Origin of the sequence: Neobacillus sp. NPDC058068 (assembly GCF_042885335.1) — a bacterium.
Taxonomy (GTDB): domain Bacteria; phylum Bacillota; class Bacilli; order Bacillales; family Cytobacillaceae; genus Neobacillus.
The window spans coordinates 1-57,671 of sequence record NZ_JBHVSI010000016.1 but is presented as its reverse complement, the minus strand read 5'-3'; the positions used below and the strand labels follow the sequence as shown (position 1 = coordinate 57,671).

At 38.9% G+C, this 57,671-nt stretch carries 46 protein-coding genes, 20 tRNA genes, 1 rRNA gene and 2 pseudogenes; 13 read left to right on the top strand and 56 right to left on the bottom strand.

Annotated features, from left to right (window positions below; genetic code table 11):
* Nucleotides 1-536: 536 nt before the first annotated feature.
* The 6 genes from ACFVSW_RS18615 to ACFVSW_RS18590 form a co-directional block, all read right to left on the bottom strand.
* Nucleotides 537-1,274 (bottom strand): amino acid ABC transporter ATP-binding protein, encoded by a 738-nt coding sequence (locus tag ACFVSW_RS18615; RefSeq protein ID WP_387318122.1) that lies wholly within the window; start codon nucleotides 1,272-1,274, stop codon nucleotides 537-539.
* 15 nt (nucleotides 1,275-1,289) lie between these two features.
* On the bottom strand, nucleotides 1,290-1,949 hold the full coding sequence (locus tag ACFVSW_RS18610) for an amino acid ABC transporter permease (protein WP_387318121.1): 660 nt from the start codon (nucleotides 1,947-1,949) through the stop codon (nucleotides 1,290-1,292).
* Nucleotides 1,950-2,013: 64 nt separating this feature from the next.
* Complete coding sequence (locus ACFVSW_RS18605; protein WP_387318120.1) at nucleotides 2,014-2,799, bottom strand: amino acid ABC transporter substrate-binding protein; 786 nt, start codon at nucleotides 2,797-2,799, stop codon at nucleotides 2,014-2,016.
* 208 nt (nucleotides 2,800-3,007) lie between these two features.
* On the bottom strand, nucleotides 3,008-4,237 hold the full coding sequence (locus ACFVSW_RS18600; RefSeq protein WP_387318119.1) for a serine hydrolase domain-containing protein: 1,230 nt from the start codon (nucleotides 4,235-4,237) through the stop codon (nucleotides 3,008-3,010).
* 367 nt (nucleotides 4,238-4,604) lie between these two features.
* Nucleotides 4,605-5,153 (bottom strand): hypothetical protein, encoded by a 549-nt coding sequence (locus ACFVSW_RS18595; protein WP_387318118.1) that lies wholly within the window; start codon nucleotides 5,151-5,153, stop codon nucleotides 4,605-4,607.
* 379 nt (nucleotides 5,154-5,532) lie between these two features.
* A complete protein-coding gene (locus ACFVSW_RS18590; protein WP_387318218.1) occupies nucleotides 5,533-6,573 on the bottom strand; it encodes an alpha/beta fold hydrolase in 1,041 nt (346 codons plus the stop codon).
* Between the two features lie 203 nt (nucleotides 6,574-6,776).
* Between ACFVSW_RS18590 and ACFVSW_RS18585 the strand changes: the two genes are divergently transcribed.
* Nucleotides 6,777-6,965, top strand: a complete 189-nt coding sequence (locus tag ACFVSW_RS18585; RefSeq protein ID WP_387318117.1) for a hypothetical protein — start codon at nucleotides 6,777-6,779, stop codon at nucleotides 6,963-6,965.
* A 158-nt stretch (nucleotides 6,966-7,123) separates the two neighbouring features.
* Here the strand turns inward: ACFVSW_RS18585 and ACFVSW_RS18580 are convergent, their stop codons facing one another.
* The gene (locus ACFVSW_RS18580) at nucleotides 7,124-7,534 is read right to left on the bottom strand and encodes a GNAT family N-acetyltransferase (protein ID WP_387318116.1); all 411 of its coding nucleotides are present in this window, start codon (nucleotides 7,532-7,534) and stop codon (nucleotides 7,124-7,126) included.
* Nucleotides 7,535-7,708: 174 nt separating this feature from the next.
* On the opposite strand from ACFVSW_RS18580, the gene ACFVSW_RS18575 reads away from it, so the two are divergent.
* Both ACFVSW_RS18575 and ACFVSW_RS18570 read left to right on the top strand, forming a co-directional pair.
* Nucleotides 7,709-9,391 carry a GMC family oxidoreductase gene (locus ACFVSW_RS18575; RefSeq protein WP_387318115.1) on the top strand — a complete coding sequence of 561 codons (1,683 nt, stop codon included), beginning with the start codon at nucleotides 7,709-7,711 and terminating at the stop codon, nucleotides 9,389-9,391.
* Nucleotides 9,392-10,581: 1,190 nt separating this feature from the next.
* A pseudogene (locus tag ACFVSW_RS18570) lies at nucleotides 10,582-10,716 on the top strand (2-keto-3-deoxygluconate permease); the annotation flags it as partial.
* Nucleotides 10,717-10,851: 135 nt separating this feature from the next.
* On the opposite strand, the gene ACFVSW_RS18565 reads toward ACFVSW_RS18570, so the two are convergent.
* The 11 genes and pseudogenes from ACFVSW_RS18565 to ACFVSW_RS18515 form a co-directional block, all read right to left on the bottom strand.
* Nucleotides 10,852-12,687, bottom strand: a complete 1,836-nt coding sequence (locus tag ACFVSW_RS18565; RefSeq protein ID WP_387318114.1) for an amidohydrolase — start codon at nucleotides 12,685-12,687, stop codon at nucleotides 10,852-10,854.
* A 13-nt stretch (nucleotides 12,688-12,700) separates the two neighbouring features.
* A complete protein-coding gene (locus ACFVSW_RS18560; RefSeq protein WP_387318113.1) occupies nucleotides 12,701-13,294 on the bottom strand; it encodes an antibiotic biosynthesis monooxygenase in 594 nt (197 codons plus the stop codon).
* Nucleotides 13,291-13,935 carry a hydrolase gene (locus tag ACFVSW_RS18555; RefSeq protein WP_387318112.1) on the bottom strand — a complete coding sequence of 215 codons (645 nt, stop codon included), beginning with the start codon at nucleotides 13,933-13,935 and terminating at the stop codon, nucleotides 13,291-13,293. Before ACFVSW_RS18555 ends, ACFVSW_RS18560 begins: the two co-directional genes overlap by 4 nt.
* Nucleotides 13,936-14,445: 510 nt before the next feature.
* Nucleotides 14,446-16,095 carry a catalase gene (locus tag ACFVSW_RS18550; protein ID WP_387318111.1) on the bottom strand — a complete coding sequence of 550 codons (1,650 nt, stop codon included), beginning with the start codon at nucleotides 16,093-16,095 and terminating at the stop codon, nucleotides 14,446-14,448.
* 497 nt (nucleotides 16,096-16,592) lie between these two features.
* Complete coding sequence (locus tag ACFVSW_RS18545) at nucleotides 16,593-17,060, bottom strand: GNAT family N-acetyltransferase (RefSeq protein WP_387318110.1); 468 nt, start codon at nucleotides 17,058-17,060, stop codon at nucleotides 16,593-16,595.
* 210 nt (nucleotides 17,061-17,270) lie between these two features.
* Nucleotides 17,271-17,645: a DUF1761 domain-containing protein gene (locus tag ACFVSW_RS18540; RefSeq protein WP_387318109.1), complete on the bottom strand. Its 375-nt coding sequence runs from the start codon at nucleotides 17,643-17,645 to the stop codon at nucleotides 17,271-17,273.
* A gap of 545 nt (nucleotides 17,646-18,190) precedes the next feature.
* Nucleotides 18,191-18,709 carry a general stress protein gene (locus ACFVSW_RS18535; RefSeq protein WP_387318108.1) on the bottom strand — a complete coding sequence of 173 codons (519 nt, stop codon included), beginning with the start codon at nucleotides 18,707-18,709 and terminating at the stop codon, nucleotides 18,191-18,193.
* Nucleotides 18,710-19,070: 361 nt separating this feature from the next.
* A complete protein-coding gene (gene cuyA / locus ACFVSW_RS18530; RefSeq protein ID WP_387318107.1) occupies nucleotides 19,071-20,069 on the bottom strand; it encodes a D-cysteate sulfo-lyase in 999 nt (332 codons plus the stop codon).
* A gap of 88 nt (nucleotides 20,070-20,157) precedes the next feature.
* Nucleotides 20,158-20,310: pseudogene (locus ACFVSW_RS18525) on the bottom strand (Rid family hydrolase); the annotation flags it as partial.
* Nucleotides 20,311-20,438: 128 nt separating this feature from the next.
* A complete protein-coding gene (locus ACFVSW_RS18520) occupies nucleotides 20,439-21,209 on the bottom strand; it encodes an SDR family NAD(P)-dependent oxidoreductase (protein WP_387318106.1) in 771 nt (256 codons plus the stop codon).
* A 57-nt stretch (nucleotides 21,210-21,266) separates the two neighbouring features.
* Nucleotides 21,267-22,052 (bottom strand): SDR family oxidoreductase, encoded by a 786-nt coding sequence (locus ACFVSW_RS18515; RefSeq protein WP_387318105.1) that lies wholly within the window; start codon nucleotides 22,050-22,052, stop codon nucleotides 21,267-21,269.
* Between the two features lie 313 nt (nucleotides 22,053-22,365).
* Here ACFVSW_RS18515 and ACFVSW_RS18510 point away from each other — a divergent pair, with 313 nt between their 5' ends.
* From ACFVSW_RS18510 to ACFVSW_RS18490, 5 genes are all read left to right on the top strand, one after another.
* Nucleotides 22,366-22,974: a TetR/AcrR family transcriptional regulator gene (locus tag ACFVSW_RS18510; protein WP_387318104.1), complete on the top strand. Its 609-nt coding sequence runs from the start codon at nucleotides 22,366-22,368 to the stop codon at nucleotides 22,972-22,974.
* A 385-nt stretch (nucleotides 22,975-23,359) separates the two neighbouring features.
* Nucleotides 23,360-24,088, top strand: coding sequence for a helix-turn-helix transcriptional regulator (locus ACFVSW_RS18505; RefSeq protein WP_387318103.1), 729 nt, complete (start codon nucleotides 23,360-23,362; stop codon nucleotides 24,086-24,088).
* A gap of 67 nt (nucleotides 24,089-24,155) precedes the next feature.
* Nucleotides 24,156-25,379, top strand: coding sequence for a MalY/PatB family protein (locus tag ACFVSW_RS18500; RefSeq protein WP_387318102.1), 1,224 nt, complete (start codon nucleotides 24,156-24,158; stop codon nucleotides 25,377-25,379).
* Nucleotides 25,380-25,539: 160 nt separating this feature from the next.
* On the top strand, nucleotides 25,540-25,920 hold the full coding sequence (locus ACFVSW_RS18495) for a RidA family protein (protein WP_387318101.1): 381 nt from the start codon (nucleotides 25,540-25,542) through the stop codon (nucleotides 25,918-25,920).
* Between the two features lie 226 nt (nucleotides 25,921-26,146).
* Entirely contained in the window at nucleotides 26,147-27,574 is a 1,428-nt protein-coding gene (locus ACFVSW_RS18490; protein ID WP_387318100.1) for an amino acid permease, read from the top strand.
* Between the two features lie 154 nt (nucleotides 27,575-27,728).
* Here ACFVSW_RS18490 and lacZ read toward each other — a convergent pair whose 3' ends face one another.
* The 5 genes from lacZ to ACFVSW_RS18465 all read right to left on the bottom strand — a co-directional run bounded on the left by lacZ (nucleotide 27,729) and on the right by ACFVSW_RS18465 (nucleotide 35,259).
* Nucleotides 27,729-30,884: a beta-galactosidase, LacZ type gene (gene lacZ, locus ACFVSW_RS18485; protein ID WP_387318099.1), complete on the bottom strand. Its 3,156-nt coding sequence runs from the start codon at nucleotides 30,882-30,884 to the stop codon at nucleotides 27,729-27,731.
* Nucleotides 30,885-30,903: 19 nt separating this feature from the next.
* Nucleotides 30,904-31,734, bottom strand: coding sequence for a carbohydrate ABC transporter permease (locus ACFVSW_RS18480; protein ID WP_387318098.1), 831 nt, complete (start codon nucleotides 31,732-31,734; stop codon nucleotides 30,904-30,906).
* The gene (locus tag ACFVSW_RS18475) at nucleotides 31,734-32,651 is read right to left on the bottom strand and encodes a carbohydrate ABC transporter permease (RefSeq protein ID WP_387318097.1); all 918 of its coding nucleotides are present in this window, start codon (nucleotides 32,649-32,651) and stop codon (nucleotides 31,734-31,736) included. Before ACFVSW_RS18475 ends, ACFVSW_RS18480 begins: the two co-directional genes overlap by 1 nt.
* A gap of 64 nt (nucleotides 32,652-32,715) precedes the next feature.
* Nucleotides 32,716-33,993: an ABC transporter substrate-binding protein gene (locus ACFVSW_RS18470; protein WP_387318096.1), complete on the bottom strand. Its 1,278-nt coding sequence runs from the start codon at nucleotides 33,991-33,993 to the stop codon at nucleotides 32,716-32,718.
* 237 nt (nucleotides 33,994-34,230) lie between these two features.
* Nucleotides 34,231-35,259: a LacI family DNA-binding transcriptional regulator gene (locus tag ACFVSW_RS18465; protein WP_387318095.1), complete on the bottom strand. Its 1,029-nt coding sequence runs from the start codon at nucleotides 35,257-35,259 to the stop codon at nucleotides 34,231-34,233.
* Between the two features lie 521 nt (nucleotides 35,260-35,780).
* Between ACFVSW_RS18465 and ACFVSW_RS18460 the strand changes: the two genes are divergently transcribed.
* On the top strand, nucleotides 35,781-37,001 hold the full coding sequence (locus ACFVSW_RS18460) for an MDR family MFS transporter (protein ID WP_387318094.1): 1,221 nt from the start codon (nucleotides 35,781-35,783) through the stop codon (nucleotides 36,999-37,001).
* Nucleotides 37,002-37,084: 83 nt separating this feature from the next.
* Here ACFVSW_RS18460 and ACFVSW_RS18455 read toward each other — a convergent pair whose 3' ends face one another.
* The 3 genes from ACFVSW_RS18455 to ACFVSW_RS18445 all read right to left on the bottom strand — a co-directional run bounded on the left by ACFVSW_RS18455 (nucleotide 37,085) and on the right by ACFVSW_RS18445 (nucleotide 39,634).
* Complete coding sequence (locus ACFVSW_RS18455; RefSeq protein ID WP_387318093.1) at nucleotides 37,085-37,915, bottom strand: protein-ADP-ribose hydrolase; 831 nt, start codon at nucleotides 37,913-37,915, stop codon at nucleotides 37,085-37,087.
* A gap of 83 nt (nucleotides 37,916-37,998) precedes the next feature.
* A complete protein-coding gene (locus ACFVSW_RS18450) occupies nucleotides 37,999-38,844 on the bottom strand; it encodes a Sir2 family NAD-dependent protein deacetylase (protein ID WP_387318092.1) in 846 nt (281 codons plus the stop codon).
* 151 nt (nucleotides 38,845-38,995) lie between these two features.
* On the bottom strand, nucleotides 38,996-39,634 hold the full coding sequence (locus ACFVSW_RS18445; RefSeq protein WP_387318091.1) for an NAD(P)-dependent oxidoreductase: 639 nt from the start codon (nucleotides 39,632-39,634) through the stop codon (nucleotides 38,996-38,998).
* A gap of 202 nt (nucleotides 39,635-39,836) precedes the next feature.
* Between ACFVSW_RS18445 and ACFVSW_RS18440 the strand changes: the two genes are divergently transcribed.
* Nucleotides 39,837-40,274, top strand: coding sequence for an Rrf2 family transcriptional regulator (locus tag ACFVSW_RS18440; protein ID WP_387318217.1), 438 nt, complete (start codon nucleotides 39,837-39,839; stop codon nucleotides 40,272-40,274).
* A 535-nt stretch (nucleotides 40,275-40,809) separates the two neighbouring features.
* Here the strand turns inward: ACFVSW_RS18440 and ACFVSW_RS18435 are convergent.
* The 6 genes from ACFVSW_RS18435 to ACFVSW_RS18410 all read right to left on the bottom strand — a co-directional run bounded on the left by ACFVSW_RS18435 (nucleotide 40,810) and on the right by ACFVSW_RS18410 (nucleotide 48,517).
* Entirely contained in the window at nucleotides 40,810-42,453 is a 1,644-nt protein-coding gene (locus ACFVSW_RS18435; RefSeq protein WP_387318090.1) for a M20/M25/M40 family metallo-hydrolase, read from the bottom strand.
* 144 nt (nucleotides 42,454-42,597) lie between these two features.
* The gene (locus tag ACFVSW_RS18430) at nucleotides 42,598-43,251 is read right to left on the bottom strand and encodes a GntR family transcriptional regulator (protein ID WP_387318089.1); all 654 of its coding nucleotides are present in this window, start codon (nucleotides 43,249-43,251) and stop codon (nucleotides 42,598-42,600) included.
* 201 nt (nucleotides 43,252-43,452) lie between these two features.
* Complete coding sequence (locus ACFVSW_RS18425; RefSeq protein ID WP_387318088.1) at nucleotides 43,453-44,634, bottom strand: aminotransferase A; 1,182 nt, start codon at nucleotides 44,632-44,634, stop codon at nucleotides 43,453-43,455.
* A 41-nt stretch (nucleotides 44,635-44,675) separates the two neighbouring features.
* On the bottom strand, nucleotides 44,676-45,977 hold the full coding sequence (locus ACFVSW_RS18420) for an MFS transporter (RefSeq protein ID WP_387318216.1): 1,302 nt from the start codon (nucleotides 45,975-45,977) through the stop codon (nucleotides 44,676-44,678).
* Between the two features lie 84 nt (nucleotides 45,978-46,061).
* The gene (locus ACFVSW_RS18415; protein WP_387318087.1) at nucleotides 46,062-46,745 is read right to left on the bottom strand and encodes an RraA family protein; all 684 of its coding nucleotides are present in this window, start codon (nucleotides 46,743-46,745) and stop codon (nucleotides 46,062-46,064) included.
* A 569-nt stretch (nucleotides 46,746-47,314) separates the two neighbouring features.
* Nucleotides 47,315-48,517 (bottom strand): YibE/F family protein, encoded by a 1,203-nt coding sequence (locus ACFVSW_RS18410; protein ID WP_387318086.1) that lies wholly within the window; start codon nucleotides 48,515-48,517, stop codon nucleotides 47,315-47,317.
* 224 nt (nucleotides 48,518-48,741) lie between these two features.
* On the opposite strand from ACFVSW_RS18410, the gene ACFVSW_RS18405 reads away from it, so the two are divergent.
* On the top strand, nucleotides 48,742-50,340 hold the full coding sequence (locus ACFVSW_RS18405; protein WP_387318085.1) for a purple acid phosphatase family protein: 1,599 nt from the start codon (nucleotides 48,742-48,744) through the stop codon (nucleotides 50,338-50,340).
* A gap of 254 nt (nucleotides 50,341-50,594) precedes the next feature.
* Nucleotides 50,595-51,671, top strand: coding sequence for a HupE/UreJ family protein (locus tag ACFVSW_RS18400; RefSeq protein WP_387318084.1), 1,077 nt, complete (start codon nucleotides 50,595-50,597; stop codon nucleotides 51,669-51,671).
* 216 nt (nucleotides 51,672-51,887) lie between these two features.
* Here the strand turns inward: ACFVSW_RS18400 and ACFVSW_RS18395 are convergent, their stop codons facing one another.
* The gene (locus tag ACFVSW_RS18395) at nucleotides 51,888-52,082 is read right to left on the bottom strand and encodes a histidine kinase (protein WP_387318083.1); all 195 of its coding nucleotides are present in this window, start codon (nucleotides 52,080-52,082) and stop codon (nucleotides 51,888-51,890) included.
* Nucleotides 52,083-53,424: 1,342 nt separating this feature from the next.
* On the opposite strand from ACFVSW_RS18395, the gene ACFVSW_RS18390 reads away from it, so the two are divergent.
* The gene (locus tag ACFVSW_RS18390; RefSeq protein WP_387318082.1) at nucleotides 53,425-53,586 is read left to right on the top strand and encodes a hypothetical protein; all 162 of its coding nucleotides are present in this window, start codon (nucleotides 53,425-53,427) and stop codon (nucleotides 53,584-53,586) included.
* A gap of 98 nt (nucleotides 53,587-53,684) precedes the next feature.
* Here ACFVSW_RS18390 and ACFVSW_RS18385 read toward each other — a convergent pair whose 3' ends face one another.
* The 23 genes from ACFVSW_RS18385 to rrf all read right to left on the bottom strand — a co-directional run.
* The gene (locus tag ACFVSW_RS18385; RefSeq protein WP_387318081.1) at nucleotides 53,685-54,854 is read right to left on the bottom strand and encodes a uracil-xanthine permease family protein; all 1,170 of its coding nucleotides are present in this window, start codon (nucleotides 54,852-54,854) and stop codon (nucleotides 53,685-53,687) included.
* A 164-nt stretch (nucleotides 54,855-55,018) separates the two neighbouring features.
* Nucleotides 55,019-55,534: a GNAT family N-acetyltransferase gene (locus tag ACFVSW_RS18380; protein WP_387318080.1), complete on the bottom strand. Its 516-nt coding sequence runs from the start codon at nucleotides 55,532-55,534 to the stop codon at nucleotides 55,019-55,021.
* Nucleotides 55,535-55,702: 168 nt separating this feature from the next.
* A tRNA-Asn gene (locus ACFVSW_RS18375) sits at nucleotides 55,703-55,774 on the bottom strand.
* Nucleotides 55,775-55,800: 26 nt separating this feature from the next.
* A tRNA-Ile gene (locus ACFVSW_RS18370) sits at nucleotides 55,801-55,874 on the bottom strand.
* Between the two features lie 12 nt (nucleotides 55,875-55,886).
* Nucleotides 55,887-55,960: transfer RNA gene (locus ACFVSW_RS18365), tRNA-Gly, on the bottom strand.
* 11 nt (nucleotides 55,961-55,971) lie between these two features.
* A tRNA-Cys gene (locus tag ACFVSW_RS18360) sits at nucleotides 55,972-56,045 on the bottom strand.
* A 14-nt stretch (nucleotides 56,046-56,059) separates the two neighbouring features.
* Nucleotides 56,060-56,135 (bottom strand) — tRNA-His (locus ACFVSW_RS18355).
* Between the two features lie 5 nt (nucleotides 56,136-56,140).
* A tRNA-Tyr gene (locus ACFVSW_RS18350) sits at nucleotides 56,141-56,225 on the bottom strand.
* A gap of 24 nt (nucleotides 56,226-56,249) precedes the next feature.
* Nucleotides 56,250-56,322: transfer RNA gene (locus ACFVSW_RS18345), tRNA-Phe, on the bottom strand.
* Nucleotides 56,323-56,359: 37 nt separating this feature from the next.
* Nucleotides 56,360-56,436: transfer RNA gene (locus ACFVSW_RS18340), tRNA-Asp, on the bottom strand.
* A gap of 3 nt (nucleotides 56,437-56,439) precedes the next feature.
* Nucleotides 56,440-56,513 (bottom strand) — tRNA-Met (locus ACFVSW_RS18335).
* Nucleotides 56,514-56,542: 29 nt separating this feature from the next.
* A tRNA-Ser gene (locus tag ACFVSW_RS18330) sits at nucleotides 56,543-56,635 on the bottom strand.
* Nucleotides 56,636-56,643: 8 nt separating this feature from the next.
* Nucleotides 56,644-56,716 (bottom strand) — tRNA-Ala (locus tag ACFVSW_RS18325).
* Nucleotides 56,717-56,739: 23 nt separating this feature from the next.
* Nucleotides 56,740-56,816, bottom strand: a tRNA-Pro gene (locus ACFVSW_RS18320).
* Nucleotides 56,817-56,824: 8 nt separating this feature from the next.
* A tRNA-Arg gene (locus ACFVSW_RS18315) sits at nucleotides 56,825-56,901 on the bottom strand.
* A gap of 14 nt (nucleotides 56,902-56,915) precedes the next feature.
* Nucleotides 56,916-57,004: transfer RNA gene (locus ACFVSW_RS18310), tRNA-Leu, on the bottom strand.
* Between the two features lie 5 nt (nucleotides 57,005-57,009).
* Nucleotides 57,010-57,084 (bottom strand) — tRNA-Gly (locus tag ACFVSW_RS18305).
* Between the two features lie 9 nt (nucleotides 57,085-57,093).
* Nucleotides 57,094-57,178, bottom strand: a tRNA-Leu gene (locus ACFVSW_RS18300).
* 10 nt (nucleotides 57,179-57,188) lie between these two features.
* Nucleotides 57,189-57,264, bottom strand: a tRNA-Lys gene (locus ACFVSW_RS18295).
* An 8-nt stretch (nucleotides 57,265-57,272) separates the two neighbouring features.
* A tRNA-Thr gene (locus tag ACFVSW_RS18290) sits at nucleotides 57,273-57,348 on the bottom strand.
* Between the two features lie 33 nt (nucleotides 57,349-57,381).
* Nucleotides 57,382-57,457: transfer RNA gene (locus tag ACFVSW_RS18285), tRNA-Val, on the bottom strand.
* 3 nt (nucleotides 57,458-57,460) lie between these two features.
* Nucleotides 57,461-57,535: transfer RNA gene (locus ACFVSW_RS18280), tRNA-Glu, on the bottom strand.
* A 41-nt stretch (nucleotides 57,536-57,576) separates the two neighbouring features.
* A 5S ribosomal RNA gene (gene rrf, locus ACFVSW_RS18275) occupies nucleotides 57,577-57,671 on the bottom strand; the annotation flags it as partial.

Sequence of the window (57,671 nt, the reverse complement as noted above, 5' to 3'; positions counted from 1 at the left end):
TTGACTAGATTGTGAAATATGAATCCTCCAGGCTAAAAATTACTTTTATTACGGCTCTGTTATTATTCATTGTTGATTTTCGTGTAGGTATGAAAATTCATAGGCGGAGAATTTCCGGCTAATGTATATAGAGGAAGCTTAAGAAGCAGAAATAAGCGGAGATATTCCGATTAACTGCTCTAAATAAGGAAAAATCCAACGATTTGGATAATATAAACGGAAGTACTCCCTTTATTTTTAAGGAAATATGGGTATTTCCCAATTTAAACGGAATTTTACCGTTTATTTTTCAAACACAGTGAAATCAACATTCAGTTATAACAGAGCCTTTGTAAACAGGAACTATGGTTGGCGGCTGCACTAGAATTTGTGCCATATCCAGCATTGCATATTACATGGATATTAAATTTGGCCCAAATGCTTAAAAAATCATGTACCCCTACGTAAAAGGGTTCAGCCCTGCAGTTAAAATAGCCGGACTGAACCCTGAATTGTTACTATATAAATACCTTCGTCACGCTTCTACGGCACCACCATCAACGATTTAAAAACGCCTTCGTCCGTTCGAATTGCGGGTTGGTCAATACATCAGAAGGATGACCGGATTCAATAATTTCTCCATTGTCCATAAAAATAACACGGTTGGCTACTTCTTTTGCAAATCCCATCTCATGGGTGACGACAATCATTGTCATGTGTTCTTCTGCCAGGTCCTTCATCACCTGCAGGACTTCGCCGGTTAACTCGGGATCCAGCGCCGAAGTAGGCTCATCAAACAGCAGAATATCAGGATTCATCATCAACGCCCGGGCAATGGCTACCCTTTGTTTTTGGCCGCCTGATAAATGAGCAGGGTAAGCACTTTCCCGGCCCGTAAGCCCAATCTTCTGGAGAAGCTCGCTGCTTCGCTTCCTTATATCGGAAGCAGACTCCCTTTTCACTAATCGTGGAGCCATTTCCAAATTCTCTTTGACTGTTAGGTGCGGGAACAGATTAAAGTGCTGAAACACCATTCCCATCTTGGTGGTAATCTGCTTGATTTCCTGCGGTTTTGAGTAAACTCCGTCCTTTACAAGCTCATCACCGGAAACCCGAATACTGCCTCCATCAATTTTTTCTAGGTGGACAAGACTCCGGAGCATCGTACTTTTCCCAGATCCGGAGGGGCCAATCACAGCCACTACATCGTTTTTATTAACATCAAAGCTAATCTGTTTTAAGACTTCCAGATTGCCATACGACTTTTTGAGATTAGAAACTTCAATGATTGCCATCCTCATTCTCCCTCCTTATTCAAATCTAAACCGCCGCTCGATCCATTTAAAGAACAGCGTTAATACAAGCGTCATCAGCAGATAAATAACACCCGCTACAGCAAAAGGAATAATCGTAAAATCACGATTGACTGCTGTCTCTGCATAATGCAATAATTCCGGAACCGCAACGGCATAAAGTAGGGCCGTATCCTTGACAAGTGTCACCGATTCGTTTGCCACAGCAGGAAGGGCAATACGAAACATTTGCGGCAGAATGATCCTTGTCGTCATATGCCATTTAGAAAAACCGAGAACTTGTGCAGCCTCATACTGTCCTTTATCAATGGCCAAAAGTCCGCCGCGGAAAATCTCAGCAAAATAGGCAGCATAATTAAGGATAAACCCTATACAAGCAGCCACAAAGCGGTCCAGCACCAAATATTCCCCGATGCCCGGAATCATTGGCAGCCCAAAACAGATCACTAATAACTGAAGCAAGAGCGGTGTCCCGCGCATCACATAAATAAAACCTTGTGCTAGCCAAGATAGCGGCTTGAAGCTGCTTTTTACACCTAAGGTTAACAAAAAGCCCAGCGGAATCGACACAACAATGGCAATCACAAACAAAAGAATCGTCATTTGTGCCCCTTCCAGCATCGGCTTAAGGATAGTTGTAATATACTCAAACGACATAACAGGATTCCTCCAAAAACAAAACAGGGTCCCTTTGGAATCCTGTTTTGCTTCCTATTTATCATTACTTTACTACTTTATCTTCACCAAACCATTTATTCGAAATTTCAGCGGCCGTGCCGTCTTCATTCATTTTATCGAGTGCTTTTTGCAGTTTGTTCAGCAGTTCCTCGTTCCCTTTTTTCACGCCTACTCCATATTCTTCAGGAGAGAGGGATTCATCAAGTACTTTGAACGTCCCCTGCTCTTTTGTCATGTAATAATCAATCACAACTTCATCAATCACAACCGCATCTAATCGGCCGCTTTTTAAATCATTCAAGGCCATCACATTATCGGAGAACTCCGTCACATTTTTAATCTTGGATTTTATTGGATTCGCATCCAAGGCATCCGAAGCAGATGATAATGACTGCAGCCCGACCACTTTGCCTTCTAAATCTGCCAGTTTGGATAACTTAGAATCGGCCAGTGTGACCACAACCTGAGCATTTTTTAAATAGGGCTTTGTAAAAAGAACCTTTTTCTTACGTTCATCGGTGATTGTATAACCATTCCAGATAAAATCAATCCGGCCGCTGCTTAGTTCAGATTCCTTTGTTTTCCAGTTGATAGGCTGGAATTTAACCTTCACACCCATCTTTTCAGCAGCTGCTTTTGCATAGTCAATATCAAAACCAACAATATTATTAGCCTCGTCGCGGAATCCCAGCGGAGCAAATTTATCGTCGATACCGATTACCAGCGTTTGATCACCCTTTTCCTTATCCCCTGATGTATTATTCGAGCAGGCTGTTAAAACAGAAAATACCGCTGCGATCACTAGACCTATAGATACTAGACGTTTCATATGAAAAAAACCACCTTAATTCGATTGTAAATTCACTTTAGTGCGTTACCATGCTATCACACTATCGAATTATAACACTATAATATTTTTTAGGCAAGGGGGACAAAGGGACAATCCCATGTCCCATTCCGGATACTAGATCGCACGCTCAAATTTTAACAAGCCAAAAATATACAAGTTTTTATACATTCTTGTTATTTTTGGCTTGTTAATTTCTATGATTGGATTTATCTTTACCTACTTTTAAAGATACTTCTTTAAAAATATCCTCCCAGCTATCTACATTTCCTAGCGATTTACCCGTCCGTAAAATAACAATATTGTTTTTCGGAGAGATATATAGATACTGTCCATACTTTCCCATCGCAAAATAGTCTAAACTCCCATTATTATTTTGTGTACTATACCACATGTATTTATATCCGATATTTTTATTTTCTAAGAATGAGCCTTTATATTCATCTCTATTTAAGGGGAATTCGCTTAGTGTAGACAGCTTTATCCATTTTTCATTCAGTATATACTGCTCATTCCACGTTCCACCATGAAGTAACATGCTGCCTATCTTTACAAAGTCAATAGCTTTGAAATTAATACCGCTCTCCATCTTTTCAAAACCAGTCAGTTTACTGTCTAGACTCCATGAAGCATCATTTTCGGCTCCAATCTTATCCCAAACTTTCTGCTGGAAATATTCCGATACATGTTTACCCGTACTGCGCTCCAGTATAATGCCAAGTAATAAAGGATGGTAATTGTTATAATGAAATTTACCTTGGTATTTTATAGTCAGATTAGTATGAGTCAACGCTAAATTACGTAAATCCGGCATATAATACGTTTTGGCATCGTCGCTAAACCAGATATTTCCTTCCTCGTAGCTGATGCTTGAACGCATCAGAAGTAAATCTTCAATTGTAATCCTCTCCATATTTGTTCCTTTGAACTCGATTATATAATCAGCAATCGATTGCTTTTCATTTTTTATATAACCATCTTCAATCGCCATTCCAATTAACAAAGAATCGATTGACTTAGCCATTGAGAAAGATGTATTAACAGTGTCCTTGTCATATCCGTTGAAATATTCTTCTAGCACTACTTTGTCATCATGGACAATGATAAAAGAAGTGGTATTTGTTTCCTTTAGAAAGGTATCCAATCGCGTTGTTCTGCCTCTTTCTTTATACATATAGTCTATTGACATCTTTTTTAAGGATTCGTCCAGGTTGTATTTGTAATGATACGGCTGGGAGCTTTTTAGAATAATCCGCCTCGGAAATACTTTGTAATCCATTACATCCGAATCTCCATTTATGATTGTCCTAAAAACATATTGCGGGGAAAGTATTATTGTGGAAACTAATACAAGCAGTATTGAACTTATCAAGAGGAATGTTAAGAAAATAAGTACTAGCTTAGTAGTTTTCTTCTTCATTTTACCTCCTTAATTTCTAGGCTGTGTTAAAGAATATTGTTGATTTTGAGCACAATGTTGATTGGAGTGGAAGGCGCGAGACTCCTGCGGGAGCAGCGGGACAGGTGAGACCCCGCAGGCGCGGAATTCGCCGAGGAGGCTCACCGCCCGCCCCGCGAACCGCTCGCGCCTGGAACGGAAATCAACATTCTCTTTTAACACAGCCAATTTCAAAAAAATGTAATCAGAAAGTTATTACTATCCCATTTTACTGTCAACAAGGAAAAAAAATGATAAATTGTTCCTCGAATAAAAAGGACAATATCCTCACAGCGAAGAATATTGCCCTCATAGATATAAAGAAACTGACACCCCTAGATTTGTTTCATTAGTTATGTATAATCTCATTAGCCATATCAATGATTTCCTTTTGTTTTTGTTCCTCCGAGATTTCTTCATTCCAGTAGATAATTTTGTAGGAGACACCCTCCAATTGGAAGTACAATGAGTTTCCTTTGTATTCTCCGTGGACATCATCAGCCAAGTTTATTTCAGTCACATTTATTAATTTGTTTTTCACAATTGGATGGCTTGCTTCAATTTGGAACTGAAATTTGGCATTTTCCTCTTTAACATCAGCAATAAAGATAGCCCGTAGATGCTTTCCGTCGTGTTTCAAATCCTGAATGTTGAATCCATATTGATACACTTTAAAAGGGAATTTTTTAGGTAATTTCATTTCATAGGGAAGTGCTTTCCTGCCTACCTTCAAAGTGGAAGCATAATAGAGAATCGGTACCTTTTTTACATCCTCTTCCTTGAGATCTTCGTACTCTACTCTTTTCAACTTAGATGTATCAAGCACTCCAGTATGATTGGCTCCACATCCAGTTAATGCCACTAAAAGCAAAGCCATAATAGTTAAGTTCTTTATCATGACAACCCTCTCTTTACTATTTGATTGGAATCCACGTCTCTCTCTCCTATTTTACCAGCTCTTGGAATTTGTCAGGATTGAAGCATAAAAAAACTGCAAGTAATTTTGCAGCCATTAATTATTTTTTAGATATCCTAGAAAGATTAATAAAAACTCCCAACCCTGCAAAGAAAAAACCTAGACAAAATAAACTAGCTGGACTCCCCCATACTATTTCACTCATTTAATAACCCTCCATCATTTATTATATAGGCGTATTTTACCATATTTACTAATTATTTAGAACATTTTTTAATTCTTGCTGTGAGAGAATTTTTTAGAAATTGTTCAGCGAATATATAGGGAATTTATGAGGCGGGTCTGTCCCAACATCCGTTCCTTATTTTTTTAGCACAGCCCATGTTTTGTTTAACCAATCGGCAAACTGCTCTTTTTGCTCAAATTGTGGATAATGGGCGGATTGATCAAAAATAACAAAATCCTTTACCGGCGCTTCCACTTTATTGAAGTAATCTTTTGCAGCATTAACGGACGTCATATAATCGAACTTCCCCATGACAAAAAAACAAGGTATATCCAAACGATCCACTAGACTCGTAATATTTTGCATTCTTTCTTCGGGTAATAAGATATCTTGCGAGAGTGAGACTCCTCTTGCATAACGAATGACGTCAAGTAAGTTATACTCAGGGCTTAACAGAAATCCCCAAAAATAATCCATGTTATCATTAATCAGCCTTGCCGCTCCACCATATTTACGCACGAAACCTCTTGGTGTCAGTGATTCCCCAGTTTCAATTGTGGATTTTAGACTCTCCAGCTTTTCTACGTCATTCTTGTTTTTGGCTACTTCAGCCTGATGGATGGTAAAATTTAAACTGTCCAATTCACTTTGGATTGGATCGGAAACTTGCCCAATTCCAATGTAAGCGGAAAATTTTTCAGGGGCAATGCTTGCAGCCTTCATGCCAATATAGGTTCCAAATGAATGGCCAATTAAAAGGACCTTTTTTTGTCCCAACTTTTTCGTAAAATAGTCTGTCAATGCCAAAAGATCATTCACATGAACATCGGTTGATAGATTCGTATAATCCTCAAAGAAGTGATAGGATTTCCCGCTGCCTCGCTGATCATAGTGCACAATCGTGAAATTCTTTTCAAGTAAATCTTGATACTTCCTTACATAAGGTATTTCCGAACAACCCGGCCCGCCATGAACAAACAGAATAATGGGATTAGAACGGTCGTGCCCTCTAATCATCACTTCTAATTTGGCCCCATTTATTTCTATCTGCTCTAACGTACTAATGCTATTGCCCCCTTTTATAGGTGGTGTCCAAGTAGGAAAAACTAAGGCGATAACAAATAAACCAACAATGAAAATACTAGCCTGTATGAATCTTTTTTTCTTTTTATTCAACACATTGCTTCTTACGCTCATTTTCCATTGAAACCGAAAATCCAACCTAGTTCACCCTCAATTAAAAGTTCCTGGTAATCAATTCTATGAAAAATACTTTTATCCTGCCAATTCTAGGGAAATTTCACTATTAGGAAGGAAAATGCCTTTTTTGTGGAAAATATGATTATATTTTTAAAATGATATTCTTTAGGAGAAAAGGTATGCTGATCTTTCTTGAAGGACTGCCGGGTACAGGTAAATCGACCAATGATTACAGCGATAAGAAAGTATCACTTCTGCAATGTTTTTTACCATCGATTGCCACGGGATTTACCACTAGTTGCCAAGGGGATAACACCAAGAAGGTTGGGATTTACAACGTTAAGGATTTTGAAAGAAAAAACGCCTAATCCCTCCGTATTTTTAACGAGGAATTAGGCTTTTAATCCTCAACAATCGCGCCCGATCGTTGAACATTCAAACGGAAAAACATCGTTAGTTCTACAAGGGGCTTTGGCAGAAAACCGCAGTTTTTCTGCCAAAGCCCCTACAACAAATTAATTTAAATTTATCGATTTATATTCTTTGTCATACCAATGCTAAATTTCTTAAATCCAAAAGTTTCATAATATGTTTCTAAACCTTCTACACACATAAGTTGAGGAATTACCCGATTTTGCTCACAATGTTGAATAATTCGTTTCACTATTTCTTTTCCAATTCCCTCAGACTGATAGCTTGGTAGCACACACACTCCACATACAATTCCAGTTATTACACCATCCGAAATAACTCGTCCCATACCAACTAATTGTTGCTTATCAAAAGCATATATTGCATACCAACTTTGAATGCACATTTGTTCCAAATCTTTAACTGTTAAATTAAGTGAATTCCATCCTAAAGATTCATATATGTTTAGTAATTGCTCAAAGTTATCAGGAGGCTCAATCGTATAATGTATAGATTTTTTGTCCATATAATCACTTCCTAACTTTTGAATATTACATTTTAACATCTATTCATAAATTTATATTTTCACATACCTAGCTATCCATGAGTAACATGGACACTCACACAAAGGTGGATATTCTCATACCTATATAATAAGGGGATTAATCAGACTTAAAATGCTTTGGAGAGGAATGTTTAAATGTCCGCAAAAAATACCTTTGATTTTATTGTAGTCGGTGCTGGAACTGCTGGTGGGGTAATTGCAAAAAAATTATCGGATGACATAACAAACTCTGTAATTGTCCTGGAACCAGGAACAAATATGGTTAAAGAGCTAAGCAGTCCTTCTGGTGCTGTATCAGGGATTTTGGCTTCTGATAATAGGCATTCATTTAATATGTTTACAAATGTAGAGCCAAGTATTGGGAGTCAGCAGCTTAGAATATCAAGCGGCAGAACGATCGGGGGAAGCTCTGAGCATAATGCCATGTATGCTGTACGGGGAAGCAGTGAACTTTATAATGAGTGGGCACAAATAGTTGGATCTCAATGGAGTTATAACAATGTCTGTTCTTTATTCATAAAAAATGAAACCTATACAGGAAAGACGCAAGAACCCGAAGAACGCGGAAGAAACGGCCCCATTTTTGTTAGACAACAAACCATTCCCAAGGCTGGGCTTACCGTTACGTTAGCAAAAGCAGCATCAGATGTATTAAATATTCCCATTGTCGAGGATTACAATACTGGTATTAGGGATTGTACATTTTTTAAATCACAATTTTTAAATAAGGAAGTGAATGGACACTTCGTTCGTTCATCCACTGCCACAGGATATTTAAATAGAAAAATTGTGACACAAGGAAATGAGTTCCATCCAGATGAAGATGGAGTTGGTCGCAGAAATTTAGTTGTTTTGGCTAAAACAACCGTGAATAAAATTCTATTTGAAGATGATGGAAGAGTTCAAATTGCGGTTGGCGTTGAATTTGTCCGAAACGGTAAATCAAATAGAGTATACGCTAAGAAGGGGATTATTGTTAGTGCAGGCAATTTTTCCTCTGTTATATTACAGCGTTCTGGAATAGGGAACCCGGATGATCTGGCTAGAGCAGGTATTGAAACACTAATAAACAGCCCCAATGTGGGGCATAACTTTCAAGCCCATTTTACGACGGGAATGGGAGTAGAAGTTAAAACCAAGCGGATTTTAGATCTCATGTCTGCAGACCCAGACAATCCATTTCCACTGGGAGCTTTTAAAGGAGACGGCAGAAGTGGAGGCCGACGCCTTCAAATATATGGATCCCCAACACCAACGTTTCTCCCCACTCAAGATGTACTGGTTAATAATTGGGGTTTTGATCCTAAAAAGCAGAGCAATATTATGAGCATTGGCCTATTTGACCTAAACCCAAAAAGTAGGGGTACTATATTGGCCGCACACAGCGATCCTGAGGCCTATCCTTCCGTCGACCTAAATCCACTTGGAGATCCTGATGACCTCGATTTCATGGTTGATCAGTTTATTGAGACCTTCCACATTATGAAGAAGGCACGTGAACTCGACCCTGAAGGCATTTATAAAGTGGTATATCCACCTGAAGAAATCTTTGAGATAAGCAATAAGGAAGAACAGCGTAAACAATTAGAAAGTTACGTAAGGGCTTCTTATCGCAATATCTTCCACTTTGGAGGTCAATGCAAGATGGCCAGGAGTATTCGTGACGGCGTTGTAGATGGAAATCTAAATGTCTTTAGCACCAAGAACCTAAAAGTCGCCGATCTTTCCATATCCCCCATTTTACCAGATGGCAACACTTCCATGCCTTCCCAAATGATTGGTTTAAATGCCGTTAAATTTATTCAGGACCAAGAATGAGGAATTACGGGTGCTAAAGTTTAAAAAAGTATTAGCTGCGAATGCAGCTTTTTTTGTTCTCGAGTAAAAGTAATAGAGGTTTTGTTACATTGAAAGAAATTTAAAAGGTCCAAAATATTTTCTGCTCTTTACTTCAAGGAAAAAACGGCTGTTATGGGTAATATATGACTTTCCTAAGGGGAGTTTAAGGGACTGAGGCAAAGAGTTAGGCATAAGTTACCCACAAACAGTTAAACGCTTGAATCAGTCATTACAGAAAAGTTAAATCACTTATTTATAGGATTATTAATTTTGTGCCCACTGCCATTCAAAAATTTTATTTAAGTATCTTTGACATTGAATGCCTTGTTTTAAATCACCTGAAAAATAAGTTTCTTTTCCAAGCTGTCTGTATTTTTTACTGATGGTTTTTTTCACATGAAAACATAACAGAAAAAGTATTTCATTTAGAATAACATCGTAGTAAAATAGCATATTGCTGCAATAAAAATAAAGGTTAAGACAGCTCCTAACACTGTTTGATTATGAGTGCTTTTATCATTTTTAAGTTCTTCAAAAAAGTTGTGAAACTTAAAAACCATAATACTCCTAATATCGGTATTACAATTAAATTGAAATGTAACACCGCTTCCTCTCCCTTCCATATCTCTCTATATTCTATACCTTTGAACCTACGTTTAACTGACATATCGAATTACCTCCAAATATTAACATAAATTAATCTCTATTTTACCATTTTCTTATTCGGCTAACCTGACCAGTTGATTTAAGTGAATCAATTCACAAACAGTCTTGAATCATTATTCTTACTCTTATTGTTTCCTCCACAATCTGGCCCTTTACATAAAGAAAGAGCACAATTCTTGTTGCAGAATTGCACCCGTTACTTTAATAAGCGGAATTTTTCAATTCATTTTTAATCCGTTCCAAAACTTCCCTTGGCTTCACATCATAACCTGTTGCCCGCTCGCCACTCCAATTAACTCCCAAATATAGTCCATCTTTTTCGAGACCTGACGATACATTTACAGGGAAAGTCGTGGCAGCCCTGCGCAATGAAATTTGGTGGACATGCAGTGGTAAAGAAATAAGAGTTAATCCTGTATTTCATTTCGATTACTCAAACACACGAACATTTATAAAACATAATGAAGTAGAAAATCTAAGTAAATTTGAAAAGTGGAGTCGGTATGGATATGTATTTACTGCTCGTCACATTGGCAGCAATTGTGATCATCGTTTTAGGAGTCTCTTGGTGGAAATGGCATGCGTTTATTAGTTTAACCGTTGCGAGTTTATTCTTAGCCATTATCGCTGGCTTATCAAATTAACCCTAAAAACGGAATGGAAATAAAAAACTGACTCAAAAAAGTCGTATTTATCGACCTTTTGAGTCAGCCTCGTTTTTGATCCTGTTATTACCATTACTATTTGGGTCCGTCCTCGGCCCCAAACCCTTATTAGAAAGCAAAGCAAGTACAACCAATACCCCATTTAGTTCCATCTTTACCTATTACGGTATGAGTGTGTTGATGGAGAGGGTTACTGCAACGATGTGACTTGTGATCATGGGCATCGTGAGAAAGTATATTGAGGGCTAGGTTAGCTCCACCATAACCATATACTCCCGTCGGTGCCCAATCAGGTGATGCTGGCGGCAATTCAGGTGATAAATTTTTAAATTCATCATTTCCATAAACAATCTGTCCACCCATAATGGTGAGTAATGATTCAAGGTCTTTGATTTCTTCTTCTGGCACAGTAAAGTAGTCAGCAGACAATACAGCAATATCAGCAAACTGACCTACTGCAAGGGTTCCCTTTTTAACTTCATCACCAGAGAACCACGCACTTCCTTTGGAATATAGCTCCAGGGCTACTTTTCTGTCAAGTTTATTCTTTTCATCGTATATCGAAAGACCACCAATTGTTTTTCCAGCAACCATCCAGTAAAGAGCAACCCAAGGGTTATAGCTGGAAACCCTGGTTGCATCACTACCGGCGCCAACAGGTATCCCCAAGTCTAGCATACGATAAATTGGAGGAGTACGCTTTGCAGCTTCCTTTCCGTATAAATCAACAAAGTATTCACCTTGGAAAGCCATGCGGTCTTGGATGGCAATACCGCCATTTAAAGCCTTAACACGTTCCATACTTCGATCTGAGATTGTTTCTGCATGGTCAAACCACCACCGTAGACCATTAAAAGGAATTTCTCTGTTGACTTCCTCAAAAACATTTAAGAAACGTGTTATTGACTCTTCATAAGTTGCATGTAAACGGAATGGCCAACGGTTTTCCACCAATAGAGAAATTACTTTCTTTAAGTCAGCTTCCATCACAGTAGTTAGTTCGGGCCGCGGCATTTGAAATTTTTCAAAATCGGCTGCCGAGAATACTAACATTTCTCCGGCACCATTCATTTTATACTTATCATTTCCTTGACCCGGAGAAACAATTTTTGCCCATGAAGCAAAGTCTTCATATTCATGATTTGGATTTTGCGTAAATAGATTATACGCAATACGCAAAGTTAATTGATCCTTCTCGGCTAAATGTTCAACAACTTTGTAATCATCAGGATAATTTTGGAATCCACCACCTGCGTCAATGGCGCTTGTGATACCTAATCTATTTAATTCACGCATAAAATGGCGAGTTGAGTTAATCTGGTCGTCCAAACTAAGTTTCGGTGCTCTACCCAAACTTGAATAAAGAAGAGCAGCGTTAGGATAGGCAAGTAAAAGACCCGTTGGATTACCTCGTTTATCCCGCTCAATTAAACTGCCCGGTGGGTCTGGGGTATCTTTTGTGTATCCCAGTGCGCGTAGCCCTGCACGATTTACAAGTGCTCGATCGTAAAGATGTAGCACAAAGACAGGCGTGTCTTCAGAAACAGCATTAATCTCTTCCAAAGTTGGCATCCGTCTTTCTTTAAATTGAAATTCAGACCAACCTCCAACTACTCTTACCCACTGAGGAGCAGGTGTACGCCTTGCCTGCTCTCTAAGCATTTCCAGAGCAATAGCAAGTGATGGCACACCTTCCCAGCGCAATTCCATATTATAATGAAGACCGCCACGAATAACGTGTATATGAGAGTCATTCAAGCCCGGAATAGCTCTCTTTCTTTTAAGGTCTATTTTTTTAGTTTTTTCTGTGGCACTATCGAGAAGCTCATCTCCACCTACGCCAGTGACTAAACCATCAGTTATGGCAATAGCCGATACCTCAGGTTGAGATGGGTCAAGGGTAGTGATTTTTCCGTTATATAAGATCATATCCGGTAGATTCATGTTCACACCTCGTCTACTTCCTATTATTCTGTAACCAGGGATGAAATATTTTACCGAAAATCGGCATTACTACCCATGATAGCAAGGACACTATACATACAGAAACACAAAAAGCTGACATAATGTGATTCATATTTTTTATAATAGGTCCTAACACCATCGGAACCAAAATGCTAAGAGGCCATACACCAAGAACGGTAACAATAGACATTTTCCATGTTGGCGGTGGAACTGGCGTTTTCGGAGTAACAAACCAATACGCTAAACTGCTTTCACTTTTGTAAGTTGGATTAGTAGCTTGAAATCGTTCTGCCTTATTTAACAAATCTCGACGAATATCTGATTCTTGCCAAGCACGTAGATGCTCAATCGTATCAAAGCGAAAAACAACAGTATACTCTCTGGATCCGTTATTGGGAACTATTAGATTTACGCCCAAATGCCCGGTAAATTTAGTGGCGGCAGCTTCGATTTCATGTCTCCACGCTTCAAACTGTTTTTCTCTACCTTCTTGAATTTCCCATGTAACAATCGTTGTTACTGGACCGCCAGCATCCATCGTGTTCCCTGTATGAGTTACTCCATCAGTTACTCCTTCTTGTTTCATATTTTTCTGCTTGCAGGCGCTTTATGTACCATAGTATATGCGTATTCCACTCCTTGACCATAAGCGCCAGTGTGTTCTTTTACAATTTCCATAACAGCATCATAAGTGTCTTTGTGTGCCCAGTCACGTTGGTATTCAAGTAAAACTTGAATTGCTGTTATTGGAATTGCTCCAGCTTGTTCTACACGACGGATAGCAGCGTTATGTGCTGTCAAACTAGTACCACCTGAAGCATCTTCAACTGCATAAACTTCATAGCCAGCTTTAATTGCTTCAAGCACAGGGAATGCAAGGCAAACTTCAGTCCAAAGTGCTGCAAATATCAATTTCTTTCTACCTGTTGCTTTAACTGCCTCAACAAATTTTGAATCTTCCCAAGAGTTCATTGAACTACGTTCTATAAGGTCATGTTCTGGGAATATGTCAAGAATTTGTGGCCAAAAATAACCAGAAAAGCTGCGTGTTTCAACTGTAGTAAGAATAGTAGGTACGTTAAAAACTTTTGCTGATTTAGCAAGCAATATAACGTTATTAAACAAAGTTTGTCTGTCAATGCTTGCAACTCCAAAAGTCATTTGAGGCTGAAAATCGATCAAAATTACTGCACTGTTCTCTGGTGTTAACAATTCTAAATTACTCATAATAAAGCACCCCTTTTTTAATTTTGTTTCAAACTTAATAATTTTTTGGAACAAAATAAATATATTTTTGAAAGCAATTATTTATACATTGGAAATCCAATAAATTTGAACAACATTGGTGGAAAAGCATAAATGAATCCAGAGAAATTTCGGCACGTGGAAATTAAATGTTGTACTTTGTTGGAAAAATGGGTTTGTGGTCTACAAATGAAATTTTGGAGGTAATAATTAAAGGATAATTTTGCGAAAGAGTTTAAAAATTACGTATTCATCATTATCTGGTGTTAGGATTCTTCCACAATCTGGCCCTTTACATGAGTATCCCCATAGCTAAAGCTATGGGTTTTACACTGCTTTCTGATAAATACTGATTGTCATACATTAATATTTAACTGTTGAAGCTATTATTAACATGCCGCTTCGAAAAGAACGGGGAAATGAGCAAAAATAAAAGGCTGTAAGTTAGTCAATTTCATTGAATAACTTACAGTCCTTTACGTTTACTTCCAATTAATAAGGATCAGCTTCGTGGCTTTTCTTCACAGCATCTTTTGTTGCTTCATTCGCAGCTAATGAACCTTGACCATATTTCGATTTACCCGCTTCACGGCCTGGGACTTTGTTTTCCATTGCCATTTCTTGCATTTCTTTCATTTTCTTTTCAATACCTTCCTTCACACGGCGGCCATAGTCTTCATCGGCTTGTGTGAAGTGCTCAACCATGGCATCTTGAATTCGTTTGTCACATACCGCAAGTGCTTCGGATAAGTTTTTGATCAATTCGTCGCGCTCCCAATCTTCAAAGCTACGGTAGGTGTGGCCCGCTTGACCGTAGTTGTTAGGACGATCAATTGGTGCACTCATTGCTGCCGCATTATACATGGGCTGGTGCGGTGAATGATTTTCTTTACTTGCTTCCTCATAGCCGCCGAGCATCGATGGCTCATAGTTAATATGCGGATTATCTCCAGACTCTTTCGGATCACGGATATCCATTTGGCCGCGATGCTGGTTCGTACGAACAGGCACTTTCGGTGCGTTCACAGGCAATTTCAGGTAGTTCGCACCTATACGGTAGCGCTGTGTATCGGAGTATGAGAAGGTACGACCTTGCAGCATTTTATCGTCTGAGAAGTCCATTCCATCGACCAGAACCCCTGTACCAAAGGCGGCTTGTTCAATCTCCGCATGGAAATCCACTGGATTGCGATCAAGGACCATACGACCTGCCGACAACCATGAGAACTTATCCTCCGGCCAAAGTTTCGTATCATCGAGGGGATCAAAGTCAAGTTCTGGATGGTAATCATCCTCCATAATCTGAACAAAGAGCTCCCATTCCGGATAATCTCCGCGCTCAATCGCTTCATATAAATCTTGTGTCGCATGACCCACGTTCTTTGCTTGAATACCATTTGCTTCTTCTTGTGTTAAGTTACGGATCCCTTGCTTCGGCTCCCAGTGGTACTTCACTAGCACAGCCTCGCCTTTATCATTTACCCATTTATAGGTGTTTACACCAGAACCCTGCATGTGGCGGTATGTCGCGGGAATACCCCATGGAGAGAACAGGAATGTAATCATATGTGTTGCTTCTGGTGTACGGGAAACGAAGTCAAACATCCTCCCCGGATGTGACACGTTCGAAGCCGGATCTGCTTTAAACGCGTGAATCATGTCAGGGAACTTCATCGCATCACGGATAAAGAAAATTTTCAGATTGTTCCCAACCAGATCCCAGTTGCCATCTTCCGTATACATTTTTATCGCAAAGCCGCGTGGGTCTCGTGCTGTTTCCGGTGAATCTTTCGCTCCTGCCACTGTGGAGAAGCGAACCATTAGTGGTGTTCTCTTCCCAGCACCCGAAAATACTTTAGCGCGAGTATACTTTTCTACCGGGTCATCTCCAACTTTTCCGTACGTTTCAAAATAGCCAAATGCCCCAGTTCCTCGTGCATGTACCACACGCTCTGGTACCTCTTCCCGATCAAAATGGGTAATCTTTTCGACGAAATGGTAATTCTCAAGTGTGGCTGGACCACGATTGCCAATTGTACGGATGTTTTGGTTATCCCTCACAGGATGGCCCTGGCGTGTTGTCAGTGTCTCACGTTTCACTTCATCTCCATGTGAAGCATTCATATCTTTATTCTCTGCCAAAATGAAAACCTCCTCAGAATTCGGTACCCCTATATCTTACATATTATTGGTAGATTTATACATCCGAGGGAATCCTATATGATGACTCCATTTAAGAACAAACGCTGCTGGTTAGCAATCGTGTACTAAATTGTGAAATATTGTTCTTAAAGAAACGGGCAGGCTAATTTAAAAAATTGGAAAATATCAAATGAAATATAAATGTGAAAATGGAATTGTATATAAAGGTTTTAAGCGTTAAGCAAAATCAAATTTTTGGGAGAGTTAAATTGCAAAAATGTGAAAACTGTCACTCACAATTTAGCTGGAGTAAAATCTTTAAATCTTTTTGGTGGACATATAAACTAATTGAATGTGACTAGCTGGAACCATTCGGGGCTCGTTTTTTGTCATCGAAGGAGAATATTAAAGGAGTTTCACAGGGACGGTTCTCATGGTCTTTTTCTTCACTTTTCCTTGTCCAAAAAAGCCAGCAGAACCGTCCTCATGTCTCATGGTCATAACTTTTTTTCATAACAATCCACTGCATTTGAGTGATTGGATTGCGCTGTTTTAAAGTATTCAAATCCAAGAGAACTCCAGAACCTCTGGGCATGATGGTTCTCTTTCAGAATGCCGACCCGTAAAACGCTCAATCCATTATCAATCAATTCTTTTTCTAATTTATAATAGGCTTGCGTTCCAAATCCAAAGCCTTGGTAATCTGCATGAATTATCATTAATCCCAGCCATGGACACTGATCTTTTTCATTCAACAGCAAATAATCAACAATACCAATATACGTATCATCAAGCTTGATAAATAGGCTCTTTGTTTTATTATTTAATAACTCCACTTTTACTTCCTCAAGTGTTCTGCTTTCCTTTTCATTCCCCAACTGATTATAGCCTGGATTTGAATTGATGATTTCAAGAGCTATGTATAATGTTTCTTCTGTTATTTCTTCAAAATGGATTGAATCCAATTTCGATCACACCTTTCTTTCGCAAATTTATTGGGGAAAAGGTTGTAAACAAGGCCAACGGCGTTCTTATGTTTATCGTGGCTTTGTTCTTTTAATCATACACTAATTTCGGGGTTAGACCCCCACTCATAAATGAGGAATAAAACAAGGATCCCTCTATTTATGAGAGATCCTTGTTTTAACACGATCCAATCAATGAAATTTATACGATTAGACGAAAAGACCATGAAGTGCCCCTAGTAAGGTAAAAATAATTAAGTGGTCACCAATCGCAATCAAAAAATTCCGCTTATTTACGAGTCCAAATAATGTATTTTTCAAATAAACAATGGAAATAAGAATGCCAATGATACCTCCTACAGCAGCACCTTCTAACAAACCATTAGAGCTAGTCGCTTGCACGAGTATAGCAATAAAAATGGAACTAATAAATGCAACGATCACTGAGATCACATATTTTAATGCACCAGTGCTTTGCTTTTCCTTCCCTACTAATATTGAATAATAGATTGCACCATAAATCATATACAAGATTCCACCAGCTAGAATAGCAAGATAATTTAACGCACTTAAATCAATTGACATATATGTACCCCCGTTTTATTTTGGTTCAATGGCTAAAGCGATGGCACTGATTCTGCAAGTAAGATTGAGTGTCCCACTCACTTCCTCAATGTGCACAAGTTCGATCGGATTCCCCAAATATTTATACCCACTAATCGGTAACCAATAGCTATACAATTCTGAGTAACATTCAATCAACATACTTCTTTCACTATACTCTACAGGCTCATCAAGTATCTTCAATTTTATCAGATTCTCCTGATTTTCACAGCATCTGCCAATTTTTAAAAAATCTAGTTGTTCATCCATAATAATTTTTTCGATATAATAATCAATCGCCGGATGAAATAGTATGATTTACTTGTTCATATGTTTTTTCGAATTCGACTGCTACATCAATATCCAAAGCTGTTATTCCTTTTGAAGCGGAAGTAACGATAATTCATTTTTGATTAGGCGTTGAAGCTCTTTTGTTTTGCTGAGATGGAGCAATTCTTGCTGCACCTGTTCTGTTTACAACGTTTGCACACAATGCTCTCAGAACAATTCTAGAATATAATCGCACCCTATTTCAAATTCTCCAAATCCTTACTAATGGAAGACTTTTTTAGTCTTTTGTTTTTTCGTAAATATTCAATATCCATTCGATTATCGTAAGAAAGCTGAAAGCAGAAATAATTAATATACTCTAAAATCGCAAAAATATAAATAAATACGGAAATAAGTAGTCCGCTAATGGGCAATAAATTATTCCATTTTATATAATCCACTACAAATCCAAAGATTGGCACAATTAGCAGACCTTTGTTTAGTGTTTTGAAAAGCTTAAATTTACGTACGATTTTAAAGGGGGTTTTAACTTTATTTTCAGTTCGCAGCCTCTTCCATTTTACGTGCCAATAATACGCACCCTGAAATAAAAAAAGCTCAAGTAAAATAAATGAAAACCAAAACGAACACAATGAATATAAATGAAATTGTGGATTAGTGCTATTAAAATAGTAGCTTAGAAAAATAAAAAGAATTGCAGCGAATATTTCACCTGTATATAAATAAGAAAACCTTTTCTCTAATGATTTTTTCATTCATTGCACCTTTTTAATAGAATTTTTTTTAATATTTCTGCCCTTTTCTTCATTAAGAGCAACTTGTTTTCCTTTCATTATAGATTATTATTCAACAAATATTCCCAAATACCTTGTTAAGCTATCATTTTTCTTAATGGAATGGTAGCCATTCGTTTCCCATTTGAGCTAATGCAGAAAGAATTTTATGTCGCCAGAAAAATAGCGTGCAAGAGTTCAATTGATTGAAAACAGCCTCAGCCGCCCCAATCCTGCAATTTATAAAAGGGCCTTTCCCGTTGCTGAAAGCAGCAGCGGAAAAGGCCCTTTTATTGTTTCGAATGAAAAAGAAAACGGAGCACAAGAACCGTCCCCGTGCTAACTAAACTTCATTAAAGAGCGAAGTATTGGCGTATAACGATGAGGCTCCGCCAGAGTGCAAGAATAGGATGTTATCGTCCGGCTTAAAGGTGCCTTTTTGGATTAAATCAATGAGTCCCGCTGCTGCCTTACCTGTATATACTGGATCCAGCAAAATCCCTTCTGTTCTTGCCATGAGCTTGACAGCCTCTACCATTTCAGGCGTAGGTAAAGCGTAGCCTGGTCCGACATACTCATCAAAACAGGTTACAGCCTCACGTGGGATTGAATTTGGAATGCCAATGTGTGCAGATGTTTCTTTAACAAGCTGAAAAACTTTCTCTTCTTGTTCCGCTTTTCCTCTGCTTACGTTTATTCCAATTACCGGTATATTGCTTTGATTTCCATAAAAGCCTGTAACCAAGCCTGCATGCATTCCTCCGCTGCCGCTTACACATACGACCGCATTTATACTGACTCCTTGATCAAAAGACTGTGCCACAATCTCTTGAGCGCAAGCAGCATATCCCGTTGCGCCAATGACATTTGATCCCCCGACCGGAATGATATAAGGTTTATTTCCCTCATCCGTTACTTCTTTAGCTACTTTCTCCATTTCCTTCATCAAGTCCGTCCCATTAGGCACGATCTTGACTTTTTCAGCACCCAGTAAATGATACAGAAAATAGTTACCATTAAAATCTGGCTCAGAGTTTGTTAGACCTTCTTCTAATACAAGAATACACTTCATTCTTTCTTTAACGGCAGCGGCCAGTGTTAAGCGGCAATGATTTGATTGAATGCCTCCACATGTAATTAACGTATCCGCTCCTTTGTCTATTGCATCGGCAACAAGGAACTCTAGTTTTCTTGTTTTATTTCCACCAGCCGTCAGCCCAAGTAAATCATCTCGTTTAATATAAATGGAAGGACCCTCAAGAACTTCAGAAAAATGATGTAATTTCTCAATGGGAGTATATGTTGGTGTATATCGCTGTCTGGGGAATTGTGCTAAATTCATATTAATTCTCCTCCTGTATTCACTGTTTAAGAATGGCCTAATAAGAAAAGAGAATATCACTCTGACGTTCTCTTTTCAATAATTATGATTAAATCATAGCAACCGCTTCGATTTCAACCAAAGCATCTATAGGTAAACGAGCAACTTCAATTGCGCTTCTAGCTGGATAATTCTCGGGAAAAAATTCTCCATATACTTGATTTATCGCGGCAAAATGATTCATATCGCTTAAAAAAACCGTGGGGGTCTGACCACAGAGTTTGAGCGGTGACACCGAAATAAAAAAAGAAGGGGTTCCAAAAGGTCAGTTACCTGACTTTTTGGACAACCCCTTTCCAGAATTGGAGGTCTGACCCCGTATTCTCCATTTTAAACGGACGTAGCTCCTTGTCCACCATCGATTCTGTAATAAGAACCACTAATAAATGATGCTTTTTCAGAAGATAAAAATACCATTAAATCTGCAATTTCTTCTGCAGTTGCATATCGATTCAAAGGAACTGATGCTTCAAATGCTTTCCTAGCTTCTTCTGCCCTTTCACCCATAGCATTCTTCTCAATTCTTCTCATCATTTCTGTATTTACTCCTGATGGAGCAACCGCATTTACACGAACCCCAAATTCGGCCATTTCGAGTGATGCTGTTTTATTCAAACCAATGACAGCATGTTTGGATGCAACATACGCGCTCATTCCTGGGGCACCTAATAGACCGCCATTAGAAGCTGTATTCACAACTGCACCACTCTTTTGCTCTTTCATAATTTGAAGGACATATTTTAAACCGAAGAATACGCCCATTACATTCACTCCAAATACATTTTTGAAGTTTTCTTCTGTTTGCTCCGTTATATTTTTAAATTCACCATTAATGCCAGCATTGTTAATAAAAACATCAATGCGGCCATAGTGATCCTTCGTCTTTTGAACATACTCTTTCACTTCATTTTCACTTGAAACATTTGCAGTAAGTAACAAAATATCTTTTGCATCCACAGACTCAGCTGCTTTTTCTAGCGGCTCCCTCTTCAAGTCTACTAACGCTAATTTTGCACCTTCTTTTGCAAATGCATTTGCAGCAGCAATACCAATACCGCCAGCCGCACCAGTTATTAAAACTACTTTGTTTTCAAAAAGCATAATGATAACCCTCCTATTTTTTAGTATAAATCAGTAGGTGAACCATCTCCGTACTTCTTAATATTTATAAGATTGTCCACCATCGATTGGAATAACGGTTGCGTTGATGAAGTTGGCTTGATCAGATAGTAAGAATGCCACCAAATAACCTACCTCCTCGGGTTTACCAAAACGTTTCATTGGGTTTGGCTCAACAAATTGTTTCCCTACTTCTTCCCAGTTGTCTGGATCCATTTGTTTTAATGAACCTTCGACCATTGGTGTCATGATGGCACCTGGTGCAATGGCTTTAATACTAATACCGTATTGACCGTATTCAATTCCAGAGTTTCTTGTTAATCCGACCACACCATGTTTACTAGCTGAATAACCAGATTGGTTTCCTACCCCACGAATACCACCAACAGAAGCAGTATTAACAATGGAGCCAGAACCTTGTTCTCTCATGACTTTCAATACATGTTTCAAACCATAAAACACACCATTTAAGTTGACGCTAACTACTTTTTGGAACTCATCAATGCCAAAATCCTCTGTTAGATTTTGTTTTCCTTCAATCCCTGCATTGTTGAAGAATCCATCGATTTGCCCAAATTTCTCAACTGTTTCATTTACATAACTTTCAACTGCTTTTTCATCTGCTACATTCGCAGTGATAAGCAGCACTTCTGCGTTTGGTGCAACTTCTAACACTTTACTTTTTGTTTCTTCTAATGAAGCAGGGTTTAAATCTACGAGTGAAAGCTTTGCTCCTTCTTTTGCTACTTGTAAAGCTGAAGCTTGTCCTAAACCAGATCCTGCACCTGTAATTACTACCACTTTCCCATCAAAACGATTGCTCATTGGAAATTTCCTCCTTTATAGTTAAATTACTCTGATTTTTAATATCTCAAATTCGAGATATTAGGCAATAGAAATCCTCTTTCCTGCTTATTCCCTAGGTGGTACTAGTACATCTCACAACGCGTTCCTCCTTGTAATAAAATTTCCATATCACATTCAAGAGGAAAATAATAGACAAATCTATGATTTGTACTATTTTGTTCACAATTTAATTTTACTCTTCTGTTCACATTTAACAATCATTAAGATATCATTAAGTGTCTACTCGGTAGACACTTATGGTAAATCTGTCTATTTTGAGGAAGGTTTTTTCATGAATAACGAACAAAATGCGACATCTCAACGACAAAATCGGACAAAAGCACATTTACAGCAAGCATTGATTGAACTCATAAAAGAGAAGGGCTACCATGCCGTTACTGTAAAAGACATTGTCGATTATGCCGCTTATAATCGCAGTACCTTTTATATCCATTACTCAGATAAAATTGAATTAGCTGAAGATTTACTTGTGTCCATGCTTCAAGGGGTAGAAACTTCAGTAGGCAAACCACATATACCTGGTCACAAAGTTTATACAGCGACACTAAATGCACCATCTTTTAATATCGTTTCATATATCTATAAAAACCGAGATTTTTTTGAACTAATTAACTACGATGACACGTTGCCAGGATTACATACACGGTTCCCTCAAACGATCTTAAAAATCTATCAAGAACAATTTATTTTCGAAACAATTAACAATATCCCCGTCAATATGGATTATTTTAAACGTTATACTGCCTATGGCTTTTACGGACTCCTTCAGAATTGGATCCAAGATGGCTTCAAAGTAACCCAAGAGGAATTTATCCACGAAGTCATTGATCTAACGAAAACACATATGTATTCATTTAAGTATATTGGAGATCACCAATAAGTGCCTGGCACCTTATCACGAGTAAAAAATGATAAATAAAAAAGAAGGAACCCATCTTACAAAACAGAAATGTCGGTTCCTTCTTTTCCTCTTTCATTCGCTTTCAAGTTAGATTCTGGTGGAATGGTACTAATTCTTGCCCTTCTAATTTCTGGATAACTTCTTCGACATGCTGGATAAAAACGCATCTAAACCAAATCCCTTCCGAATTAACGATCTGACCCCATTTGCTCTTCCCTTTACCCTAGTTTTTTATAAATATTTTAAAAATTTAAAAAATATATTGAAAGCGATTTCACTTTATGTATAATGAAATTAGAAGTAATAATAATAAATTATTACAATGAGAAATTATTATCTATTACAAGGAGGGGTGTTTCAAAAAATGAGTAATCACATACCTTCGCAATTGCAACCTTATGTTCAACTTGTTGAGTTTTTAGGCAGTGTAATGGGGAACCAATGCGAAGTCGTTCTACATGATGTGAGAAATATTGAGAATTCTATTGTAGCAATTAAAAATAGCCACATTAGCAACAGAAAGGTAGGTGGGTCACTTACAGATTTAGCCTTAAAAATATTAAAGAATAAATCATATGTCGAAAAAGACTATTTAGTAAATTACTCTGGAAAAACCCATGAAGGAAAAATTGTACGATCGTCTACATTCTTCATTAAAGATGACAGTGGGAATGTTGTCGGTTTGCTTTGCTTTAACATGGATCTAAGCAAAATGGTTGAAACTAGGAATCTTTTGGATAGTTTGATCAATGGTGTATTTGATGTATCGTCAAATGGCTTAGATTTAAACGGAAGGGTTCCATGCGATATCGAAAATCCAATTGAAGATTTTCATACGTCTATCGAAGAGCTCACTACCTCCATTATTTTAAAAACTCTTTCGGAAACAAATATTCCTCCAGATCGAATGTCGGCTGATGAAAAAATTGATGTAGTTAAACAATTAAATGAAAAGGGCGTATTCTTGATAAAGGGTGCTGTATCAGAAGTGGCGTTGTATTTGAAAACATCAGAAGCTACAGTCTATCGGTATTTAAACAAACTCGATACTAAGCAGCAAAATGGGAGATTTTCAAATGAGCAGCCAGTTTGACCATGTCTTGAATGCAAAAAGGTGAAATAGGAATTGGAATGATAAAAATATGAAGGGCGGATTTCACATGAAATACAACTTTGATGAAGTAATCAATCGAAGAGGGACCTATTCATTAAAATGGGATGGCGGGGAATTAATTAAAGAAATCGGCATTACGGAAAGATATGATGAAGATTCAATACCATTATTTACAGCTGACATGGATTTACCTGTACCACAGCCATTGATTGACGCATTGCATAAAACGGTTGATCATAAGATATTTGGTTATTCCATATTTCCCGAAGAGTATTATGAAGCCATTCAACATTGGTTTAGCAGGAGACATAATTGGAACATCAAGAAGGAAGAAATCATTTATAGTCCAGGTACTGTCAATGCCTTAAATATTGCCGTAAGAGCATTCACAGAACCAGGCGATGGGATCATCATTCAACGTCCCGTTTACCCGCCATTTACAGCAGCCATAGAAAATAACCGAAGGCAAGTTATGAATAATGCACTTAAATGTGATGAAGAAGGTTATTATTCTATTGACTTCGAAGATTTTGAAGCGAAAGCAAAGGATAAAAAGACTAAAATGTTCATTCTATGCAATCCACATAATCCAACAGGAAGAGTCTTTAATAGGGAAGAACTTCAAAAATTAGCTGAAATTTGTGCAGAAAATGATGTACTTATCATTGCGGATGAAATTCACGGAGATTTAATTAGACGCAACCAAATATTTACTCCTATTACAAAATCTACGGACAAAGGCAATCATATTATCACTTGTACAGCAATCAATAAAACCTTTAATGTAGCAGGACTTCATTGTACGAACGTGATTATCCCAAATCCAGAGCTACGAAAAACATTCATCGACACAATGGGCTTTCAATTAGCATCGCCATTCACGATTTCCGCTCTTATTGCCGTATATAATGAGGGCGAAGATTGGTTAAACCAATTGAAAGAATACATCGACGGCACAATGGAATGGGTAGTCAATTTCTTAACTGAAAGAATGCCTCATGTAAAAGTTAGAATTCCTGAAGGGACTTACGTGATGTGGATGGACTTTAGTGCGTATGGCCTTTCACCTGAAGAAGTTCATGATCGAATTTATAACAAAGCGAATGTTCTACTAGAAGATGGAAGTATGTTTGGAGAAGAAGGAGTAAAGTATCAGAGAATTTGCATCCCTTCTCCTCGACCAATTATAAAGGAAGCTTTCGAAAGAATCGCAAGAGAATTTGAAGACATTCATGTCAATGCATCTAAAATAAAAGAGGCAGCGAAGTAAAAACAGCAAAAGTTGTAACACAGGTAACCTTTAAAAAATTGTGAGTGCCGAAAATAGCTGTTGAAAGGGTTATATACGGCACTTCACTCAGTTTTTATCTAGAAATTACTTTTTTTACGAAAAATAGTCTGAATTTTTAAATAATAAAAGGAGAATAAACATGAAAACCATTCATACAAATACAGCACCAGAAGCAATAGGTCCATATTCTCAAGCAGTAGAAGTAGGCGAATTCCTATTTACATCAGGTCAAATTCCCCTTAACCCTATAACTAACGAAGTGGTGAAAGGAGGGATTCATGAACAAACAGAACGAGTAATGGAGAATTTAGGGAATTTATTAAAAGAAAATCAAAAAGATTTTACCGATGTCGTAAAAACAACATGTTTCTTGAGAGACATGGCAGATTTTCCAGCATTCAACGAAATATATGGAAAATACTTCATCGATCATAAGCCGGCACGTTCGACGGTTGCAGTACGCGAATTACCTAAGAATGTATTAGTTGAAGTGGAAGTAATTGCTGTAAAAAGGAAATAATCGAATGAATTTTATCCATCCATTCGATTATTTGAAAAGGAGTACCTCCCAAATATCCAAATGAGTAAGTGGCCAAACAAACTCTACTAACTGGAGGAAGACTCTAATACCTATTATAGATTATGCTGGCTTTTTTTACATGGAAAGTTTAAACGATTTGGACAAGCTTTTTTAAGAAGCAATAAGGCAATCAATAGTATTTTAATAGATTAATAGGGGGAATACGATGGGTACTAAGAATTCTAGTAATAACGTTGAAACAGAGGGCTTGAGTCGCAGTTTAAAAAATCGCCATATCCAAATGATTGCAATCGGTGGGGCAATTGGTGTTGGTCTCTTTTATGGAGCTACTGGAGCTATCAGATCAGCTGGACCATCCATAATCTTTGCTTATCTAGCTGTTGGGGTAGTCATCTATTTAATCATGAGGGCTTTAGGTGAGATGGCAGTGGAAAATCCAGTATCCGGATCATATGTTACCTATGCCAGCCAGTATATTTCACCTTTCGCTGGATTTTACTTAGGATGGAATGCTTTATTAGGTATGGCTGCTGGTGGAGCAGCTGAATATGCCGCCATAGGACATTACATTCAGTTCTGGCTTCCGGATTTTCCAGTCTGGGTTTCTGCGCTCTTTGTTCTTTGCTTGGTCATTTTAATTAATGTCGTGACGGTAAAGGCATATGGTGAGATTGAGTTCTGGCTTTCACTTGTTAAAGTTGTTGCCATCATTGGTATGATTATTCTTGGTGGAGCGATGATTTTGTTTGGTATTGGCAATGGTGGAGATGCTGTTGGATTTAGTAACCTTACGAATAATGGCGGCCTCTTCCCGATGGGTATTAATGGCTGGATATTGTCGCTAGTATTAGTAGCTTTCGCATTTGGCGGCGTAGAATTGGTTGGTATAGCTGCTGCAGAAACAGGAGATGTGAAAAAAACAATCCCACAGGCCATCAATGGGGTGTTTTGGAGAATTCTAATCTTTTATGTTGGGGCAATCACGATTATGGTCTCGCTTTTTGATTGGGAGACGATTGGTGCGAATGGTAGTCCATTTGTAACCGTTTTTGCAAAAATGGGTATCCCTGGAGCTGCGTCTATTATTAACTTAGTTATCATATCAGCAGCGATTTCCGCTTTAAATAGTGGTATTTATTCTGTAACTCGTGTTCTTTATAGTTTATCCTTACAAGGTAAGGCACCTCGTTTTTTAAGTAAACTAAATAAAAGTAAAGTACCTTTTATTAGTCTCTTAATTGTAATTGCTTCTCAGTTGCTTGGTGTTTTAATGAATTACATTATGCCTGCAAGTGCTTTCAGCGTCTTTTCTACGATCGTAGTTGTTGGACTAGTTTCTAACTGGCTTGCCATACTCTTTAGCCAGTTAAAATTCAGAAAAATCATGATAGCAAATGGTGAAGTTGATAAACTCTCTTACAAAATGCCATTTTGGCCGTACTCAAGTTATTTTGCTATCGCCTTTATGATTTCCATCATCATTATTATGGCGTTTCTGCCATTTACTAGAGTGGCTCTCTATGTTGCTCCGGTCTGGACAATCATCCTGTTTATTTCATACAAAATCAGTCATACAAGAATAAAAGATGAAACAATTTTTCCGGAAGCCGGGGTCAGACCCCCACTCAGCTAGTGGCAGAAAAGGTGTAATAAATAGCTAGAAATATGTAGAATAATTGGGACAAGGAGCCAGTCTCCTCGTCCCCACCAATTTCCCTGGGTTCGGTCGCTTATAGCCCTTATAAGCGACCAAACTTTATTAACAGATCAAAAATAGCAACAATCCTTTAGAAAAGAGCCTTCTGCAATTCTTTTTTCTCTAGAATACTAGTAAACTTTTTACTTAAAGCAATAGGAGAATGGGCATTTTCATCATATGGCAGTATCGAAAACGAAAGGTCAAAGTTTTTGTTTTCCAAGCGATACTGTTCCTGCACTTCTTGACCACAGCTGGCTGAGCCCAACCCATACTGCTGTTGATCAACATGTAAGATGATATACGGCTGTTTAAATAGGTCAAATGTATGTTTGGCTGCTTCCAACTGTTCAACCGTGTAATAACTTGCCGTGAAATCAAAAAGGGAACCACTGATGAACAACCCTTTTCCACTCTCCTGTGTCAAACTTGCCCATTTTGTTTGATGGCGATTCCCGTTTTCCTGCGGGACCACATACGGCGTATGTAAGTCATCAACGGTTGATGACCAAACGCTCATCCTCGCCGCTTGCCTGCTATCACTATAGGCTTCATTTGGTCCTAAACCATACCACTGCACGTAATCGCAGGTACCTTCGACCACCATTTCAACACCAATCCGAGGCAGGTACTCTGGGCCCTCACCAGATTTCACTCCCTTGATCTCTACTGCGATTCTTCCATTTGCATAGATGGTGTAAAGATAGGTCACATGGAATCCCCACGCAAGAACAGGCGGTGCTACTTTGGCTTCACACTGAATAACAACCGACTTTCGGTCTTCACTGATGGTGACGTCCGTTCCGATGATTCGATGTTGAATGGCATCTACACCAAATTCCCTCCACCGTTTTGTAACGGAGCTTGCGTTAAACTCTTCCGACCCCAATAAATCATTATCGATTGGTGCTCTCCAGAAATGTAACCTTGGACCTTTCGACATCACTAGCTGACCATCAAAACAAACTTCTTCTATTCGCCCTTTTTGTTTATTAAAGGTCAATTCAAAGTGAGGTCCAGTTATTTTCGTTGTGGACGTTTTCTCATTAACCGTTAATTGACCTGAATGTTTTTCCTCAATCAGAACAAAACGAGAGATCGGGAGTTCATACTGTGACCACGCAACCGTATGACCTGAATCAGCCCATCGTGTCCTTTCTTTCATCTTCCAAACGAGATTTAACCAATAATCTGTATTTTCCTTCACCACAGCCGGCAGATGAATTGGTAAGGTAACCACCTTGGACGTGTTTGCAGGAATGTCTGGAACATCGACGATTCCACCTTCAAGGATTTGTCCGTCCGCTTCAATAAACCACTCGCACTGTAACCCAGATAAATCGGAAAAATCAAATCGATTTTGGATCAGTATGGTGTTGTCTTTCTCATTAAAATCCGATGTGACGACGGGTTCAATCACCTTTTTAAATTCAGCTAATGCCGGGGATGGCTCACGATCCGGCCGAACCAACCCATCGATCACAAAGTTTCCATCATGGGGTGCCTCTCCAAAATCACCGCCGTATGCAAAATATTCCTGACCCTCTTCTGTATATTGGCGTAAACCATGATCAACCCATTCCCATACAAAACCGCCCTGTAGCCGGTCATAGGCATAAAACGTCTCCCAATATTCTTTGAAACCGCCCGGGCCATTTCCCATTGCATGTGCATACTCGCATAAAATATGAGGCTTTTCCAAGTATGTCAATCCGCCAATAACCTTTAATTTTTCAATTGGCGTATACATGGACGTATGAACATCTGTTGCTACAGGATCCTTTGTTGGGACAAAGTTATCCTCCAACAATATTTCCCTCGTCTCCCCTTCATAGTGGACCAGTCTTGAAGGGTCTCTTCTTTTTGCCCATTCATACATCGCAACATGATTTTGTCCAAAACCGGACTCATTCCCTAATGACCACATAATGACGGAAGGATGGTTTTTATCTCGTTCGACCATTCTTTCGATTCGATCTAAATAGGCATTTTTCCATGCCGGATCATTACTTAATACATGCGGCTGCCCAATCCTAGTCATGCCATGACACTCAAGATCAGCTTCATCAATCACATAAAAGCCAAATTGATCACAAAGATCATAGAACCTCGGGTCGTTTGGATAATGCGCTGTTCGGATCGCATTAATGTTATGTTGTTTCATTAAAACTAAATCCTCAATCATGGCTCGTAAAGGGACAGCCCTGCCGTAATCAGGATGTGCATCATGTCGATTCACACCTTTAAACATAAAGGCTACACCATTCACGAGTAATTGACCGCCTTTAATCTCAACGGTTCTAAATCCGCATCTTTGTGGAATCACCTCTACCACTTCCCCTGCAGGATTTAGTAAAGTAACCACCACATCATATATGTAGGGGGTTTCAGCATTCCACGGTTTCACCTGATCCAAATGGATGGAACCTGTCACTGTTCCGCTCGCTATACCTTGTTTGTCTAAAGCGACAACAGTGCCCTCCTGTTGGATTTCCACTTCCACTTTATGACCTTGATACCCTTCTGATAATGCAATCTCAAAATCAAGACGTCCATCTTGATAATGATGTTCTAACGTACCATTCAAAAACAGATCACGGACATAAACATCTGGTTTCGAGACAATATAGACATCCCTAAATATTCCGCTTAACCACCACATATCTTGATCTTCAATATAAGAGGATTCGGCCCATTGATAGACGCGTACCGAGATCCGATTTTCGCCTTCTCTTACAAAACTAGTAATATCAAACTCTGAGGAATTTCGGCTACCTTGACTATACCCGACGAAATATCCATTCACCCAAACATGGAAAGCACTATCAACACCCTCAAACATGAGATGCAACTTCCCTTGTAAGGCTTCCTTTGTGACATAGAAGGTTCGGCTGTAGGATCCCGTTAGATTCTCAGATGGAATATACGGCGGCTCTACTGGAAACGGATACTGAACGTTTGTATAATGCGGTTTCCCGTATCCGTTTAATTGCCAATGAGATGGCACGCTGATATCATCCCAATGATCAGTGGAGTAATCCTCCTGGTAAAAATCACTCGGCGATTCCAGCGGTGAGTTCGCGTAATGAAATTTCCAACTACCATTGAGTAATAAGAAACCCATTGAGTCTCCTCGCTCATACGTAAGGGCTTCTTGTTTACTTTTATAGCTAAAAAAGGTTGACCTGGCTTGCAGTCGATTCTTTTGCAACACGTTCAAATTTTCCCAATCATTTTGTAAATTCATCTTCATTCTCCTCTCGATATTACCCTTTAACAGATCCCCCATATATGCCACTGATAAAATACTTTTGCAGCAACAGGAATAAGATTAATACCGGCACAATACTGATAACCGTTCCCGCTAATACTTGGCCATAATAGACGACCTGGCCTGGAGCCACTAATTGGGATAATAGAACAGGTAACGTTGTACTCTCTCTATCTTGTAAAATAATAAGCGGCCACAAATAATTGCCCCATTGTTGGATAAAGCTCAAGATCCCCAGAGCAGCTAGTGGCGGTAACGATGTAGGCAAAATAATTTTATGAAAAATCGACATTTCACCAGCCCCATCCATTCGCGCTGCTTCGATCATTTCAGTCGGAATACTCATCATATTTTGCCTCATAAAAAACACACCAAAGGCATTCGCAAGCGCTGGTAAAATGACCGCCTGTGGTTGATCTTGCCAGCCGAACCCGATGATCATTTTGAACAAAGGAATTAATGTCACTTGGTGTGGCAGCATCATCGTAATTAATACGGTAACGAACATGATATTTTTCCCTTTAAACTCATATTTAGCGAAGGCATACCCTGCAATCGCACACAAATAAAGAGTCGCAATCGTAAAAACAGTAGAGATGAGCAAACTATTCCCCAATGCCTTCCAAATAGGGGCAGAAGCCGCCAGTCCTGCTATGTTATGCATAAACTCCCCGCTCGGTAATAACTTAGGCGGACTTTGAAAAATGTCACTATCAGAAAGTGTTGAACCTACAAACATCCAATAAAACGGATACACAGAGGCGATACTAACGATAATTAAAAATAGATATCCTGCTAATTTTGTTAAGAAGGATGATCCTTTCATTACATCTCTCCTCCTTTTGCCACCTTGATCTGAAAGAAACTGATCAAACCAACGATAATGGTAATGATATACGCTGCGGCTGATGCATAGCCAAATTGGAAGCTTTGAAATCCAAATTGATACAGGTACATAATCGGTGTATTCGTTGCATTATTAGGTCCGCCCGCTGTTAATAAGGAAGGCTCGGTAAATAATTGAATCGTGCCAATGGTAGAAAGAATTCCACAAAACAGCAGGATTGGCTTTAACATCGGAATAGTGATCTTAAAGAATTGCGTGAATTTATTGGCTCCATCCACTTCAGCGGATTCATACAACGAGTCATCAATCGTTGTGATTCCTGCCAACAAAATAATCGTATTATAACCGGTCCATCTCCATGTCACTGCAATAATAATTAACACCTTCGACCAGAACGGGTCACTAAACCAATGAATAGGGTCAATATGAATGAGTCCTAACACGTAATTCATCATTCCATATTGTTCATTAAAAATAAGGGTAAAGACAATGGAATAAGTGACTAAATCAATTAATACCGGCAAAAAGATACATAATCGAAAGATGGCCTTTCCCTTAATAAATTTAGAGTTTAATAAGACAGCTAATAATGTCCCGATAATAAGCATGAGCGGTACTTGAACAATTAATATGATAAAAACATTGGATAAAGACTTCCAAAATAATCCGTCTGTTAGAATGTTTTTAAAGTTTTCAAAACCAACCCATTCTGCTTGGTTTCCCTGTGCCGAGGTGAAGGATAAATACAATGATTCGATAATGGGATACACCATGCAAATAGCAAACACCAGAAAAAACGGTGATAGAAATAGGTAGGGAGTTACTGTTTTACGATTCCATTTTTTCTTCTTAACAACAGAAGGTCCTGTCATTTTTCCAAGAGCTGTTTCCGTCATTTTGGCACCTCCTATATATAAGAGTAGGTGTTTATCTTACAAACACCTACCTGATCTGGTTTTTCTATTTATTTATTTTAAGTTTCGTTGATTTCGAAATGGATTCTGCAGCAGTTCCCATCGTTTTCTCTACATCATTTCCCGCTAACACACCATCAATCATATCTTTAAGCGGTTTCGTCGCATCTAACATAATAGGACCATATTCCATCCCTTTAATGGTTGTGGTTTGTTTCGCAAAGAACGGATACAATTCCATTCCAAAATACTCATCTTTCGTATTAAATGCTTCGCTCTTATAGAATGGAGTGTAGGAAGGGAAAAGTCCGTATTTTAACATGATCTTTTGGCCTTCGTCTGTCGTTAACACATATTCAATAAATTTAAATGCCGCATCTGCATTTTTTGACTGTTTTGACACGGCTAATATGGAACCGCCTAAATTGGCTTGTGTATTCCCACCCTCTTTAAAAGCTGGGATCGGAACGATGCCCCATTTACCAGCTTGTTTTTCAACAGAATGGCTTAACGTACCCGCATACCATACAGGTAAAATAACACTGGCAACTTTATCGTTCGTTAACGCTGGAATACGTCCATTGCCATCGTGAACGTTAATGGCGATGCCCTCATCCTTCATCTTCTTTTGAAGTAAAAGTGCTTGTTTGGATTCCGGTGAATTTACATTAATTTTTCCGTCTTTCACATAAGAACCACCCAATTGGTTTAAGAAGATTTCATAAAGATTAAAATCATCAGTATAAAGGGTCATCGCTGTGCCAGGGATGGCTTCTTTTAATTTCTTGCCAGCTTCAAGATAATCGTCCCATGTTTTAATTGATTCAACATCAATGCCCGCTTTTTCAAATAAATCTTTTCGATAATATAACGCCGTTGGACCTACGTCCCATGGCATGGCATATACTTTATGATCCTTGGTGACACTTTTCCAAGAAGACTCAACAAAATCATTTTTGTATTTATCCGTTTTGTCTGTTAGATCCACAAATTGATCAGGAAACTTCTGCAGGAATGCTGGAAAATCCCTTGCCTGAGTTTGAATAATATCCGGAGCGCCTGTTCCTGCTGCTAAAGCCGGGGTAACTTTGGAATAGCCGGTATCCGTATGCAGTACTTCAACTTTTATATCCGGATACTTTTTGTTAAATCCCGCAATTTGTTCTGTTAAAGCATCTGCGGCAGCATTCCAGGATGCCACCGTAATTGTTGCTTTTCCATTAGTAGAACTAGCCTTTTCATTTTTTCCACCACTGCATGCCGTCAAGAAAACAGATAGGACCAATAACAATGACATTGACAACAATACTGAGAACCTTTTCATTTTTTTCGCCCCTTTTCTTAATTTATGGTTACGTGACCACATTGCCGAAAAATAATATGATTGCCTAACCACAATGCAGACATAAAAGTGTGGTCACGTAACCACATTGCTGAAAAAATAATGTGGTTACGTAACCACCTTATTTTAAAAAAATACCTTTTTAACACATCTTGCCTTTATTTCTTCCGGCTATGTTTTTAAAGTAAATTATTTTGTAACCGTTGTCAATTAAAATTACTAAATTAATAAATTTTTTACTGATTCTCTTTCCTTCAACATAGCTTCCACTTCAATGCTTTTTTCAATGGTTTTTTCGTTCTGAAGTTGATCCAGCAACTGCTGTACTAGCATTCTGCCAATTTCCTTTTTGGGAATATTCATCGTAGTCAGCGTTGGAGTCACGATTTTAGCTAACTCAATATTATCAACACCAATGACTGAAATATCCTCCGGAACTTTTTTCCCGCTTTCAATAATCGCCCTTATTGCCCCAGCTGCTAACAAATCATTAGACGCAGCAACAGCAGTAAAATATTGCCCTTTATCCAATACCATTTTTATCGCTTCATAACCCGTCGTCAATTTATCTTCATACATTTCAATGAAATTCCGATAATAATCCTTAATCGGCAAGTCATGTTCCTTCATGGCCAGTTCATAACCGTTGTATCTGGGATTACTTTCCTTTTCTTTATTATAATAATGGCCTAAAAAGAGAATTTCCTTATGTCCGTTTGTGATCAAATACTCAACAGATTGCCTCATTACCTTCTTTAAATCAATATATATATGAGGAATTTCTGCTTTACGGGGAATGTTCATGTGATCAATTCGATCCCAATAGGTAACCAGCGGCATTTTTTTCGTAATTTCGAGAATATCCTGAATCATGGTTAACTCCTGAGAGGCAAGCAGAATAATTCCATCATAAGGGCCTTCTAACACTTGCTTAATATAGGGATGTTTTTTCTTCGTAATATTATATAACGATAAGGAATAACCGCACTCGATTGCCATTTCCTCTATTCCCATAAACATTTCTGAAAAAAAGGAATTACTAATAGAGGGTGAGATACAGGCAATTTGTTTATAGGATTTCGCCCGTAAATTTTGTGCTGCTCGGTTCGGTATGTAGTTTAGTTCGGCAATGGCTGCTTCGATTCTTTTTCTTGCCTCCAGGGCGACATACCCGTTATTATTGATGACGCGCGATACGGTCGATGGTGAAACTCCCGCCTTTTGTGCCACATCTTTTCTTGTAGCCATACACACTTCCCCTTTTTTAACTTTACATTTTATATCTTACCTTGCATTGTTTCCTGAATCTACTATCTATAAAAGCTCTTCCCTCATTTCCAATTTCCACTTCAGTTTATTTCATAAGTATAAATTATATCATATTATTTGTTTTACGGATGCGAGTTTTAAGCTCCAAGAATAGAGGAAATCTGATCCTAGTGAAACCGGGGTCAGACCCCCACTCAGGCCAGTGATGAAAAATTATTTCATATAATTTTCAACTAATTTGTAGCTTCTTATGAAAAACTTGCCGAAGGGTGCAAGAGTTAAGGTTCAAAGCTGTCTTTTAGGCAGCTTTTTTTCTTTTTGTGCTCGAATACGTGCTGGCCAGGTTTTTGACAGGCGATAAGGATTTCTTATTGTAAAGTATAAAAAACAAATAATTTCCTTATGCCATTTGTGGTGTTACGATATGGATGAAATTGTTAAACAGTTACACAGCCTTTTCTTACTTCCGAGTAAAAGATGAGAGAAATGAGGATCTATATATGAACAAAATAAAAGGTTATTTCAATGAATTTCATCCAATCGTATGGGTATTGCTAATTGGAACGATTCTTTCAAGAGGATCTGCCTTCATGACCTTGCCTTTTCTATCCATTTATCTATCCCGACATCTGGACCTGTCGCCTGTCATTATTGGCATAACAGTTGGAATGAGCCCATTAATGGCAACCGTTGGCGGATTTATTGGCGGTCATTTATCCGACCGCTTTGGCAGGAAAAGGGTCATGCAGTTTGCCTTGTTTTCTATTGCCTTTGTTTATTTTGGTTTTGCGCTTGCGAATAGCCAAGGATGGTTTATACTGCTGAACGCTTTAAATGGACTTAGCAATTCCTTTTTTGAACCAACTTCACAGGCCTTAATGGGAGATGTGACCGAAAAGAACAACCGAATGAAGGCCTATTCCTTAAGATATACCGCACTCAATATCGGTGCATCAGTTGGTCCTCTTTTAGGAGCATACTTGGCTACTACTTCAGCAAAAATGTCATTTGCCATTACCGGGATTATCTATCTTGTATATGCATTCGCTTTATTAGTATTAATGAAAAAGCTTTCAATTCCCCAATCCGAGCAATCGATTAAAAAATCTGTGTCATTTTGGCAAGCAATCAAAATCGTCAGAAGGGATAAAGCATTTCTCTATTTATTACTTGGAATTATCTTAGTGAATATTGGCTATGTTCAAGTAGATTCCACTCTGCCACAATTTTTGTCATCTACTCTTTCTAATGGGGTCTATGTTTTTTCCGTTTTGTTAACACTTAATGCCGTGATGGTTGTTTTCCTGCAAATGCCCATCAGTCATTTAGCAAATCGGTATAAACCGATGCAAGTAATGATTGTTGGGGCCTCCTTCATGGCAATAGGTTTATTGCTTTGCGGTATGATTAATGGCTGGGTTACAGCAATCCTTTCCATGATATTGTTAACCATTGGGGAAATACTCATCTTTCCATCCAATAGTCTAATGATTGACCAGCTGGCCCCTGACCATTTAAGAGGAACCTACTTTGGAGCTGGGCAATTTCGAAAAATAGGCAATTTTATCGGACCTATTTTCGGCGGCTTCTTGCTAAGTCACTATCATGGACAAATCATGTTTTGGACGATTTCACTCGTAGTACTGGGAAGTATTCTATTCTTTATGATCGGAAATCGATCATATGTGAAAATTACTGTAAGTGGTTTAGAAAAATATTAGAAAATGCCCCCGATGAGCACTGAGGCTGGACCATTCTCAAAGTCCAAAATTTATGCTTACTTATCTTTAGCTAAGTGGGGGTCTTACCCCAAAATTTCATTTAAATATACATTGTAATCATCTTTACTGAATACATTAAAGATAATTTTTTCAAAATGATTTGGGTGTTCAGATAGCCATTGATTTACTGTATTTACGGCGATATGAGCAGCTTCCGGCTTTGGAAAACCAAAAACACCCGTTGAGATAGCACAAAACGCAATGGTCTTAATATCCTCAATTTCAGCTGCTAATTCGAGGCAAGAAATATAACAAGACGCTAATTCATCTCTTTGCTGCTTTGTTAAGGCAGTTCCATTTGGAACAATCGGTCCAACTGTATGCAGAACATAATGAGAAGGCAGATGATAAGCTCTGGTGATTTTTGCATTTCCAGTTTCCTCTAACTCTTTTTGTACAGACATAATGATTTCACAATCATTCCTTAGTTGTGGGCCAGCAGCTGAATGAATTGCATTATCAATACAAGCGTGTAATGGTTGAAAACAACCTAACATTTGATTATTTGCTGCGTTTACAATTGCATTAGCGTTTAACTGTGTAATATCTCCTTGCCACAAAATAAACTTATCCGATTGGGAAAAAGAATTATTGGGAAACATTGTTGCAACTGAATCAAGTTTCTCCACTTCAACGATACCCTTTTCTTTTAGCTCAGTTTGTAAGAGACAATCCAGCTGTTCAAGTAATTTATCAGCTAACGGTTTTGGTGCCCTAATGTTTAATAGCGCTCTCAACAATTTACGTTTAGGGTCATAGTCATTAGGAATGGTTACATCACATGGAGCATCAGGTTCTTGCAATAGCATTTTTATTACATCGTCAACAATACGTTCAGTATCAGTTTGAATCATTACTTGTGGCACAAATTTATCATTTAATTGAATGAATGAAGAATAATCTTTTAATGATAATTGAGGTATTAAGATACACTCCTTTATTTCAAAAGTGCTGAGACAACATCTTGCATATCCTCCGTAAATGCAATGGTTTTATCTCGGTTTTCCTTTGCACCCTCTGGATGCTCCTTGTTAAAGCGAATTAAGGTTGCGTTTTTATTGTGGTGAGTCATCTGTTCAAATGGATAACGAATTATCCCTGGTGTATTGAATCCAACACCTAGTTCCAGATAAATAATTTTCTTTCCTTCTGAATCCTGTATGAATTGATTGTAGGTTTTATTTAATTCATACCACTTTTCATTCTGTACAAAGTATTGGTTGATCCTTAAATGAGGGTCCATACTTCCGCCACATACAGGGCATTTTGGAACAAGTTCGGAAGGAATTTTACAATCAACCGTTTCATTCACCATTTCCTTTATAAGCGTTTCATTAAAATATACCTTGTTATGACATCCTTTTGCACATTGCAAATAGCCGTAATTTCCCTGAACTTCAAACACTTTCTCAGTAGGGAAACCAGATTTTTCGAACTGGCTATCGACATTGGTTGTGATGACAAAATAATTTTTATCCTTAACCAATTTGAATATGTCCTCAAAAAGTCTAGTAGCACTAGGCTCATAACGGTTTACAAAAATATGTTTTGCCCAGTATGCCCATCGCTCTTCCTGTGTTGGGAATGGATAAAAACCTGATGAATACATATCGGTCAATCCGTACTTTTCTATAAATGGGGCAAAATTTTCGGTAAATCTTTTCCTACTATACGTTATGCCTGCAGCAGCAGATACGCCTGCACCACCACCTACTAGAATCCACTCCGCATCTTCAATTGCTTGCTTTCCTGTTGATATACGTTGCTGATAAGTTTCATTCATAATCTCACCCTCTCTAGTTTTTGCGTAGTAATCAAAATGTATAAATGGCATTATTAAGACATTTTTAACATATTAAAAATATCCAAATAGCAAAGTACCATTAGCCTGAGAAACTAATGGTACTTTGCTATTTTTATTTGGTTACGAAGATTTATTCTGCTTCACTGACAACTGTGAAACGTTCATTTTTATGTTGGGGATTTTCAATTTCATCTACTACTGCAATCGCAAAGTCTGCATAGCTGATATAACTTTCTCCTTTTGAATTTACTAGCAGATGATCTTTTCCAGATTGATAAGATCCAGTTCTTTTTCCTTCCGCATCAAATATCGCAGAAGGACTGATAAATGTCCATGTAATAGCAGATGTTTCCTGTAATTCTTGCAAGTTTCGTCCTTGCCCTTTAGCTGTTGGGCTAAAGATATCTGGAAAATCAGGTGTATCCATTACCTTAACAGTTTTGTTTTCATCTACATAAAGACTTCCAGCTCCACCTACAATTATTGCTCTTGTATTTGTTCCTTTTAGTGCCTCAATTAAAGCATGCCCAGCATTAACGTGTGCCTGCTCATCACCAAGTGGAGCACCGAAGGCATTAACAACTACGTCAAACTTTTTTACATCATCTGAAGTAAGATCAAATATATTTTTTTCAATAACCGAAACGCTTTTATCGTTAAGTTTTGAGGCATCTCTTACAATAGCCGTTACTTCATGTCCTCGACTAACTGCTTCTTTCAATATAAGACTTCCTGCTTTACCACTTGCACCAATAATTCCAATTTTCATTTTATAGCCCTCCTATATTTAAAATCAACTTGTAATTAAAATGATTACCTGTAACTATCTTAATTACATCTGATTTATTTGTCAATACTTTTAACAATCCTTTTTTCATTTTGTGCATATTGAAAGGGAAAATACACTTGTAATAGAACTAATTACAGGTATACTATTAAGTTGAATCTTATTAAAGAAGGTGAAAATGAAGATGTCTATCAGCAGTCGTTTTGCTGTGGGAATTCATATATTAGCGCTTATTGAAATCAATAAAGGTGGGGTAAGCACCTCTGAATATCTAGCTGCAAGTGTAAATACCAATCCCGCCGTAATCAGAAAAATAATGGGGATGCTTAAAAATGCAGGGTTTGTAAAAGTTCGCCCTGGTATAGCAGGAGCTGAATTGGCAAAGAACTTATCCGAAATTACATTGCTTGATATATATAAAGCAGTTAACGTTGTCCAGGAGAAAGAACTGTTTAGCATACATGAAAAACCCAATCCGCAATGTCCCGTCGGTAGAAATATTCAAAATACAATTGGTCCACTTTTTGAAATTGCCCAAACGGCATTGGAAAAAGCTCTTGGAAATGTAACTATTGAGGATGTAGTAAAGGATATTATTGAAAAAGAGAAATTGAAGTATTAGAGCTGCGGTGAACCGTATCACAAATAGGCAGCGGTTTTCTTAAAAATATAGTCCCCGGAGTATGATTAGGAAATTGTTAGTTATCGTATTATGTAAGGGGGGATCATTTGGCCCCCCACCCTTCTTTCCATTGGATGTGATGTTAACAGCTTTGTTAGAGCTTTAGTTAATCCCATTGGGCTGGATGATTCCCCTATGGATTATGGACTTCCACTTTACGCCCTTCATGCATGCCAGCCTCAATATTGTCGTTTACTACTTTTTCAAAACTTGGCATCATTCTGGATGAAATGAAAGCTACAATTGGAAACTCCACAGGGACGGTTCTCATGGTATTAATTTAGTTAGTCCCATTCCATTGAAAAAGGGTCAGGCCCCCACTACCAAAATGCTTAACGTAGTGGGGGCCTGGCCCTTTTTTAACTTTATAATCTGGATTGGAGACGGAAAACTTAAAACTTAATTCTTCTTTACAAAGCTGCCTTTTATTTAACGATGAGGACATTATTAAATGAAGGGTATCTTCAAAAATATTTTAATTATTGTCCCCAGCTAATAATAGATTCACTGTAATAGAAAGCATATCTCTTAAAGCTCCGAAAGCATTGTCAACATCTAATCGTTCGGTCCATTTATGAGCATCCTTTCCAACAGGGCCTAGGTTGAGTACAGGAATATTTAGACTCTCTAATACATCTAAAGGAACACTATATCCCTTATCCCAAAGAGGCATGTTAGCGGTGAGGTCTCCAAGGCTTGAAGCAGGTTTATCTAAAGATACATAGCTTAAGTCCGATAAACCAGCAAAATAATTTTGTTTTTTAAGCTCGATATTATACTGGTTTTTGGCATACCCAATGATATGATCCACTACACGACTAATACGCGGGTGGTTTCGAGAGTTTACCGCCGGGTAATAAGGCGGAGCAAAGAAAAGGACAATCATTGGTGATAACTCTTTACAAAGGATAGAAAGCTCATCAACCAGGTGAATGGTCAAGTCGCGATCGTCCTTCAGCCCTCTGCTGCTCATTACATTCGTTTGAATAGTATCGACTTTTTCTTTTCCATAGGTTTCGATTGCATAACGTAATAATTCATCAAAATGATAAACCTTTACAGAAACTTCATGTGGTGTAGAATTTTCTAGTTTCGAAAAATGGGCTGCTCTTTTTTCATAGCCTTGTTCGATCTTTCGGGCAACTTTTTCAGCACTTTTCCTTAGGTGGTCAACGACTTCATTCATTGATCGTTCCATAATAAACATATTAAACATGGTAATCGCTCGATGTGGTATTTGCACATTGTATTCTTTTTTTAAGTCTTTCTGGATCAGAGTTGTTGGAGGAGGAGTGACCTCACCTTCAACCACTTCACAAAATTCAGTGTTCAACTCTAACTCATTCGTTAGTAACGACGCCATAAAATTCCCGTTTAATCCTGAGAAAGGCTCACCCACATGTGTTTCCTTTCCGTAGCAGAGAAACCCAGGTAAAATCTTACCAATTGAACCGGAATAAATATATTGATTCTCATCTCCTGGATAGCGGGCAAACATTGGCTCTGAGTTTAAACACGCGTTGTATTCAAGCTTATGCTGCTTCGCCATTTCCAATAGGATCAGTGCCGCATTACGCATCCCCACAGAATTCACTTCTTCATCACAAACCGTTAAAAGCAATAAATTCCCATCAAATGATCCGGAACATGCCTCTTCGATGAGCGACATATGCAGAGCTAAACCACACTTCATATCCATCGTTCCCCTGCCGAACAACCAATTTCCATTTTCTAAGTCCTTTTGAACATCTTTAGGCATATGATTCTTGTTTTCATAAAATAACTCTGTTAATTTTTTCGGATGAAAAGCATATTCCTGCCAATCACCATAGTCCTCTACTCCCACTACATCAAAATGACTGACAAGAATCACGGTTCTTTTTTCATTCGTCCCTTTTTTTACGAGAGCCGTAACAAATTTACGGTCGTCCTCTGTTGTATGAAGAGTTAAATACTCTTTATTCGTTTGAAAGTAAGGAAGCTCACGAAGTTTATTTTCAACGTATTCCGCCACTTTGATTTCGCCGATACTATGTGTCACACTTGGAATTTCAACAAGTTCACAGAGTGAGTCCAATAATTGATTTTTTGTTTGCCATTTACTTTCTTTTACCATCATTTGCTTACGTCATCCCCTTTCAAATAAAAATTGTGCTTGTATTTGTATACAATTGTTTTTAAAAAAATATATATGAGTAAATATAAGTTAAAGAAGCCCCAGCAGCAGGTCATCCTACTAGAGCGCATAACCCCATACGGTTTTTTATTTTAAAAGTGTAAGTCCAAATCTTTTGGATACATTTTTCACATGATTGGCCATGCATTCAGTTGCTTCTTCAGGGTCTTTCCTTTCAAGAGCATCAATGATCTGAAGATGTTCTTGAAGAGCTTCTGACGCACTATCTTGTAGCGTATTCGTTAGAATGAGATACCTTTGCATCTGGGTGCGAAGAGAATTAATAAATTCATTTAATTTATGGTTATTGGTAAACTCCGCGAGATAGCTATGAAATTGGGTGTCCAAATTAATAAATTGGCAAAAATCTTGTTCAACGATACTTTCACGCTGTTGATTACAAATATCTTTTAAAAATGCTAATTGCTCTTCGTCCATGCTTAAGCAGGCAAGTTTAGCTGCTAGGGGTTCCAACGTTTCTCTTAAAACCTGGTACTCTCGTGCTTCTTCTACAGAGATCATTCGAACTCTTGTTTGTTTGGATGATTCCATTTCAGCCAGACCTTCATAGACTAGCTTTTTTAGGGCGGTTCGGATCGGAGTTCGGCTGATTCCCAGCATTTCGGCTAAATGCTCTTCCGTTAAATATTCCAATGGTTTTATATCATTATTGATAATGGCATTTTTTATCACATCATACGCTTGATCAGATAACGAACCAGCAGATTTCAATTTTCGCATAATAATCTTCCTTTACCTTTAGTCCAATTTAAAAGTTACTTAAACGTATAATCAAAGTATATTGTACTAGAAGGACAATATACTTTGATTATAACATGATGTTAAGATTGTAAATATCTACAAAATAAATTCCCATTAAATTTATTGAACAATTAGAGTGAAACTGTAACAAGATCCTTTCTAGTTGGGGTCACCATCTTATTAAGGTTTCCCCACTGCCCTTTTGTTCTTAATGGAATCCATAAAAAGTTCGATTCGATCTAAAGCTGTTTTGAGCATTTCCATGGAAGCAGCATATGAAATCCGTATGAAACCTTCTCCATATTCAGAAAACCCAGTGCCAGGCACCACCGCCACTCTTGCTTCTTGTAAAAGGTTCATCGCAAAATCGAATGAATTCATGTTGGTACTTTTTATCGAAGGGAAAACATAAAAGGCACCCTCTGGTTTCACAACTTCAAATCCCATATTCGTTAATCGTTCGCAAACATAATCTCTTCTTTTCCTATATTCGACGACCATTTGATGCGCATCATTGATTCCATGTGTGAGAGCCTCAACGGCTGCATGCTGGCTTACCGTGCTAGCACAGACTGAATTATAAAGATGCACCTTCAACATCTCTTCAGATAAATAGGCCGGCGCAAAGGTAAATCCAATTCTCCACCCTGTCATAGAATGTGACTTAGCAAGACCATTAATAACGATCGTTTTTTCCCTCATTCCTGGAAAAGAGGCAATCGAATAATGTTTTTTATCAAAAGTCAGTTCACTATATATTTCATCCGAAACTACGAAAATATTCTTTTCCCTCAGAAGTCTTGCAATTTCAATCATCTCTTCTAGATCTAACACGCTTCCTAACGGATTAGATGGAGAGCAAAGGACAAGGCAGCGAGTTTTTTGGGTTATTTTACTTTCAATTAATTCGGCATTGACCTTGAATTGATTTTGAGTCACATCAATATATACGGGAACTGCCCCACACAATCTGATAAGCGGTTCGTACCCTGGATAAATAGGAGCTGGGAGAAGGACTTCGTCTCCCTCACGCAAAATCGTGCGAAATGCTGTATCAATGGCTTCTGTCGCTCCGTTGGTGACAATGATCTCCTTTTCGGCATCATAAGATAAACCGTATTTAAGATTCACAAAGTCACTAGCCGCTTGTCTAAGGCTAAGTAACCCCGCATTATGCGTATAGGCCGTTTGATTCTGTCTTATGGCTGAAATACCAGCCTCTTTTATATGCTCGGGAGTACGAAAATCAGGCTGACCAAGGGTAAGATTAATCGCATCAGGATAATCAGCAACCATATTGGAAAATTTCCTAATACTAGGAACCTGAATAGTCGTAACTCTTTTATTGATCAAATTTTCCATGTGATCTCACCTTTTTTAGTTTTACACTCATTCATCATTTCCTATTTATTTTCCACTGGAACTAAAGGACGATCAGGCTTAATAAAGAACCATATCAAAGCTGCAATAATGACAGGGATAATGTTGATTAATAGAGTGGTGTTCCAACCCATTTCTTGTGCAAACCAACCGCAGATAATTGGAGATGTGATCCCTCCAATGGCTCCCCACGTATTCATCCAGCCACTGACGGAACCTGAGAATTCTTGACCTAAATCGTTCGCAATCGCCCAAGAAGCAACAATAGGTAACCCTAGTGCACCAAGCGTTATTGTCAACCAAACAACGTTTGATGTAGGACTAACAGAGTAAGCAGAGAGATACAAGCCTACCATGAAAACGACAAAACCGAATATGGCCATACCCCCACGAGCGATGATCCGCGAGTTTGTTTTTTGAAGGATTTTATCTGAAACAGCACCTCCGATTAGAACAGAGAGACAGATAGCCAACCAAGGGAAACTTGCAGCAAATCCCATTTCTTTTAGAGAAAAGTTCCTTGCCTCCATCAAATAAGTAGGCAGCCATGTTAAAAAGAATGTGTTCATGTAGATTACAACTAGATATTGAATCCCTACCAACCAAAATCGGTAGTTTTTCAAATACTGCTTCCAAGGGGCTGATTTTTTTTGAAGACCGGAAAAACTGCGATTTTCAATAATTAGCCTTTTTTCTGTTTCAGAAATCCACGGATGCTGTTCTGGCTTATCTCGTCCGAAGAAATACCAAGCCATTGCAACCACGATGCCCAAAAGACCAAAAGCATAAAATACCCCTTGCCAACCAAACGCTGCCAAAATGGCTACTGAAATCCCTGGTGCAATAACCGGACCCAAGAAGGAACCAGCTAACAAAGCACTCGACGCACGTCCTTTTTCATGCTTTTGAAACCAGTGAGAGTTGAAAACAGCGTTCCCCGGATACATCGGACCCTCACCAGCTCCAAATAAAAATCTTATGATACACATGACCACATAATTGGCACTTGCAGCGGTTAAAGCAGTAAAGATAGACCACCATGCAACTGCGATGGTCACGATCTTCCTTGCTCCAAACCTTTCAGCCAGCATACCGCCAGGAATTTGCGCAAAACAATACCCTAAGTAAAAAAGTGAAGAGAGCAGTCCAAATTGCACTTTATTCAAACCTAAATCTTCCATCATTGGTACAGCAACGATAGAAATATTTGATCGGTCCATGTAAGCGATGAAACCAATGATAAAAAATAGAAAGGCAAGTCCCCAACGTAACCCGATTTTCTTTTCCTTTACCTGTACCATTTCTATTTGTTTTTCAGCTTCCATTCTTCCCACCGTACCCTCTCCTTTTTTAAAATAAATGTAGAAAAGCAGCCAAAAAATAGGTAATCATTTTATTAGTCATTCATATCATTTGTCGTTCTTGCTCTTTTCTACCAGCTGATCCCATAATGGGTCGAAGCGTCGAAGGTAATTCTCAGCACCTAACTGTTCTAAATCTTGGCGGCGTTTTTCATCGGCTTCCTGTTCCTTTTTACCAATTTCAAGATAGGTTAATGCATCCTCTTTTGGGACCACTAACAAGCCATCGTTGCTTCCGACAATAATATCGCCGGGGTTAATAACACAACCGGAAATGGATACTGGCACATTTACATCGCCATCAAGACTGTAAACTTTGGTCGTTAAAGGGGAAACAGCGTAAGAAAAAACCTTAAATTGGAGATCAATAATCATCCTGGTATCTGTAACCGGTCCGTTAATGATACAAGCAATCGCACCTTTTTCCATAGCCAGTTTAGTTGTGATTTCTCCCCAACAAGCAAAACGTTCTTCTTCGTTCATATCAATAACAACCACATCGCCAGGTTTCACAAAATCTAGTGCCTTATTGACTAATAAACCATCATTGGGAGGAATCCTTACGGTGACTGCAGGACCTGCAAAGGTATTGTCAATTGGAAATAAGGGCTTAATTTTTCTTGTACTGATTAATTGAAAATTGAGACTGTGTCCATAATCACTCGGAGAAACCGCTTCCAATTCTTTGATAACTTGTGGATCTGGTCTTTGAATTTCAGAAATAATCTTCATTAGGTTATTTCTACCCCTCTCTTCTATTGTATACAAATACAAACACATTATATATGTGAGAAAGATTAATTGTCAATACTATTTAGAAAATTTAATTTCTTCACAATCCATTCTTAAATACATTTTCAAAACCGCTTTTTTATCCGAAGTTCAAAAGCAAAATCAGAAATCCATTTCCTATTTTTATGGAATTTTAGACCATAAATTTTGCGTACATTTTCACGATGCTCTCAATGAGAAGTATAATTCCAATGATGAGGAAATTATATTTGGTTCGTGGATGAGATAACCTCCTACTATTCTTTAACAATCCTTAATTAGTTCACTTGATATAGGCACGATCTGAAGCAGTTAAAGCGAATGATCCTTCAACAAATTTGCGTAGTTTTCTTTCTGCGGTTCTGAGTTGAGTGGGGGTCTGACCCTAAAATTAGTTGTTCATTAAAAAAAGAAATAAAAACAGAAGCAATAAGAGTATTGCCGCTGTTTTTAATCAAATAAGAATGTTTAATTATTTTGAAGAATACAGTGTAGAAGCCTTATTTGGTATCATCTGCTCGCATGTTCAATCATACACTCATCTTCACTTCTTTTACGTTCTTGTCAGTCTCAATATTGTCGTTTACTACTCTTTCAAAACTTGGCATCATTCTGGATGAAATGAAAGCTACAATTGGTACGGTCAAGACGACTCCAATGCATCCGGTTATCGCTTGAATCACTTCGATAGTCACCATATTCATGTTAGTCAATTGGGTAAAAGGCACTTTCATTGAATACAGAATCATCAACGAAGAGAGTGTAGTACCGGTAAAGGCAAGAAGCAGGGTATTTGCCATCGTTCCCATCATATCCCGACCAACATTGATGCCAGATAAAAATAGTTCCTTCTTGCTAAGTTTTGGATTTGCCATATAAACTTCATAAACGGAAGAGGCAATGGAAATGCCTACATCAATGATGGCACCAAGAGAAGCAAGCATAATCCCCGCGAACAAGATCCCTTTAAGCTGCATGCCGGTTTGCTGGGAAACAATAATCAAAACTTCAACTTCTTTCGTATTAAACCCAGAAATTTGCAACAATTCACCGAAAATGTAGGCAATAGCTCCGGTTATGACGACCCCGGCTGTTGTACCTAGGATGGCCGCTAAAGATTTTGAACTCCAACCGTTTAATAAAAGCAAGGTGATACAAGTAGTCAGGACTCCGACCACCACAGTAGCAAAAATTGGCGAATATCCTCTATACAGCATCGGAATAAATAAATAAAATATACTAGCAAAGGTAAAGACAATACCAGCCACCGACTTCAATCCTTTTTTCCCGCCGACCGCCCACAGAATCCCGAAAAATAATAGAATCATAGAACCCATGAGGGGAGCTCGATAATGACTGTATACCGTTACGAAATAATTTTTGTGATCGGCAGAGTCAACATTCACCACAATGGTCTGCCCTTTTTTTGTAAGAACGTTTATGTAAGGACTCAAATAGTTGGTTATGGTGTGGACCTCCCCTTTATGTTCCCCGGAAAGAATTTTAACCTCCAGCTGCTGAGTCCCGTGATACAATCCACCGTTTTCCGGGTCATTTGCTAATTCTTCGCTGACGACCCGTAATACTTTTGCCTTTTCATAACTTGCATAAGAAGTGCCGCCGTGCTCATTATATGCCTTTTCAGGACTCTGATAAAAAAAATACATCGATATTGTGATAAGCAATAGTACAACTGTGAAAAGAGCTGTTCTTACTTTCTTAGATGTGAACATATGAAACCTCCATGCCATTTTAAAAATATTCTATTCTCCTACAACATACCAGATGAATGTAAATGTATTGTTAACAAAGTTTCTACTTTTCGTAAAAATAAGAATTTACAAAAAGTTAATCGAAGCCATATATTCCATTAACAAAAATCTCTTAAGATATAGCTGTACTCTCAAAGAACCAAACTCGCGGGTGAGAGAATAATATTTTAGGAGGAATAGTTCGCATGTTTAATGTTTTAAAATTGAAAAAGTCTACAAAAATTACTCTAGCAGCTTCGTCGGTACTCCTAGCATTACCGTTATTAACAACAAGTTTTACAGGTAAAAGCAATTTAAATCCAATGAGCATTGCCAAAGCAGAAGAACTTACATACTTTTCTAAAGACATCGCACTCAATCCCGGCAGTGATGAGAGTGAACTGCGTTTCACGTGGTATTCCACTGTGAATCCAGAAAAGAGCATCGTCCAGATTGCGAAAAAGTCAGATATGACAGGCAATGCATTCCCAGTTGATAAAGCGATAACATTTACAGGAGCGGCGTCTCCAGCAGCAAAAGTCGGAACAACAGCTTATTATTCCAACAAAGTTACGATTACCGACCTGGAACCTTCCACTCAATATGTATACCGGGTAGGAGACGGCAAAAGTGAGAACTGGAGCCCTGTCTACAACTACGCAACTCAACGGACAGATCAATTCAGTATCATGTTTGTAGGCGATCCCCAAATAGGGGCATCAGGCAGCGTGCCTAAAGACGAGGCTGGCTGGAAAGATACGCTGAATAAAGCGATGGTTAAGTTCCCTAACCTAAGCTATATTATGTCAGCAGGCGATCAGGTTGAAACGGCAACAAACGAAGCGCATTATGACGCTTTCATGAGCCCAGATGTACTCAGAAGCTTGCCTGTAGCATCGGCTGTCGGAAATCACGATACGAGTGTGAATTACAAATATCATTTCAATCAGCCTAATGAATCTACGAAATACGGCGTAACAAGTGCAAGCGGTGACTATTATTATACCTACGGCGATGCTTTATTCATGGTCTTGAACACGAATAATACGGACGGTGCCGGACACGTACAATTCATGAAAGAAACGGCTGCTAAAGTTCCAAATGCTAAATTTAAATTTGTCACGTTCCACCACGACATTTATGGAGCTGGACCTCACTCTACGGAGGCTTTAATTACAAACTTAAGAGCTGCTCTTTTTCCAACATTTGATGAGCTGAATGTTGACGTCATCTTTATGGGTCATGACCACTCCTATGTAAGAACCTATGTCATGAAAGGGGATATCCCTCAAAGAAATCAGCTGATTGACAGCAAAGGAAGGGTCGTTAATCCAACAGGATCGATGTATATCACAGCAAACTCAGCAAGTGGAAGTAAATATTACGAATTAAAGCCGACTCCGGAGGTATATTCCGAGGTTAGAAGCCAGCTTAAAGTTCCAACCTTCTCTACAGTCAATGTAGACAAACATAGTGTTTCGGTTGATACCTATAGAACGGACACGATGGAAAAAGTAGATACTTGGTCGATGGTAAAAACCAGTCTGCCAATGCTGCAGGGATTAGTAGAAGAGTATAGCTCAAATGGGGATTTGAACACACCACTCTTCAATCAATTGACAAACACCTTGAAACAAGCGGAACACCATTTAAATAAAGGCTCCAAGAAACAAGCAGTGAAATTCATGCAGGATTTCCTAGAACATTTGAATAACAAAGCCATGCAGAAAAATATAACCCAGTCTGCCAAGGATGTTCTTGCAGATAATGCACAAGAACTCATTTTATACTGGTCTGCACAATAAGAAAAAGCGTAAGCGCCTTGGTTAGGGGCGATATAGGAAGACTTAGCGACTGGCAAGCGTATGAAGACAGAGATTAGTCTTCCTTAATGCCCACGAAGTAGACACGACACAAGACAAGCCTGTGACCTCGAGCCCCTAGTCGCTGGAGCTGGACAATCGCAAAGTTTTCATCCCGCTGGCTTTTATGGTCAGTGGGATATTTATGTAAATGATTTCTTTCATCTGAAAAAGTTGAAATCTGGAGGAAAAACAAGATGAATAAAAAATGGGTCATGATGATCGTTGCATTATTTGCGATATTCGGCTTCACTGTCCCTGTTACGTTTGCCCATGCCGACGACAGTGAAGCTTATTCCGACATCACAGAAAAAAATGGCACTATTACATATGTATTGCGAATGAATATGGACCAATTGAGGATCGTAATCACCCCGAATGATCCCGAAATCAGCAATCATTCACCGGAAGTCATTAACCGATTTCTGGAGGATTCAAAAACAGATGTGGAATCCTATCTACTCTCCAATATCAAACTCCATGCCGACGGTTTACCGTTAGATGGAACTCTAACCCGGCTTCAAGCAACGAAAGTGAACAAAACGCCTTACGTTGAAGCAGTACTGGAGTATCCGATAAAACAAAAACCTGAGCAATTCATATTATCCTATAACCTGTTTTTTGATGATTTAGACCAATGGCACACGAATTATGTCACGCTAGACCTTAACGGAAAGAAACAAAATTCAGTGTTGACCTATGATTCGCGGGAAACCCACCTGGGCGAATTGAGTTATTTTCATACCATAAAGCAATTTTTATTGCTCGGAATGGAACATCTGATTACCGGTTATGACCATATTTTGTTTTTGACTGCTCTACTAATAGGAGCTACCTCAATCAAACAGATTCTTAAGGTTGTTACAGCATTTGCTGCAGCCCATACGGTGACTTTAATTCTAGCCGGTTTGCATATCGTAACGCTGCCTGGAAGGTTCATTGAGTCTGCCATTGCGCTGAGTATCGTTTATGTTGCCCTTAACAACCTTTTAAAACGGAACACGAAACACAATGTATGGTTAGCATTCGGATTCGGGTTGATTCATGGATTCGGGTTCGCCGATATATTATCAGAAATGAGGATGGACAGAGGGCAGTTTGCTTCTTCTCTATTGACGTTTAATTTGGGTATTGAAATCGGTCAAGTATTGATCGTGTTATTCATATATCCGGTTATTCAATATATTCGCAGAGTCAAATGGACAATCCCTGCCATTTCGACCACAATTACCCTTTTTGGAGTGGTCTGGTATATTGAAAGGGCGTTTTTATAAATTTCATTGGCTTTAATTGAAAAAAACGGTTAAAGTACTTTTTTAGTATCTTTAAACCGTTGAGGTGAACCGTATCAAAAAAACCGTTAGTATAAATTATAAAGAACCGATAAAAAAAAGAATTGCCCGCTATCTTTGAATTATTTAAAGATAGCGGGCAATTCAAAATATCTTGCTGTTACTAGCCTTACACTTAGGGAAACTACCTCCATGCAATCAAGACCGTTTCCTTCCTTCATTATTTGGAAAAAGAAAATAGGAGATTGCTCCTGAAAATAGTGCAGCTCCTAGTGCAATGATTAGTCTAATTCCTAATTGTATTTCTGAAAAGTCCTTATTAAGCATCCAAAGTGCTACAGCCATAACGATAATCATGATTGGAATGATAAGTGTAATTCTTTTCGGTTTCAATTCTTCACTCCCCTTCTTTCCTCTTTTTTACCTAAACATTATTATACAAGAAACAAAGACGGGTAATGAGAGTTTGTGCGTCCAATATTTTGAGATGGCAATGCGCAACCTCACTCCAAATCATCTGTCACATCATGTCCACGACCATCTTCTTCTATTTTCCCTATCAAACAAACGTTTAATTAAAACAGTAGGAATCCTTGATATATAAGCCTTTCCTCGTCCCAATCCATGAAAAAATTGCTTTCCAAATAATAGCCAGGAAATGTCGTAAGTTTTAAAAAATAGGTAATAAGTGAGTTAAATTATGTCGTAAGCGGAGGAAGGACGACGTAAATGGATTCTACTTCGACTTTTTGACATATTTTCAGCGGAAAGACCTACGTAGACCTCTTCACAGTGCCCGTGAAGCGAAAAAAACGCATGGTTCGGGCACTCTGAAAGGTTCACAGTGCCCATGGATGCGAAAAAACTCATGGTACGGGTACTCTAAAAGGTTCACAGTGCCCATGGAAGCAAAAAAACTCATGGTTAAGGCACTCTAAAAGGTTCACAGTGCCCATGGAAGCAAAAAAACTCATGGTACGGACACTCTGAAAGGTTCACAGTGCCCATGGAAGTGAAAAAACTCATGGTTCGGGCACTCTGAAAGGTTCACAGTGCCCATGGAAGTGAAAAAACTCATGGTTCGGGCACTCTGAGGGAATCGCTGAGCCCGAACAAGCGTAAAAAATCGCCCCCACGGAAACCCAAATTAGAGTAATTCAAAAGATTCTTTTACGACGGACTTGGCACAAAATGTGATTCAACAAATCCAGCAATCCAATCCCACAAGTAATTTTGCACATAAGTCTCGCTAACTGGCAGTAATCTTTCATTCAATAAACATTAAGACACCCATTAGTGGTTTTATCGTATATCAAGAATGTACGAGGAGACAGTCGTTCTAAATAATAACTGGGAGAAGGAGCCTGTCCACTCGTCCCATTAAATTTTTTACCATTCAATACACCCTATCTACACACCCCCATTCCCCTCCTAAATGTCGTATTTTCCTTCATGCTCGAAATCTTCAATTTGCTTTTCTGATTTTTTTGAAAAACGGGTACAAACCTAAAGCATGTCCTACCCTTGACACATATAAATACAGTACAAATCCACAACAGGGATAGATGGTAGGGAGGTAAAAATATGGATTAACTATAAAGAAGGTTTCTGTAACATCTATAGAATGATAAAAATCCCCAAAAGGAGATGGATGATTATTAAAACGATTAGCTTTGATAACACGTCATGTAGTGATGTATTATCAGCATGTTTTGATGAAAACTGGAAGCGTGAATTGACAAATGAACATGTAGTTTACACTGCTACTTCGTACAATGCGGAAGTAACACTGTATCTCCAAGGCGACTATAGTCAAGACCTTGTTTTCGATTATGGCAGCAAAATATTGGTCATGGGAAAGACCTATCATCTACCACCACACAAAGAATATCAATAAAAATGAATGTTCTTGGTTAAATAGTAGGGGGCAGATCTCCTGCTAACCTGCATTGAAAAAGCCATTCCGCTGCAAATGTTGGGAATGGCTTTTTCATTTTAACGTTCATTCTTTATAGTAAAATCGGGTATGAGCCAATAGATGAGCAATCCGGCAATGGTAGCGTAGGCGATACCGTTATGAGCATATCCAACTCCGATGATGAAGATAATCGCGACGATGACCAAATTTTTCATATTAGCCAGACTCACTTTTTCCTCAATGAGGTGACGGATTCCCATTGCAGCAATCATACCAAACAACAGGATACAGATGCCGCCCATCACTGCAACCGGAATGGATTGAATAACAGCTCCGACTTTAGCGAACAAGCCAAGAAGAATCGCAATAACAGCAGCGCCTTGAATGATCCTACTGGAAAACTGGCGTGTGATGGCTAGAACCCCGAGGTTTTCCGCGTAAGTTGTTTGTGCAGGTCCGCCGATGAAGCCCGAGATTAATGTTGCAATGCCATTCCCCCATAGGATGCTTGAAAAACCCGGATTCTTTGTCACATCTTTTCCTGTAATCTCATTTAGCACAAACATATGTCCAAGGTCTTCGATGATGGTAACCAGGGCTATCGGCGCCATTCCGAGGATTACGACCCAGGTGAATTCCGGCATGACAACATGCGGAAGAGCAAAAGTCGGTGCAGCTGCAATGGTATGAAAATCAACAAATCCACGCACCGCGGCATATGCATACCCTACTGCAAGACCGATGAGGAGCGGAAAGAGCCGGATTACCTTTGTGCCTGCAAGCGTTGCGATGACTGCTGCCAGAAGGCTGACGATAGCGACATCCCAATTGGTCGAAGCCATGCTGGTCACCGCCGTGGTTGCCAGCGAAAGACCGATAATACTTACAACAGGTCCGACGACAACTGCAGGAATTACCTTACGGACTTTTTCAAAACCGACAAAGGAAATGATCATAGATACAATGGCATAAACAATGGAAACGCTGATAAGACCTGCAACGGCTTGACCCGGTGAATGTAACTCCCCCACATACAATGCAAGCGGAGCAATAAAGGCGAAAGATGAACCTAGATACGTGGGAACCTTTCCGCGTGTAATAAGATGGAAAACCAAGGTTCCTAAACCACTGGCAATAAGTGCACTTCCTGGATCAAGGCCAGTTAGTGCCGGAACCAAAATTGTTGCACCAAACATCGCAAACAAATGCTGGAATGATAATGGGATTGCGCTTAAAAACTTTTTCAATCGTTTTCCCCCCTTTAATAGTTCCTTCATATATCATATATTTCTACTATTTATTTTTAGAATAAATTCGTAAAGTATTTTCTATATATTTTGACTTTTTAAAGCAGGGCTTCACCACAGAAAATGTAAGGGAATTTATCCTTCAATTGTATTGGGGAGAATTTTCAATTCTTTTTCATATTTTTTTGATATTTACTATGTCCATCTGTTAAACCAACAAGTTCAAATTCATTATTCTTATAAAAGTTATTTAATTTTATATTATCCGCAACACAATCTAACTGAAGATACTCTTTATCACTAATATTGTTTTGTATCAGAGCCAAAATACTTCTACCCATACCTTTCTTCATATATGGAGGAATAATGGCAAGTCTATGTAAATAAAACGATGTAGAGGAAATATCTTCTCCCCAAATATGCCTATCCCATTCACTTTGTTTTGATAAAAGTGTAAATGTAGCAACAATATCGTTATCTTTCAAAACAATATACGTTTCTTGATTAGATACCGCTTGTTCAATTTCTGCATCTTCACCGCCATCTAATAGAAACTTCCATTTGTTTATTTCATTATCTTTCATCCATAAAGCTATCTGTTTTAACATTTTTATTATTTTACTACTATCTTCATTGGTAGCAATTTTTATATTAAAACTTTCATCGTAATCCAAGTTCATTTTTTCCTCCTCATAGAGTACTAATTTTCTTTATTTATTCTTTACGTTTAAATACAACAAACTACTTTGAAATACCTGCATGTTAGTTAACTAAATCGATCGATTGTTTCCTAGACGACAAAAAAAGTAGAGATACTCTGATCTCTACTACTACGTTTTAAAAAATGACTCCGCAGGTAGGACTCGAACCTACGACCGATCGGTTAACAGCCGATAGCTCTACCACTGAGCTACTGCGGAATAATAAAAATATGATTTTATGATAATGGGCCTAAATGGACTCGAACCATCGACCTCACGCTTATCAGGCGTGCGCTCTAACCAGCTGAGCTATAGGCCCAAAGATAATGATTGGAGCGGGTGATGAGAATCGAACTCACATCATCAGCTTGGAAGGCTGAGGTTTTACCACTAAACTACACCCGCGTGCTTAAATTTGGAGGCAACACCCGGATTTGAACCGGGGATAAAGGTTTTGCAGACCTCTGCCTTACCACTTGGCTATGCTGCCACATTAAAAATTAATGGGGCGACTGATGGGAATCGAACCCACGAATGTCGGAACCACAATCCGATGCGTTAACCACTTCGCCACAATCGCCATAATGGTGGAGGGGGACGGATTCGAACCGCCGAACCCTGAGGGAGCGGATTTACAGTCCGCCGCGTTTAGCCACTTCGCTACCCCTCCATAAAAGGATATTTCATGTAAAGATGGCTCAGGACGGAATCGAACCGCCGACACAAGGATTTTCAGTCCTTTGCTCTACCGACTGAGCTACTGAGCCATTATCAACGGCATTTAATCTACCGGGATAAAAAAAATGGCGGTCCGGACGGGACTCGAACCCGCGACCTCCTGCGTGACAGGCAGGCATTCTAACCAACTGAACTACCGGACCATATTGCGGGGACAGGATTTGAACCTGCGACCTTCGGGTTATGAGCCCGACGAGCTACCAGACTGCTCCACCCCGCGATAATAGAAAGTAAATAATAAATAATATATGGAGGAGGAAGAGGGATTCGAACCCCCGCGCGGTATGACCCGCCTGTCGGTTTTCAAGACCGATCCCTTCAGCCAAACTTGGGTATTCCTCCAAATAAAATGGAGCCTAGCGGGATCGAACCGCTGACCTCCTGCGTGCAAAGCAGGCGCTCTCCCAGCTGAGCTAAGGCCCCGTGTTAATAATGTAATTTTCGACTGGTCGGGAAGACAGGATTCGAACCTGCGACCCCTTGGTCCCAAACCAAGTGCTCTACCAAGCTGAGCTACTTCCCGTAAAATAATGGCGCGCCCGAAAGGAGTCGAACCCATAACCTTCTGATCCGTAGTCAGACGCTCTATCCAATTGAGCTACGGGCGCATTCGTTTGAAAAATGGTGCCGAGGACCGGAATCGAACCGGTACGGTAGTCACCTACCGCAGGATTTTAAGTCCTGTGCGTCTGCCAGTTCCGCCACCCCGGCAATATTGGAGCGGAAGACGGGATTCGAACCCGCGACCCCCACCTTGGCAAGGTGGTGTTCTACCACTGAACTACTTCCGCATTTAAAAATGGTGCGGGTGAAGGGAGTCGAACCCCCACGCCTCGCGGCGCCAGATCCTAAGTCTGGTGCGTCTGCCAATTCCGCCACACCCGCAATATGAAAATGGTGAGCCATGAAGGACTCGAACCTTCGACCCTCTGATTAAAAGTCAGATGCTCTACCAACTGAGCTAATGGCTCGAAAAAAATGGTGCCGGCGAGAGGACTTGAACCCCCAACCTACTGATTACAAGTCAGTTGCTCTACCAATTGAGCTACCCCGGCATGTAGTTTGAAATAGGATGTTAAATAAAATTATGGTGGAGGATGACGGGATCGAACCGCCGACCCTCTGCTTGTAAGGCAGATGCTCTCCCAGCTGAGCTAATCCTCCATATGGTGACCCCTACGGGATTCGAACCCGTGTTACCGCCGTGAAAGGGCGGTGTCTTAACCGCTTGACCAAGGGGCCATAGTAATTTTCGACAAAACAATAGCCCCAAAAGGGGCTTAGCCTGGCAACGTCCTACTCTCACAGGGGCGCATGCCCCAACTACCATCGGCGCTGAGAAGCTTAACTTCCGTGTTCGGTATGGGAACGGGTGTGA

Bases quoted from the DNA above. Each gene is read 5' to 3' on its own strand.
- ACFVSW_RS18615 (WP_387318122.1), bottom strand. From the start codon at position 1,274: ATGGCAATCATTGAAGTTTCTAATCTCAAAAAGTCGTATGGCAATCTG.
- ACFVSW_RS18610 (WP_387318121.1), bottom strand. From the start codon at position 1,949: ATGTCGTTTGAGTATATTACAACTATCCTTAAGCCGATGCTGGAAGGG.
- ACFVSW_RS18605 (WP_387318120.1), bottom strand. From the start codon at position 2,799: ATGAAACGTCTAGTATCTATAGGTCTAGTGATCGCAGCGGTATTTTCT.
- ACFVSW_RS18600 (WP_387318119.1), bottom strand. From the start codon at position 4,237: ATGAAGAAGAAAACTACTAAGCTAGTACTTATTTTCTTAACATTCCTC.
- ACFVSW_RS18595 (WP_387318118.1), bottom strand. From the start codon at position 5,153: ATGATAAAGAACTTAACTATTATGGCTTTGCTTTTAGTGGCATTAACT.
- ACFVSW_RS18585 (WP_387318117.1), top strand. From the start codon at position 6,777: ATGCTGATCTTTCTTGAAGGACTGCCGGGTACAGGTAAATCGACCAAT.
- ACFVSW_RS18580 (WP_387318116.1), bottom strand. From the start codon at position 7,534: ATGGACAAAAAATCTATACATTATACGATTGAGCCTCCTGATAACTTT.
- ACFVSW_RS18575 (WP_387318115.1), top strand. From the start codon at position 7,709: ATGTCCGCAAAAAATACCTTTGATTTTATTGTAGTCGGTGCTGGAACT.
- ACFVSW_RS18565 (WP_387318114.1), bottom strand. From the start codon at position 12,687: ATGAATCTACCGGATATGATCTTATATAACGGAAAAATCACTACCCTT.
- ACFVSW_RS18560 (WP_387318113.1), bottom strand. From the start codon at position 13,294: ATGAAACAAGAAGGAGTAACTGATGGAGTAACTCATACAGGGAACACG.
- ACFVSW_RS18555 (WP_387318112.1), bottom strand. From the start codon at position 13,935: ATGAGTAATTTAGAATTGTTAACACCAGAGAACAGTGCAGTAATTTTG.
- ACFVSW_RS18540 (WP_387318109.1), bottom strand. From the start codon at position 17,645: ATGTCAATTGATTTAAGTGCGTTAAATTATCTTGCTATTCTAGCTGGT.
- ACFVSW_RS18535 (WP_387318108.1), bottom strand. From the start codon at position 18,709: ATGAAAAAATCATTAGAGAAAAGGTTTTCTTATTTATATACAGGTGAA.
- cuyA (WP_387318107.1), bottom strand. From the start codon at position 20,069: ATGAATTTAGCACAATTCCCCAGACAGCGATATACACCAACATATACT.
- ACFVSW_RS18520 (WP_387318106.1), bottom strand. From the start codon at position 21,209: ATGCTTTTTGAAAACAAAGTAGTTTTAATAACTGGTGCGGCTGGCGGT.
- ACFVSW_RS18515 (WP_387318105.1), bottom strand. From the start codon at position 22,052: ATGAGCAATCGTTTTGATGGGAAAGTGGTAGTAATTACAGGTGCAGGA.
- ACFVSW_RS18510 (WP_387318104.1), top strand. From the start codon at position 22,366: ATGAATAACGAACAAAATGCGACATCTCAACGACAAAATCGGACAAAA.
- ACFVSW_RS18505 (WP_387318103.1), top strand. From the start codon at position 23,360: ATGAGTAATCACATACCTTCGCAATTGCAACCTTATGTTCAACTTGTT.
- ACFVSW_RS18500 (WP_387318102.1), top strand. From the start codon at position 24,156: ATGAAATACAACTTTGATGAAGTAATCAATCGAAGAGGGACCTATTCA.
- ACFVSW_RS18495 (WP_387318101.1), top strand. From the start codon at position 25,540: ATGAAAACCATTCATACAAATACAGCACCAGAAGCAATAGGTCCATAT.
- ACFVSW_RS18490 (WP_387318100.1), top strand. From the start codon at position 26,147: ATGGGTACTAAGAATTCTAGTAATAACGTTGAAACAGAGGGCTTGAGT.
- lacZ (WP_387318099.1), bottom strand. From the start codon at position 30,884: ATGAATTTACAAAATGATTGGGAAAATTTGAACGTGTTGCAAAAGAAT.
- ACFVSW_RS18480 (WP_387318098.1), bottom strand. From the start codon at position 31,734: ATGAAAGGATCATCCTTCTTAACAAAATTAGCAGGATATCTATTTTTA.
- ACFVSW_RS18475 (WP_387318097.1), bottom strand. From the start codon at position 32,651: ATGACGGAAACAGCTCTTGGAAAAATGACAGGACCTTCTGTTGTTAAG.
- ACFVSW_RS18470 (WP_387318096.1), bottom strand. From the start codon at position 33,993: ATGAAAAGGTTCTCAGTATTGTTGTCAATGTCATTGTTATTGGTCCTA.
- ACFVSW_RS18465 (WP_387318095.1), bottom strand. From the start codon at position 35,259: ATGGCTACAAGAAAAGATGTGGCACAAAAGGCGGGAGTTTCACCATCG.
- ACFVSW_RS18460 (WP_387318094.1), top strand. From the start codon at position 35,781: ATGAACAAAATAAAAGGTTATTTCAATGAATTTCATCCAATCGTATGG.
- ACFVSW_RS18455 (WP_387318093.1), bottom strand. From the start codon at position 37,915: ATGATTCAAACTGATACTGAACGTATTGTTGACGATGTAATAAAAATG.
- ACFVSW_RS18450 (WP_387318092.1), bottom strand. From the start codon at position 38,844: ATGAATGAAACTTATCAGCAACGTATATCAACAGGAAAGCAAGCAATT.
- ACFVSW_RS18445 (WP_387318091.1), bottom strand. From the start codon at position 39,634: ATGAAAATTGGAATTATTGGTGCAAGTGGTAAAGCAGGAAGTCTTATA.
- ACFVSW_RS18440 (WP_387318217.1), top strand. From the start codon at position 39,837: ATGTCTATCAGCAGTCGTTTTGCTGTGGGAATTCATATATTAGCGCTT.
- ACFVSW_RS18435 (WP_387318090.1), bottom strand. From the start codon at position 42,453: ATGATGGTAAAAGAAAGTAAATGGCAAACAAAAAATCAATTATTGGAC.
- ACFVSW_RS18430 (WP_387318089.1), bottom strand. From the start codon at position 43,251: ATGCGAAAATTGAAATCTGCTGGTTCGTTATCTGATCAAGCGTATGAT.
- ACFVSW_RS18425 (WP_387318088.1), bottom strand. From the start codon at position 44,634: ATGGAAAATTTGATCAATAAAAGAGTTACGACTATTCAGGTTCCTAGT.
- ACFVSW_RS18420 (WP_387318216.1), bottom strand. From the start codon at position 45,977: ATGGAAGCTGAAAAACAAATAGAAATGGTACAGGTAAAGGAAAAGAAA.
- ACFVSW_RS18415 (WP_387318087.1), bottom strand. From the start codon at position 46,745: ATGAAGATTATTTCTGAAATTCAAAGACCAGATCCACAAGTTATCAAA.
- ACFVSW_RS18410 (WP_387318086.1), bottom strand. From the start codon at position 48,517: ATGTTCACATCTAAGAAAGTAAGAACAGCTCTTTTCACAGTTGTACTA.
- ACFVSW_RS18405 (WP_387318085.1), top strand. From the start codon at position 48,742: ATGTTTAATGTTTTAAAATTGAAAAAGTCTACAAAAATTACTCTAGCA.
- ACFVSW_RS18400 (WP_387318084.1), top strand. From the start codon at position 50,595: ATGAATAAAAAATGGGTCATGATGATCGTTGCATTATTTGCGATATTC.
- ACFVSW_RS18380 (WP_387318080.1), bottom strand. From the start codon at position 55,534: ATGAACTTGGATTACGATGAAAGTTTTAATATAAAAATTGCTACCAAT.